Origin of the sequence: Pseudoalteromonas aurantia 208 (assembly GCF_014858725.1) — a bacterium.
Classification (GTDB): domain Bacteria; phylum Pseudomonadota; class Gammaproteobacteria; order Enterobacterales; family Alteromonadaceae; genus Pseudoalteromonas; species Pseudoalteromonas aurantia.
Genome location: NZ_AQGV01000012.1, coordinates 115,344 through 173,014, shown reverse-complemented (window position 1 = coordinate 173,014; position 57,671 = coordinate 115,344). Strand labels below are relative to the sequence as shown.

The window sequence follows — 57,671 nt, the reverse complement described above, 5'->3', positions numbered from 1 at the left end:
CCCACTTTTTTACTAAATGCAATCCGCTTTGCAACCAACCTATCATTGGCACCAAATGCTTCAGAGTAACGCTCATCTTTAATTTGGTATACTTGCCAACCTATTCCTTTTTTAGATGTGAGCTGCTTATCTATGAGAGATTTTGCAAGGCTTACCGCTCTCTCCTGAGGCATCGAGAAAATTTTTGCTTGGGCTGGCACAATACTAGATGTCAACAAACCCGTTACATCAAACTTATTTTCTAAAGATATGTAGGGATAGAGTGTATAGTACTGATTTGAATTCTTAATCGGTGCAGCACGCTTAGAAAATTCTTGAACAATATATGACCAATGTGAGCCGGTGCTTTTTATTAATGAAAGTTCTGTACTATAGAGCTTTTCACGTGCATCTGGACCAAAACATATCATGCCACCCAATGCACTTTTATCTCCGGCATCAATTGCATCAAACCACGCATCTTTGTTTTGAACTCCGACACGATTCCACTTATTCCAGAATGAACTACCGTAATGCCCCCAATCATTTTGGTAACCATTAACGCCATAAATACAATTCACCCCCTTAGCTCTGCTAGCCCATGTTTTATCTGGTGTTTGTAACACAGATGAGGATACTGGACTCGACTGTTCAACCGCAGAAGTAAACTTATTATTTAGTATGTTCGCTTTCTTCTTATTTGAAGAGCATTCACCTTTAATTACACTACAGCACCCACTTATAAATAAATGCCTTAAATTAACAGTACCTGGTGACATTTGACTAGAAAAAATATGACAAGAACCATTTTCTTCAACACTAAGTGGTGCCAGCCAATTATTATTATAAGTACCTGAATGATTGGACATAAAGGCATAATACGCCGACTCAAGCCCATCATAACCACTCGGAGAGTTTGCACTTGAGTAATGCGAGCGACTTGTCCAATCACTTTTTTTAACCTGTGTGTTTAAATCCAATGAATTTTTAATTGCCCAACTAGGGCTTGCCGTAATAAACCCTGACGCATCAGAAAGGGTGTGTTTTAGGCTACTATCCGTACAAAATCGAGAGAGTCCATATGAGTTTATATACACGCCACTGTGCGCCTGATTGTGCTTTTCTTTTTTATCCACTAAATCTTTTGTCAAAGTTACAATATTATGCCACTCGACATCTGCATTTACATCAATCTGCGGTAGCTCATGAGCTGTTACCAACACACTATGACCAGAAAATAATAACCCTATTCCAAAGAGCTTAATATGCTTACTCATTTTCATTCCTTTAGTTTTTTCATTGGTGTAATACCACAGACTTTTTTAAACTAAAGCCTATCACTCCATAATTGTTAATTTATTGTATTTTAAGTGTTTAACTTAACATTTATCTCTTACAAAGAGTAAAAAATACATCAGAGTAAATTAATAGCGTCCACACTGAAATAATTTAATATAAGTTCATAATAAATAAACATCTTTTTAAAACCTCACTTATGATACATGAAATGAAAAATATCATAATAAAATTTCACAGCAACTTTCAGTGCATTGATTTTAAATGGAAATTATTTGTTTCGAATAAAATGTAAGCGATTAACATAGAGATGTACTGCAAATAATGTTGAAAATTTGGCATTATTAATTTAAAAAATGAGCATAAAAGAACAGACCTTGAAGATCCAAGTACTTAGTCGCTTATCGGCCAACAACTGACTCCTATCCAAACAAAAATTTAACTCGCAATATACACTCAAAGCCATTTCGTAATACAAGGTAATTTAACTATAAACCTTAGACCAACGTCGGTATTCAACCCTATTGCAACTAGCTCAAAAAACAGCCACGCTAACAGCGGAACAACATATACATGTAAAGGAAATATACAATGATACAAAGAACTTTGTTGGCATTTTGCCTAGGCGCGGTATTTAACAGTCACGCAGCTCAATGTCCACGAGTAGAAGGCTACTATGCTACTTGGCAATACCCACTCGGTGGTGCGTTGGCAATAGAAGAGCTCAATAGCGATGCCTTAACGCATATTATATTAGCTTTTGCTTTCCCAACTGAAGGCGGCGGGCTGGATACCAGCTTAGTAGACTCCCACATTAATGATGCTTTGCATTTTGGTCGCAGTAACAATGTTGGTGTTATCTTATCTATTGGCGGCGCGGGCGTAAACTTTTTAAACCTGACTAAATCGGATCTAGATACACTGGCGGAAAATATCACACACTATGCAATACGGCATCAGTTAGACGGCATAGATATCGATTGGGAACATTTCTCTACCTATGAACAGCCAAACCCAATTGAGAGTGGTAATCATCTCTATCTGTTAAAACGGTTGCATGAACTATTACCCAGCGAAATCGACTTAGGCACCGATGTGGAGGCGGGGTTTTGGAGTGGACCAAATTATCACGCTGATTTAGATATTTATGCTGACTACATTCGCTTTATGGCATACAACTTTACGGGACAATGGCCAGGGTCGTTTATTGATCACCACAGTGCGTGGCTATATACGAAAATGGGTTTGGAGTCGAATATTCCAGGCATCAATAGCATGGCGCAAAAATACTCGAGAGAGAAAACTCTACTCGGTCTCCCCTTTTACCACAAAGGTTTTGTGAATGGACAAAGTGATCAAGTAAACATCGTTACTACAGATCATATTGTCGAAAACTTAGTCAAAAATTTAGGTCTTGATTTTAATTCAGGTCATGCTATTGACGATAATATTCATTGGTACTGGGAAACCCCAAAACTCATTCAAAAGAAATCGCAATATGTAAAAGACAATAACTACCCTGGTGTATTTATTTGGGAGTTACATCAAGACAGCAGAGATTCAGAGCATCAACTATTAAATGCCATAGCTCAAGTACTGCCAAAATGTGATGCGTGCAACTCATCATGGCAAGGATACCCGACCATTTACACTCAGGGAGATACGTTTAGCTTCAAAGGAAACAATTACCGCGTTGAGTCTGGTCCTATTTATGACATCACGCCGGAAACACAGGGCCATCAACATCGATTTAGCGAAATAGGTGATTGTAAAACGAATTCTACATTTAACAAGCAAACTCTATAACAACGATATATGGGAGAGCCAAAAGCTTTCCCACTGCTGCCCTTGAACTAAAAAGCACCTACGCCGTATGGCTAATTTTGATAATAGTCAGATTTTATAGACGTCTTATACCCGTCACTTCGTATTAGAGTTACTCACTGTTCAAGGATCATTTTTAACTGGTCAAGCCCTGCTTGCAAATCATCACCTATCTGCTTTTCAAAATCGATAAACAAAAACGTCAAATTCATTGGGTAATTCATATGCCCTTGAAACCCCCACTTAACCTCAGTGGTTTCACCAATACGTTTAGTAAGCATGTACGCGGGCTCTGTTGCTTCAAATGGCGCTAAAAACCGGAGTTCATAGTCAATCCGTTGCATCGGTGTTATACCAACAATTTCTTGTTCCCCAGTCCCTACGTCTGGGTGTTCACTGTGCCATGCAGATACAAACCCCACTTGCGCATCAATGCCCCGATAGTCCTTTTTCATATTCGGGTCAATATTAGCCCAACGACTGTATTTATCTTGATTCTTTAAGTATTTAATATAATTAAACACCACTTCAACCGGTTGCTCTATAACAACACTTCGCTCCACATGATATGAATTCGCAATAAATAGCGCTAATATGAGTGGCGCTGCTAGTAAGAAAAATAATATGGTAAAAACAGGTTTAAGCATCATTGCCTCCAAATTTTTTATCTATCAGAAAGTTATGAACACACTTGAATAAACTAGCTTAAAACACTGTAAAGGCAATTACATTTAGGTTCATCATATTATTGCCCCTCAAATCGGTTCGCGTGCTAATGTTTCAGTTACTAAAAGTAATACTTAAATTTAACTTCAAAATAGTCATCATCTCGTAAGTCATAACTTAAGTCCTGTTCAATGGGATTAGCAAATACTCTTGCCTCTTCCGCAACACTCCATGCATCAGTACAGCGAGTATCTACTTCTGATTGAGCGTAATTAGCACCAACTAGAAAACTGACTTAGTCGCATTTTTCCATCCATTTATCACTCCTTATAACCATTAACAGTGGTTAAGGCGAGCTGTTAGCTGGCCATAGCTATGAATATCACTCCCATCTATTTTAAGACTATGTAATAATAAGTCTCAAAGTAATAAAAACAGATAAATTCTATGGAGTTACAGTTTTCTCAATACCAATACTCATGTGATAAACGCGTACTGTATAGAAATGGTGAGCTAATTGTCTTAAAACGAAACCAAACGTTATTACTTGAATACTTCTTACTAAACCCAAGCGATATTCACAGTAAAGATGACATAATGAATGCTGTTTGGCGAAATAAAGTCGTCTCTGAACAAGTTGTCTTTCAGACTATAAGTCAATTGCGAGCAATTTTTGGAGAGGCTGCTATCAAAACCTATTCAAAGAAAGGCTATAAGTGGCAATATGCAGTATCCAATCCTATCGATAATAGCCTGAATCACTCATCTGTTGAATACACAAAAAATAAAAAGTCACCATATTATTTATATACGGCAATAAGCTGCAGTTTTATTTTTCTTATCTTGTTGCTCGCCTCTCAATGGCAAACCCCAGCCGCACAAACGCCACTATATATCGCTACGAATGCTCAAGGTACTGATGGACAAAGCAAGTTGCTGCTGACTAATACCAGTGTTTTTGCAGATAACGCGCACTTTTCAATTAAAACTATCAGCCTTAGCGATATAAATCAGCAGCATTTTTTATCGCCGCAGCAAGCCTGGGAAAACGCACAGCTACCACTCAATAACTGGCTCCTATGGGGTGATACGTACCCTTCTGAAAAAGGCGTGTTTTTACATTATGGTCTATCCAATGATACACGTCATTGGCAAGGTTATGCATTTGGAGAAACAACTGAAAAAGCGCGTTTGGCATTAGATGAGCAACTTAAGCAACTACATGATTTATCGTTTTTTTCTTCACATAAACCACTTAGCTTAGCTGAGCTAGAAACAATGCATAGTCACGCACCAAATAATGCGCAGATAACACTATTACTGGCAAAGCATTTAGTTTACGCTAAGCAGCCTGATGTCGCCATGGTGCACCTAGATAGGTTGCTTACTGACAGAGGGTATGGACAAAAAGCCTATCGAGCACAAGCTCAGTGGCTAATTGGCATGATCTACAAAATGCGCAAGCAACATCAACAAAGTACTCATCGATTAACATTATTGAGAAAAGAGCTAGAACATACTTCGCTTTGGCCTTTACAATATGACTACTTCAATACCAGTGCATGGCTTCATTATGAACAGGGCAATACAGAGCAAATGTTTAATGTGTTAGAGGAAGCTATATCTTTAGCCCAACATCAACAGGCGCCCTTGGCACAATTTGAACTTCACATGCTATATTCAATTTTAGCAAAAAAAGTAAACAATACTGCCCAGCAGTATGCTCAGCTAAATAAAGCCCAAGCTTTATTGATAGCCCATAATTTAAGCGACTCTAATAAGGCTATTATATATTTTCATTTTGCATTATTCACACAAGATAATGCACTTGCTTTGCCCTACTTAAAGCGTATTTTAACCATTCCCAAAACCGCGAATAACTACTGGGTACTTGATAATGCCTTAGAAATGCTGGTGTCATATTATATTGAAGTACGGGATTTTAAATCTGCTCATGCATTATTCAATGATACAGTAAAACAGCCGGCTCAACTGCAATTGAAAGCCCAAGTGTTATTAGCTCAAGACTTATTTGATGACGCTCGCCTGCTGTTTCAAGAAGCATTTAATACAGCCCGCTTGACCCATAATAGGCTCGTATCACTCAATTCTGCTCTTGCGTTATATCAATTAACACACTCAACCCCTGAACTCAAAAGCGAGTATTTGGCATTTTTACAAACCAATGCTTCACCATTATGGCTGAAACAACATGGTGTTACCTCAGCAATTGCGTTAGAACATTAATTCTTGTCAAGATTTAGTATCAACTCAAATCAGTCAATTAACGCACCATTACTCCCCACGACCCGTTTTATCTGGGGAAGGCCATTGGCCTTTGCTGGACACCATACACTTAGTCGGTACTTTGTATCCTGTTGCTTGCACAAAACGCTGAAATTCAGCTACGGTTACTTCATACGTGCCCATGTAAAATTGGCGACCTGCTTCTTGGTGAAGCATTGAAATTAAACCGGTTCAATAGGGGAGGTTTTGCTCTGCTATTTCATTATTAGTAAGTGAGCACAAACTAATAGCATGACTGAAATACATATTCCCATAATTGCATCTCTTTTAAACTTATAACTGCTCTATCTATGTACGCCACGACATATCTTACGTACAAAACTATTCTCTAATGAAATAGAAAAAATATAATGTATAGTCACCAACAACACTGACCTAATTATCACCTTTAATAATAGAAATCTGTTATTTAAAGCTTTATTTTAAAAGCTTAACGCTCAAACACACTCAGAAAATCAACCTACTAAAGCCCCCCACTAACCAAGTATCTTGCCCCCATGCGACAATTCAGTGCAAACCCTATATAAATTTCCTATAAATGGTGCAAACGAGTCCGATATCATAAAACAAAAATACGTAACTAATTGAAATATAATATATTTAAAAGTTGGTATGGTTTTTTCTTATAAAGTTCAGACATTTACAATATAGGCGAACGTTATGTACAATTTTTGTCAAACTTTACATCTGCTATGGCACTTAGAGATCAGCATTTGGCAAATTCATGATAATCATACCCCAGTCAAAAAGTGGAGTGCTCACAATGTATCAAAAACAAAATGAAAACGACGCAATGTACAACGCGTTGCATGAGGTGTTAAATAAACACTTGCCTATTTGCAGTGCTGCAGATAAGTACAACCTGCCTAGAGTGGCTATTTACCGTGCAATTCGCGCTCAACAGACCAATACAACATCGCGTATAAACCATTTGCATAACGCAAAAGTTAAGTTAGAAAAGCACATAGAGCATATTCAATCGCAGCTTTCGACTCTAAAAGACACGCATACATCATGAACTCTCATATAAAACGACTCACATCGCTTGCACAATACAACATAGCATTAACTCATTTACTTGCTCAGTGTATTAAAAGCGGTGCATCTTTAGGGTTTAATACCTGTAATAATACACAGCCACTCAGTGCTTATTGGGAAGCCGTCGACATGCAGCTCACAAGTCGTATGTTTCTTGGATATTTTTGCGATAATACGCTGGTTGGTTGCGTTCATTATACTCGGTGTCTAAAACCGAATGGGGTGCATCGAGCTGAAGTGGAAAAACTACTTGTTCACCCTCAATATCAGCGTCAGGGGATTGCCTCTGCTCTAATGCAATCGTTAGAATGTGAGGCTACAAAGCAAGGTATTGAATTGCTCATCCTAGATACACAAACTGGCGATAACTCAGAAAAGTTTTATCAAACGAGCAATTACATAAAATGCGGAGAGATCCCTCACTTTGTGCGAGACAGTAATGGTCTCTTTTTCAGTACCAGTTATTACTTTAAAAAATTACTTTCCACCAGCTAAGTCAATGAAACTACCCGTAGCATAGCTGGCTTCATCACTTAATAACCACGCAATAGCATTGGCAACTTCTAATGCCGTACCGCCACGGCGTAATGGCAGCTGAGGTGCTAACCGTGAAACACGAGCCTCTTCTCCCCCATCACGATGTATATCAGTATAAATACATCCCGGCCTGACACAGTTAACACGCACGCCATATTGTGCAAGTTCCAAAGACAACCCTGTTGTAAAAGTATCTATGGCGCCTTTTGACGCGGCATAATCAACATACTCATTAGCGCCACCCAATCTGGATGCTGCCGATGATACATTGACTATTGCACATTTTGACATATCTTCATGCTCTTTAAAGTGCTTAATTACTTCTCTAGCACAAATAAAATAAGGTGTAACATTGGACTGAAAAATGTGATTAATTCGCTCAGCAGTCATACTTTCAACTCGCTGCTGCTGCGCTAACACACCAACATTATTTACTAAATGTGTAATTGGGCCAAACTTCAATAGCACCGATGAAAATAACGCTTCAACTTGCTGTTCATCACTTATATCAGCTTGAAACTCAGCGGCTTGACCACCCATCGCGTGAATGGACTTTACCAGCTCTTTTGCCGAGTTATGGTTTTCTTTGTAGTTAATTGCAACAACATAGTCACGTTCTGCGAGTAACTTCGCTGCAGCTGCGCCTATACCACGACTTCCACCCGTAATTAATACAACTTTTTTATACATCACCATCGTGCTTTCTATGCTTTATCAATCATATGTTAGTTAAAGTGCATATTGTGTGCTCCACATTTATATAAACATCAAGCGTCTTAGCACCCATAAAATCATTTAAAAATAACGGCTAAGAAAAAACCTAGCCGTTATTTAGCGTTAAACCAAAATCAACACATATTACTTCTGACCAAAGTTACTCGGTGCAGCTGGCACTGTTAAAGGCTTTTTCGGATTAGCTTCTAACTCGTCCAGTAACTCTTTCACTGCACGCTCGACAGAAGGGTCTTTACCCGCTTGAATTAATTCAGGTCGGTCTATTACTTCAATGTCTGGGCTTACGCCTTCACCTTCAATGATCCAATTACCTTCATTATCTAAAATACGGAAAGTCGCTGCAATAACTGAACCTCCATCAACCAGTCCCGGGTTGCCTGAAATACCAATTAAACCTCCCCATGTGCGAGTACCTATGAGTTTGCCAAGTCCTGCTTGTCGGAAATAATACGGTAAGGCATCACCGCCCGAACTAGAGTAACCATTGATCAACATCGCCTTAGGCCCATCATGAGCAAATTGAGGTGTTTTAGTTGGCTCAACACCACGACGCTTCCAATAATTTAAAGGCTTTCTCGCTAGCCACGTGATCATATGCTCGGGAATAAACCCTCCTCCATTATATCGATCATCAATGATCATGGCTTCTTTGTCTGTTTGAGGTAAGAAATTTTTAAACAATGCACGATTGCCAGCATAATGGGTGTTTGGCAAATGCACGTAGCCAACCCGTCCATCAGAGAGCTTATCAACATATTCTGCTCGTGAACGTGTCCATTCGAGGTATCTTAGTCCCAATTCACTCGCGACCGGTTTAACCGTAACTTTCCAACTTCCTTCAAAGCTTGCCGATTGACTTAAAACCAATTCAACTTGCTTCCCTTGGGTATTCTCTAATAATTCGTAGAAGTTCAAAACAGTATTAACTGCACGGCCATTTACGCTCAGGATATAATCACCAATATTGGCTTTTACCCCAGTCTCATCGAGTGGTGAGCGGAAGTCTTCATGCCAATTTTCACCTTTAAAAATCTGTTCAATTCTTACGAACCCAGATTGGTGTGCACTGATCTGCGCACCTAATAAGCCATGTTTTAAGCGCGTTGCCTCTGGCATATCCCCTGAGTTCACGTAGATGTGACCGGCGTTGATCTCACCCGCAATTTCACTCAATACATAATCTAGGTCAGTACGGTGAGCGATTGCCTCTGCCATAGGCTGATAACGCTTTAAAATAGCATCCCAATCTTGTCCATGATGATTTTCATCATAGAACCAGTCTCGTAATGTGCGCCACCCTTCTCTATACATTTGCGCCCATTCAGTTTTAGGATCTATCTTTAATATCATGCCATCTAAGTTAAGTTGGCTAGACTTAAGCTCTTGCTTCGCTGCTGGCTTTATTACACTATAATTTTTTCCCGCTTTAACGATTACGTGCTCCATATTAGCCGAGACTTTATAGCTGCTAACACCTTTGGCAACTGTCGCCACTTCCTCTCCCAGTTTGCTAGGAATAAGTTTAAGTTGACCACCCGTCAGCGTCAGAACTCCGCCTTTTATGCCTGTCAGGCTACGATAATTCCCAGCTGGTGCACTTAATGCAACGGCGCGTGCCATAAAACCGTTTTTATCTAATTTTATATCCGTTGCTTCTTTTTCTTTTGTGTCACTTTCCTCTGATGTCGCATTTAATATGCTCGCTTCATCACTGTGTGGCGCATTCAATGCTACAACAGTGTCATTCACGGCAACCGAGTACACACGTGTTGCTTTATTAAACATGTAGTCAAATTCATAACTACTGAACGTTAAGTTAAAATCACGCTCAGAAGTAAAATAAAGGTATTGCCCATCAGGTGAGAATGTTGCGTTGGTCTCACTCATCATCTCATCAGTTAATCTGTTAACCGATTTACCATTAACATTGTAATGCCAAAGCGAAGCGTAGCGATTTTCGTTATTTTTGACAAAGACTATATCTTCACTATTTGGTGACCAAATGTAGTGCGTTAACCCATCTTCGTTATACTTTGCTGTATCAATTTTATGTTGCGTACCCGTTTCTATGTCCAACCACCACAGGGTATGATTTTTATCTGCAAACAATAACTTAGTATTATCTGGTGACCATAATGGGTCAAAGCGCCAAATAGTCCCGTTATCAGTAAGTTGCTTCACTTCACTGTTATTGGCTCTATCACGTAAGTAAATTTCGTATTCACCGCTTTCATCACTCATATAAGCAATATAACGACCATTTGGTGACCAAGTTGCTGAGATTTCGCGACCTGTTGGGGTGTGACTTAAATTGCGTGTTGGTCCTTGTTTCACAGGTACGCTAAACAACTCACCACGGGCACTAAATAGCACTCTTTTACCATCATGTGAGACATCCATTGAATCAATAAAGTCACTGACGTTTTTACTATAAGGTAATGTATATTCTCGGCTCCCCTCAACATTCAGTGATAACTTCTCTGAGCGCTTTGTCGCTTCATCAAAACGGTATAAATACCCCCCATTTTCATAAACAATGGCATCTGGTCCCGCTGATGGCCAAAGCACATCAAAGTCTTGATGCTCGGTCATTTTAATCGGCTTTTTACCCGCACGGTATTTATACAAGTTGAGCGTGTAATCCCGATCAGACACAAAATAGATGCTGTCATTTACCCAAGTTGGTTGCTGATCGGTTGCACGGTTGGTCGTCAACTGCTCTGACTTATTGTTTTCTAAATCATAAACCCATACATCTTGTGCTCGTCCGCCACGAGAACGCTTCCAAGTCCGAAACTCTCTATCTATGGGTGTGTAAACATACTTTTTCCCGTCAGGCGATAACATACCGCCTCCCGTTTCCGGGATATTCAACGGTTGCTCTAGTCCGCCAGCGACAGGTACCATAAATGGTTTGCCAACACGCTTACCATATGGTGTTCGATTAGCTCGAAAAACGATATGCTGGCCGTCAGGTGTCCAATCTAATACTCGGTAATCAAACCCACCGCGAGGAGGCATTTTTCCTACATCGTTATAATAGGTAAGCTGTTTTAGATCAGACCCATCGCTATTAATAACGTAAATCTGACGACTGCCATTATATTGAGCGGAAAAAGCTATTTTAGACCCATCAGGTGAAAATTTTGGGAAAGTCTCAAAGCCAATATGATCGGTTAATCGTGTGCTTTTACCACTTTTAATATGGGAAATATAAATATCACCGCCATACACAAATGTTACATGATCTTTGTGAATATCAGGAAAACGTAAAAGTCGAGAGTCTTCAGTTTGGTAGGCCGACACTAACGGAGAAATTGCAGGGGCAATAGCAACCGTAATAGCTGTAAATAGAGTACGTAATTTCAAAGAATACAATCCTTCCATTATTATTTTGTAATATAATAACAATATAAGGTTGAATTGCAGCCATCTCTGATATTTTACTGTAACAATATGTAAAATATAAATATGTACTAATTCACGCGGCACTATTTATGAAAAGAGGCACCAACATGATCGCCTCTTCTGCTTAGACGAATGTTCATTCACATGAATTAACAGCTATATTCAGATAAAATATACACTTCTGAGACCGAATCATTAAAATATTGGCTTTTTACATTTTGGTAGTGTTCATCTTTAAAAAAGCACGTTTTATCACTTTCATTTGAAAAACGGAGTGTAAAAACACGATTAATTTTATTACTCGGCCCCATCAGCGTTTCCTCAACAATGAAGTCTGTACTAAAAGAGCCTCCATATTCTCGCAATATTGGTGTCATAGCTGCACGATAACCTTTATACATAGATGCGTGAGTAACATGTAACCCGACCAAAATTTCAAACATTTATCATCCTTTAAATTATCTCATAATTACATGAATATCTTACATCGCCACCGCTATAAAGCCTACAATAATAGCCACCGAGTCTAGTGTGTAACTTGGCGCTTTAAAGTTCAACCCCATGCTGTATTTCATTCACGACTAATTTCAATTCATATATAAAAAAGCCCAATTAAATTGGGCTTTTTTATATCTTAGTCTGGTTACACCGTGATCAGAGGTTAAGACTCTATTTTCAGTAGTTCGACTTCAAATATAAGTAAAGATCCGGGCTCTATTTTACCCGCAGCTTGATCTCCATACCCTAAGTTTGGAGGAATAAAAAAACGAAACTTATCTCCCTCTTTCATTAATTGAACGCCTTCTGTCCACCCAGAAATCACTTGATTTAAACCAAAACTAATTGGACTATTGCGCTCAACTGAGCTATCAAATACGCTGCCATTAAGCAAAGTGCCGTGATAATGCACTTTCACCTTACTTGTCGCTAACGGATGATGCGCTCCATTGCCTTGAGTAAGTACTTCATATTGTAATCCCGAAGATGTTTCGAACACGCCTTCTTTATTTACATTCTCAGATAAGAATTCTTGTGCTGTTATTCTATTTATACCTGCACTTTCTTTTTGATGTTGTTTATTCTTATAAACAAGCCCACCGATAACAATAATTATAACCAATAAAACGATTTGCGTTGTCGACATTATTGCGACTCCTTATCACTGTCTTCTTCTTTGTCTTCACCATTTACCACATCGGCGATATGCTGCAGCCTTGCTAATGCTAAGCCATTAATACTTAATGGGGGGTATTCTCCATTTTCTGATTGACCCGCTTCCACTCCGGTCAGTAAATTCAAGGCTTCGTCCACTGATTCAACAGCATAAATATGAAAACGCCCCGCTGAACTTGCCGCAATAATTTCATCATCGAGTACTAAGTTAACCAAGTTAGAACGCGGAATAATCACTCCTTGCTCACCTGTTAAGCCCCGCATTTTACAAAGTTTAAAGAAACCTTCAATTTTTTCGTTTACACCACCAATGGCCTGTACTTCACCATGCTGGTTAATTGATCCTGTCAAAGCCATAGATTGATTGATCGGCAGTTGTGTTATTGCTGATATTAAGCCGCATAGTTCGGCTAAAGAGGCACTATCACCATCGATGTAACCATAACTTTGTTCTATGGCAATATTCGCACTGAGTGTTAAGCTAAACTCTTGGGCGTACTTATTCCCCAAATACCCCGTTAGTAACATCACACCTTTAGAATGAATCGCTTTACCTAGTTCGGCCTCTCGCTCAACATCTATCACACCATCAGCACCGGCATAAACCGTCGCCGTGATCCGCGCAGGCGTTCCGAAAGCGGTATCACCGATATGTAATACGGTTAAACCATTCACTTTTCCAACCGCATTACCTTGAGTTGCAATTAATGTATGACCTTCTTTAATGTCGCTTAACATATTTTCGCTCAATTGACCGGTGCGATACTGTTTTCCAGCAATCGCTTCATCTATATGCTCTGCGGTAATTTCAGTTTCTCCATCTTGCTTCGTATAAAAACTCGCTTCTGCAACCAACTCCAATACATCAGCAAATCGGGCTGACAGCTTCGTTTGATGCTCAGCTTGGCGATAACTAAACTTAAGTAATCGAGATAAGGCTTGTGCCGTTAAACTACACGACAAAGTAGCATCACAGTATTCCTGTACTTTGCTGATAAATTGATACTGCATTTTATCTGAACTCGGCAAGTAATAATCAAAGTCTGCCAACACTCTAAATAGCTCAGCAAACTCTTCATCATATTCACCAATGGTGTAATACAAATCTCGAGAACCCAGCAAAATAATCTTGACGTCAAGCGGGATAAGCTGCGGCCGTAAGGTAAAACTACTGCCAACTGAGTTGTCTTGGTAAGGTAAATCATTTTTAATTTGGTGCGTTTTTAACGACAACTTTAAGCCATCCCACACTTGAGGATTTGCCAAAACTTTTTCTGCATCCATAATCAGGTAACCACCGTTAGCACGATGCAAAGCTCCAGCCTGAATTGAACGATAACTGGTAATTAAATTCCCTTGTGAGGCAGCATATTCTACTTTACCAAAAATGTTACCAAACGTTGGGTTAGGCTCATATACAACAGGCGCGGCATCACCGTCTTTATACTCAATTAAAATATTTGGTGCAAAAAAATCACTCAGCATGCCTTTTGAATCAAAGTCATCCTTGCCTTCTTCGCTCGATACATCATCGTCTAACCACTCTAAAACTGCATCGACTATCTCTATTCGTAAATCTTTCAAATAACGCACCACGCCAATGTGGTTCGCGTATTTATGCTCTAAGGTTTTTATCAAAGGTTTTGTAGCAATTTCAACCGTCGATTTTTTTAAATTTCGCAACTTCTCAGAAGATTCTCGCTTCCAACGAGGTAACTCAATCAGCGCCTCAATCAAGGCATCCTCTAGCCCCTCTATGGCTTCAAAAAAATGGCCCTGCATTTTTTCATCTAACGCAGCAAATTCGGCATCGTCTAACTGCTTGCCATTTACAACCGGCGCAAAACCAACTTGATTATTTTCTTCTAGCAGCGCCACACTCTTATCTGCTGCTAACTGTTCAACTGCATTGAGTGCGGCATCGTATTTATTATCAAAGTGGCGATCGATTGATTTCTTTTTTCGCTGATACCCTGGATTATCAAATGCTGCAGGGAAAGTGTCCGAAACCTCATCTAAAAACTCATCTATATCATCAGCGAGTTCTTTGCTTTGGCCTGCCTGCATAAACATCGCTATAGGCTCTCGGTGATCATCGTAATTATTAACGTACAACCACTCTTTTGGCGTAGGCCGCGTTTTACTATGCGCTTCTAATTTATCTTTGACCATGGTAAAGCGTCCTAAAGCAGCTTCGCCCATGACAAAAACATTGTAGCCAGGAAGATCCATGCCCAGTGCAAAATCAAGTGCCGTTTGCGCTCTTTTTTGCCCTATAAAGGCAAGTGATTCAGGATACGGGTTTTGAATACACGTTTGCACATGACTTATTGAAACTGCCGGTGCAAGCGCATCGTGAGAAAGTGGGATTAGTTTTTTGGTCATTCTTAACTTCTTATCATCAGCGTCAGTATAAAAACTACTGAGGTAGTGCAGCTAAACCGTACGACCTAGTCTGCTCATTATGGGGACAATGCTTTTCTTGTAAACTCAGTGTGTTCGCACTCAGAACAAGGTGAAATCTCACTGGGGTAAAGCACATCCAATTTATGATCGCAATTCTTACATACTAATTGCCCCATTGCTATCCATTCACCCTGCTTATAAACACCATCATGTTCAAAGTCTTGCAAAAGTGCTTGCCATTCTAATTGCGTGCGATCCTCTAATTGAGACAACTCATACCAAATAGACGCTTTTAACTCTTGCCATGCCAGATCATGATAGTGACGATGGTGTGCACTAAAATGTTCAAGGTCACGACGTAAATAATAATGATATTGCTGAATTTTCTCTTTGCTCGACTGTTGTAACGCTTGCTGTTGTTCAACAAACTTTTCTATTAACTCATCCAGCTCGTGATGCTTAATATCTTTTAACCACTCACTAAATTGCGTTAGCCACTGTTTATAACCAGACATTTTAAACTCCAGCACAACTTTCTTAATATAACTATAGCTTATTCACGCACTAACGCGGCGTTGAACCAAACTATTGAAGCAACAAAATGCCCCCGAGATACTGTGAATCGCCCTTTATTTGGGGTATGCTAGCGAACAATTTTTTATTAATTTGCAAGAAGTCTGGAAACGTAGATGCAAGAGCAATATAACCCACAAGACATTGAGTCAAAAGTTCAGCAACACTGGGAAGAAAACAAGACATTTAAAGTTGTCGAAGACCAAAGCAAAGAGAAATATTACTGTCTCTCGATGTTCCCATACCCAAGTGGTCGACTGCACATGGGTCATGTTCGTAACTACACTATTGGGGATGTTGTATCTCGCTTCCAACGTTTGCAAGGCAAAAATGTCATGCAGCCGATGGGTTGGGATGCGTTTGGCTTACCAGCAGAGAATGCAGCCATTAAGAACAACACTGCCCCAGCAAAGTGGACCTATGAAAATATCGATTACATGCGTGATCAACTAAAGCAACTTGGCTTTGGCTACGATTGGGATCGCGAAATTGCGACGTGTCACCCTGAATACTATAAGTGGGAACAATGGTTCTTCACCAAGCTGTATGAAAAAGGCCTAGTATACAAAAAGATGTCAACCGTAAACTGGGATCCTGTTGACCAAACTGTACTTGCAAATGAGCAAGTGATCGATGGCAAAGGCTGGCGTTCTGGTGCTGCAGTTGAGCAAAAAGAGATCCCACAGTGGTTCATTAAAATAACTGACTATGCCCAAGAATTATTAGATGACTTAGACAAGCTAGATGACTGGCCTGAGCAAGTTAAGACCATGCAGCGCAATTGGATTGGCCGTTCTGAAGGTTTAGAAATCGATTTCAAACGCGCAGATAACAGCGAAACGTTTACGGTCTACACAACTCGCCCTGACACATTTATGGGTGTGACATACGTAGGCGTAGCAGCAGGCCACCCTATTGCGCAAGAAGCGGCTAAAAGGAATGAAGCAATTGCTGCATTTGTAGAAGAATGCAAAAACACCAAAGTTGCAGAAGCTGATATGGCAACAATGGACAAAAAAGGCATTGATACTGGTTTTACTGCGGTTCACCCGTTAACAGGTAAAGAAGTACCAATTTGGGTGGCAAACTTCGTATTAATGGATTACGGTTCAGGCGCGGTCATGGCCGTACCAGGGCACGACCAACGTGATTTTGAGTTTGCTACTGCATACGGGCTTGAGATCAAACAAGTTATTACCCCTAAACACAACTCTGAGCTAACAGCTGACATCAGTAAAGAAGCATTTACGGAAAAAGGAGTGTTGATCAACTCAGGTGAATTTGACGGGTTAGCGTTTAAAGCTGCATTTGATGCTATTGCTGATAAACTAGAGGCTCAAGGTGCCGGTAAGCGTAAGGTTAATTTTCGTTTACGTGATTGGGGCGTAAGTCGTCAACGCTATTGGGGCTCTCCAATTCCCATGTTAAGCGACGAGCAAGGCCAAGAGCTGGCAGCAAGCGAAGATATGCTACCAGTACGCTTACCAGAAGATGTCGTTATGAATGGCGTGACCTCTCCACTTAAAGCTGACCCTGAGTGGGCTAAAACGACCGTCAACGGTGTACCTGTATTCCATGAAACTGATACATTCGATACCTTTATGGAATCATCATGGTACTACGCACGTTACTGTAGCCCTCGTTATGACGAAGGTATGCTAGAGCCTGGTGCGGCAAATTATTGGTTGCCAGTCAATCAATACATCGGTGGTATAGAGCATGCCATTTTACACCTTTTGTATTCTCGCTTTTTCCATAAATTACTACGTGACTTTGGGCTCGTTAACTCAGATGAGCCGTTTGAACGTTTATTGTGTCAAGGCATGGTATTAGCAGAGACTTTTTATCGTAAAGATGAAAAAGGCGGTGATATTTGGATTTCACCAACTGATGTTGAAACAGAAACCGACGACAAAGGGCGTGTTACAAAAGCATGGCACAAAGATGATGGCCAGCCAGTATTTTCTTCAGGCATGAGTAAAATGTCAAAGTCGAAGAACAATGGTATTGACCCACAGACCGTTATCAAACAATACGGCGCTGATACCGTTCGCTTATTTATGATGTTTACCGCACCACCAGAGCAAACATTAGAATGGTCAGACTCAGGTGTTGAAGGTGCACATCGTTTCCTAAAACGTGTGTGGAAATATGCCGTTGACGTTAATGCTGCGGGTAAAGCTGAATTAGACACAAGTGCATTAAGCAGCAATCAAAAAGTATTGCGTCGTGAAGTACACAAAGCCATCGCTAAGGTGACGGATGATTTATCACGTCGTCAAACCTTCAATACGGCCATAGCAGCAATCATGGAGCTGTCTAACAAACTGGCTAAAGCACCACTTAAAGACGCGCAAGATATTGCTATTGCAAACGAAGCGCTACACGCGATCGTTATTATGCTTGCTCCAATCGCGCCACATATGTGTCATGAACTATGGGCTGAGCTTGGGTTTGAATCTGATATTTTAGATGCTGCTTGGCCCGATGTTGATGAGTCTGCGTTAGTTGAAGATGAGAAGCTGATTATCGTGCAAGTCAATGGTAAGCTGCGCGCTAAACTAACGGTTGCAGCCGATGCAACACAAGAACAAGTTGAAGCCATCGCATTTGCAGAAGAGAACGTAACCAAGTTCACTGATGACAAAACCATTCGCAAAGTCATTTATGTACCTGGTAAGTTACTCAACGTGGTAGCAAACTAAGATGCGCCTTGCTCATTTTGTAAAACACGGATTAGCGCTTGCGCTGATCTGTGTTTTGTTATCAAGCTGTGGCTTTCATTTAAAGAAAGCGTCATATTTGCCCCAAGATCTGCGAACAATTATACTCACTGCTGATGATAAGCGCTCTGAGGTATTTGAATTATTAAAAGCGGACTTGAAACGCGCTGACGTGTCAATTATTGATTCAAAACATGCCGCTAACAATGTCTCATTGCATTTATACAAAGATACCTTAGAAAGACAAACATTGAGCTTGTTTAAAAACGGCCAAGTTGCGCAATATGAGCTTGCATATGGGGTTGCCTATCGTATAACTCGTCCTGGGCAAGAGCCTGTTGAGCAGGGTTTTGAATTGTATCGAAATTATCAAGACGATCCTGACAATGCGTTAGCAAAAGCCAAAGAGTTAGATATCATTTTGCGTGAACTTCGCCAACTTGCAAGCAAGCGCATTATCAGGGAGTTATCACAACTATAATGCGCAGTTACGCAAATCAGCTTCCGAGTCAACTAAGTAAATCACTTCACCCGTTTTATATGGTGTTTGGTGAAGAACCTTTCCAAGAAGCGCAATGTGTCTTCGCAATTAAACAAGCAGCTAAACGGCAAGGTTTTGACGAAATCATTAAGTTCAATTACCTCCCTGGCTTTGATTGGCAAGAGCTTCTCGCGCAATACAATAGTATGTCGCTGTTTAGTGCTCGCACACTAATAGAATTCGATTTAAACCAGTTAAAGCCTGGCACACCTGGTAGCCAAGCATTCAAAAAACTGACCGAACATCTTAACCCAGACGTAATTGTTATTATTAAAGGCAGTAAAGCAGGTCAAGATATACAACGTAGCGCTTGGTTCAAAGCACTAGATAAACAGGGTTTGTTTGTTCCGTGTTACACGCTTGCTGGCAATCATTTACACCGTTGGCTAGATGAACAATGTAGCGCTCTACAACTCAACCTTAACCCTGATGCAAAACGCAGTCTGTTAGAAGCAACTGAAGGTAATTTGCTGGCAACCCATCAGGAACTCGAAAAGTTGTCATTATTATATAAACACCAACCTATTGACCATACTCAAGTTTTAAACGGTTTATTAAATCAGTCTAAATACGATATTTTTGATTTAAACTCGGCACTACTACAAGGTGACGCTCATACCGCTATCAAAGTATTACTAAAACTCGCTGATGATAATGTTGAAGCAACCAGTGTTTTATGGACTTTTAATAAAGAGGCGCAAACGTTATTAGAGATAAAATCAGCAATGCAACAAGGCGAAAACCTCAATCAGTTGTTTAAACGACATAACATATGGAAAAACCAGCAAGCACTTACACAACATGCACTCGATAGGTTGACCATTAATCAACTTAAGAACATTATCAATTGTTTGGCTGAGTTTGATGCTGCCTATAAACGCTCTGCTATGGTTGCGCCATACCAAGCACTTGCTCATATCGCATTATCGTTTTGCATGTCGATTGATATGCCTCTGCCCTATCAACTTGACGCTCATTAATCATGATTGCATTATTTGGTGGTACATTTGATCCTGTTCATCTTGGCCACATCAATATGGCCGAGAATTGTATTACACAATTGGGATTGGAACAGTTACGCTTTCTACCCTGTGCAATACCTGTCCACAAAGCTGCACCAGGTGTAACCGAACAACATCGTCTCGCAATGCTAGATATTGCGACTCGTGAAAATTCATATTTCTACATTGATACTCGAGAGTTGCGTCGACAAGGCCCTTCTTATTCTCTTTTAAGTTTACAAGAATGCCGAGCTGAATATCCAGACCAACCATTAATTTTTTTAATGGGCATGGATTCATTTAATAGTTTACCAGCTTGGTTTGAGTGGCAAGCGATCACGTCTATTTGCCATATCGTGGTATACCAGCGACCGGGGGAAGTTCGCAGTACTTGCCCTCCCCTCATCGAGTATTTAAGTAGAAGTGAAGTCACTGATATCTCTCAACTGCACGCCCAAATAAGCGGTCTTTGCTACTTCTTAACTGGAAATGTAAAAGATGTTTCTTCAAGTCAAATTCGTAACTTTATAAAATATCAACAACATACGGAACATTTACTGCAAGCTGAAGTCATAGAGTATATTCGCAAACATCACTTGTATGCTGATTAAGGTCTTTGGCTGTGCTAAAATCGCCGACTATTTTATAACTTAAGAGTAACCCAGTTGAATTCAGAACAACTTTTAGACTTTGCACTAGACAAAGTTGATGATATGAAAGCCCGTGATGTCGTTAAATTAGACGTAAGAGAAGTGTCCACTGTCACTGACTATTTAATCGTTTGTTCAGGCAACTCAAAACGCCATGTACAGTCAATTGCCGACAATGTTGCTAAGGCAGCACGCCATGCAGGTGAAGAACCGTTAGGTCAAGAAGGACAGGATGTCGGTGAGTGGGTATTAGTTGACTTAGGTGAGGTGGTTGTTCACGTGATGCAAGATCAAACTCGAAGCCTATATGATTTAGAGAAACTCTGGGGCTAACTTTGAAAATACAATTGGTTGCCGTTGGCACAAAAATGCCATCATGGGTCGAAATAGGGTTTAAAGAATATCAACGTCGCTTTCCAAAAGACATGGCGCTAGAACTACTAGAGATCCCTGCTGGAAAACGCGGAAAAAATGCAGATATCAAAAGGATTTTACAGATTGAAGGAGAAAAAACTCTCGCTGCAATTCCCAAAGGCAACCGAATTGTTACCCTTGAGGTGACAGGTAAAGCATGGGACACCCATGATTTGGCAAAAAACATGCAAAAGTGGCAATTGGACGGCCGAGACATTAGCTTGTTAATTGGCGGGCCTGAGGGGCTTGCGCCAGAGTGTATAGCAGCCTCAGAGCAAAAGTGGTCATTATCAAATCTGACCTTACCACACCCACTGGTTCGCATTATTGTTGCTGAAAGCTTATACCGTGGGTGGAGTTTAAATACCAATCACCCATATCATAGGGAATGACCGTTTCTTATGTTAAAAAAACGGTCAACTATTCGCGATCATTCAGCTGAAGCAAACCTGTTTGCTCGCCGTGCTTTTGTTGGCTTTATTTTTGTTGTATTACTCATTGGTATGTTAATCATGAATATTTACCATTTACAGGTAAAAGACTATGAGACATATCAAACTCGCTCTAATGATAATCGAATTAAGCTTATACCTGTAGCACCAAATAGAGGGTTAATCTACGATAGGAATGGTGTTCTACTCGCTGAAAATCGCCCAGTGTACAATTTGGAGGTTGTGCCTGAAGATGTTCATGACCTTGAAAAAAGCTTAACCGAATTAGCACAGCTTCTGGAAATAACTGACACACAACAATCCGACTTTTTAAAAGATATCCGCAAACAACGCCGTTTTAAAAGCCAGATACTCAAAGCTCGACTGAATGAGCAAGAAGTCGCCGTTTTCTCTGTTAATCAACATAAATTTCCAGGATTTAGTATTGAAGCAAGACTCGCTCGACACTACCCTTTTGGAGATACATTAACGCATGCCTTAGGCTATGTCGCCAAACTTAATAAAGACGAACTAAGTGAGCTAAAATCCGCTAATCAAGCAACGAACTACCGTGCGACACATGATATCGGCAAACGTGGGATTGAAAAATTTTATGAACAACAGCTACACGGGACTGTTGGTTCTCAGCGTGTGGAAGTCAATAATCGTGGTCGTGTTATTCGCACCTTAAATATGGAAGCACCAACCCCTGGTAAAGACTTAGTTTTAACACTTGATATCGGATTACAACAAATTGCCCAACATGCATTGAAAGATGCACGAGGAGCCGTCGTTGTTATGGATCCGAAAGATGGTGGGATCCTCGCGCTTTATTCTAACCCAAGTTATGACCCAAACTTATTTGTGCATGGAATAAGTGGTGCTAATTATAAAAAGCTGCTCAATCAAGATCGACCTTTGATAAATCGAACGACCCAAGGAAGTTACGCGCCAGCATCTACCGTAAAGCCACACCTTGCGATATTAGGTTTGGAAGAAGGGATTGTCACGGAGCAAACACAAGTCTGGGATCCTGGCTTTTTTCAAATACCAAATGTCGACCACAAGTGGCGTGATTGGAAGCGTTGGGGTCACGGCCATGTAGATGTTTATCGTGCTATTGAAGAGTCATGTGATACATATTATTACCGCATTGCATACCGAGCTGGGATCACCAAAATCAGTAACTTCATGTCGCAATTTGGATTTGGAGATTTATCTGGAATAGATATTCACGAAGAAACGACGGCGATAATGCCTACTGTAGAGTGGAAAAAAGAGCGATTCAAAGAAAACTGGTGGCCAGGTGACACGATTTCGGTTGGGATTGGCCAGGGCTATTGGACCGCAACACCAATACAGATAGCTAATGCTCTCACTATTTTAGTTAATCGTGGTGCACATCACCAACCTCACTTGGTTCAAGTGACAAAGCAGGATAATGTTATAAATCAGCTATTTACAGAAGAGAAGGCGCCAGTACAATTACAAAATCCAGATAATTGGCGAATCGCATTGAAAGCCATGCATAACACCGTAGCTAAAACCACAGGCACAGCGCACAAAGCTTTCAAAGGGGTAAGCTACGATCCTGCAGGAAAAACGGGTACTGCGCAAGTTGTCAGTATTGCACAAGGCGAAAAGTATGATGCCTCTAAACTCAATGAACGTCATCGTGACAACGCTATTTATACGGGCTTTGCTCCTTATAATGACCCACGTATTGTCGTCGCTGTTGTCGTCGAAAACCAAGGAGCTGGTAGTTCTGTTGCAGCCCCCGTCGCACGCCAATTAATGGATTATTACTTTTCAGCCTACCCCTTGGAAAATACTGTTAATGATACCTCTAAACTATAAACGCACATTTTGGCAAAAAGTCCACATCGACCTCCCTCTGTTATTTGCGTTGATAATAATGATGTTAGGCAGTTTAACAGTTGTATATAGCGCTAGCGGTCAAGACATTAATATGATGACACGTCATGCAACGCGTATGGCGAGCGCAGTCATCGCATTGCTGTTTATGGCTCAACTCTCTCCTAATACGCTAAAGCGTATTGTGATCCCAATGTATATTGTTGGTTTAGGTATGCTCGTTGCCGTTTTATTTGTTGGTGTCAGTAGCAAAGGTGCACAACGCTGGTTAGATGTGGGGATCACTCGCTTTCAACCCGCTGAAATTATGAAAATTGCAGTGCCGATGATGGTGGCTTGGTACATTGGGCAACACCGCCTACCACCTTCGATATTGAATCTATTTATTGGTTTTACCATTGTGATGGTACCGACCATTTTGATTAAAGAGCAACCAGATTTAGGGACTTCTATATTGATTGCTAGCTCAGGTATATTTGTGCTCTTTTTATCTGGGTTAAGCTGGCGACTGATTGGCTTTGCCGCGCTTCTAATGGGCCCTGCGGGTTTTGCATTTTGGAGCTACGGAATGCATGCATATCAAAAGCAGCGAGTACTTACATTATTTAACCCTGAAAGCGATCCTCTCGGCGCAGGATATCACATCATCCAGTCAAAAATCGCCATTGGGTCGGGCGGAATTGAAGGTAAAGGCTGGTTACATGGAACACAGTCGCAGTTAGAGTTTTTGCCCGAGCGCCATACTGACTTTATTTTTTCAGTACTCAGCGAGGAATTTGGCCTGTTAGGGGTCATATTGTTACTTAGTGTGTACTTATTTATTATTGGTCGTGGTTTATACATCGCGGTAAATGCCCAAGATGCATTCAGTAAGTTACTCGCTGGCGCACTAACTATGACATTTTTTGTGTATATTTTTGTGAATATAGGCATGGTATCTGGCTTATTGCCTGTGGTTGGTGTTCCTCTTCCATTAATTAGTTATGGTGGGACATCCATGGTCACCTTAATGGCTGGGTTTGGTATAATCATGGCAATCGCCACAGATAAAAGAATGTTACTCAAATCATGAATCGTGTTTTTACTAATATTTTACGCCTAAGTCTATTAGTCCTGCTCAGTGCGTGTAGTACTCGCTACCATATTACACAAGATAAGGCGCCTTTAAGGGTGCCAACAGAATTCGAGATGCACGATGCCCAGGTGACTAATGAACCTAAGAGTGTCAGTACGGGTCGACCTTATACCATTCAAGGTAAACGTTACACACCGATGTCTGACGAAAAAGGTTATACCGAAATAGGGGTTGCATCTTGGTATGGTCGAAAGTTTCATGGCTATCACACCTCAAACGGCGAAATTTTTAATATGTTTGATATGAGTGCAGCACATAAGACTTTACCTTTACCAAGCTTCGTAAAAGTCACAAACACCGATAATGGCCGAACAGCGATTGTGAGAGTCAATGATAGAGGGCCTTTTCATGATGATAGGCTAATTGACCTATCTTACGCAGCTGCTTATAAATTAGGGTATCACCTAAATGGTACAGCCAAAGTTAAGGTAGAAGCCATTACCATTGACAGAAGTGCGCCTAGATTAACTTACATTCAAGTCGCCGCTGGCAGCAACTTAGATCACTTAAAAAGTCTGTCTGCGACATTACAAAGTAGATTTCAATTACAAACCCCGATTCATTCTGAAAAAGGGCTGTACAAACTGCGGTTAGGACCTATTCTTGATGACAAAACAGCACAAGCCGTGCTTGATAAGCTACGAAAAGGCAAATATAAACATGCCTTCTTGCTTTATAGTGAACATCAACTTTAGAATATACCGTTAACGCTGATTAAATTTAAATAAAACTGCGAGCATAATGACTTTATTAAAACCAAAACTTATTACCAAATTGTGTGGCCTTGTGTGCTCTGTATCCTTATTTGCAGCAAACGCACAAATTATTCCATCAGTTCCCCAAATTAATGCCAAAGGGTATTTTTTGGTTGATTTTACTACCGGTAAAATTATTGCCTCAGGTGAAGCTGATACTAAACTAGCGCCCGCAAGCTTAACGAAAATGATGACTAGCTATGTTATCGGAACCGAAATTGTATCTGGTAATATTGCACCGACAGATATGGTAACCATCAGCGAAAAAGCGTGGGCTAAAAACTTTCCAGAATCGTCTAAAATGTTTATTGAAGTCGGAAAGCAAGTCAGCGTTGACGACCTTAATAGAGGGATCATTATTCAATCCGGTAATGATGCGTGCGTAGCAATGGCTGAGCACATCGCTGGCAGTGAAGATGCGTTTGCAGATCTCATGAATGCACATTCTGAAAAACTGGGTATGACCAATACCCATTTTATTAATAGCCATGGTTTAGATACTGATCAGCATTATACAACGCCGCGAGATATGGCAACATTAGGGGTAGCGCTTATCCGTGATGTGCCTGAAGAGTATGCTCTATATAAAGAAAAGTCTTTCACTTTTAATGGAATTAAACAGTATAACCGTAATTCTCTACTGTGGGATGCGAGCTTAAATGTAGATGGTATAAAAACGGGCCATACTTCGGAAGCTGGGTATAGCCTTGTGACCTCTGCAACCAAAGATGACATGCGCTTGGTGTCTGTGGTAATGGGCACCACAAGCGAACGTGCACGTATGGTGGAAAGCAGAAAGTTACTCAACTACGGATTCAGATTTTTTGAAACAATCACACCGTATAAAGCAGGTGATAGCTTTGCAGAACAGCGAATCTGGATGGGAAATAAAGAAACTGTATCTTTAGGCATTCTTGAAGATACACCAATTACTATCCCTCGAGGGCAGCGTAAAAACTTAAAAGCCAATTTTGAACTTGATAACACGCTAGAAGCGCCATTAACAAAAGGCTCTAAAGTGGGCACTTTATATTTACAGCTTGAAGGCGAAGAAATTGCTAAATATCCACTAGTTACGCTAGAAGAAATTGAAGAAGGTAGCTTCTTCAGTAAGGTCTACGACTACTTACGTTTACAGATCATGCAATAGTTTAAAATGTATTCATACAACGCTCCTCTTTGGGGCGTTTTTTTTTACCTCAAAAATGATAGAATGCCGCCATTACTGAGCATGATGCGCCAAGAGCAAGCAATTCGCTCACCTAAACATAAAGTAGTGAGGATACCGTCGTGGTAAAACCTGTAAAAGATACTAAGTTTGATGAATTTTTAGAATTCCCATGTCCGTTTACTTTCAAAATCATGGGTCTTGCAAACGTAAACCTAACTGACCAAGTGATAGCCAAATTACAAGCGATTGTACCAGGGGACTACTCACCCAAGGTCAAGCCGAGCAGTAAAGGGACCTATGAGTCGATCACCGTCGTCGCTACCGTAGGTTCCAAGGAACATATTGAGCAGATTTATACTGATGTAGGCGGTTTAGATGATGTCCGCTACGTGCTGTAAATAGTAGAGAGCAACATGAAGCATAATTCAGTGATTGTTCGCCAACTTGGCCGTCGCAGTTACGAGCCAATCTGGCATAAAATGCAGTCTTTTACTGATACCAGAGACGACAATACCGCAGATGAAATATGGCTGGTAGAACACGAGCCGGTATTCACTCAAGGTCAAGCAGGCAAGAAAGAACACTTACTTTGCACCGGTGATATTCCTGTAATAAAAGTCGACAGGGGTGGCCAAGTCACTTATCACGGACCTGGTCAACAAATGATGTATGTGCTATTAAACTTACGCCGCTTAAATATTGGTGTTCGTGAGCTGGTAACTTGGTTAGAAGAAAGCATCGTCGACTATTTAGCAGAGATAAACATTAAAGCCTATGCAAAAGCAGATGCACCTGGTGTTTACGTTAATAATAGTAAAATAGCTTCCTTGGGGTTAAGAGTCCGTCGTGGCTGTTCGTTTCATGGATTAGCACTGAACGTTAATATGGACATGGGTCCATTCTTACGTATTAATCCATGTGGCTATGCCGGTATGGATATGATTCAAACGAGTGATTTAAATGGTCCATCAAATATGAGTGATGTATCAGATGGACTAGTAAAGCACATGTTACAACGCTTAAAAGCTGAACATGTTGAGCAAATTGAAGGGTTTGAAAACGAATGAGTAAACCAGTAAAAATGGAGCCAGGGGTAAAGCTTCGTGACGCCGAAAAAATGGCACTTATCCCAGTAAAAGTATTGCCTACTGAACGAGAGGAAATGCTCCGTAAACCTGAATGGTTAAAAATCCGCTTACCAAAATCAAGTGAGCGTATTGATGGCATCAAACAAGCAATGCGTAAACACGGTTTACACTCTGTGTGTGAAGAAGCATCATGTCCTAATCTATCCGAATGTTTCAATCACGGTACCGCCACATTTATGATCCTTGGTGCGATTTGTACTCGCCGCTGCCCATTTTGTGATGTTGCTCATGGCCGCCCGCTTAAACCAGATGCAGCCGAACCAGAGAAGCTCGCGCTCACGATAAAAGACATGAAGTTGAGTTATGTCGTGATCACCTCAGTCGACCGTGATGATTTGCGCGACGGGGGGGCTCAGCACTTTGCCGACTGTATTAAAGAAATTAGAAAGCACAGCCCCAATATCACTATTGAAATTCTAGTGCCTGATTTCAGAGGTCGTATGGAAAAAGCGTTAGAGATCCTTTCCCAAACACCGCCAGACGTTTTCAACCATAACCTAGAAACTGCCCCTAGGTTATATAAGTTAGCCCGCCCAGGCGCTGATTATAAATGGTCGCTCGAATTGCTACGCCGCTTTAAAGAAGCACACCCTGAGGTTAAGACTAAATCAGGCCTGATGGTTGGGTTAGGTGAAGAAATTTCAGAGATTGAAGAAGTATTACGCGATCTAAGAGAGCATAACGTAGACATGCTTACCGTTGGTCAGTACTTACAACCTTCAAAACACCATTTACCTGTTAAACGCTACGTGCCACCTGCTGAGTTTGACGCACTAAAAGAGTATGCCGACGAAATTGGATTCGTCCACGCAGCATCTGGGCCTTTTGTACGCTCTAGCTACCACGCAGACCAACAAGCTGCGGGTAAAGAAGTGAAGTAATCCGTATATAAACAGTACAAAAGCGTGGCACTGACCACGTTTTTGTACTTGCTGCCTTCTGTAGAGATGTATTAACATCTATACAGTGACAATAAAACTGGCAACGCATTGATTTAAATTGAATAAAACCACCTCATCCATACCAATGTACAACATAAGTTACAATCTTTAACATTGATTTGTCATAAAGCTATTTCATTTTGTTTGTTTGCGTTATATCTTCCTGTGTCTCTCACAAACAAAAGGGCAATGTGTGCTTAAAAATAAAACTATCGGGAGTATGCTGATCGTCGCAGGTACAACCATTGGCGCCGGAATGCTCGCACTCCCTATCGCATCTGCGGGTCTGGGGTTTAGTACCGCAATTATCCTACTGGTGCTTTCTTGGCTACTTATGACGTATACCGCATTATTGATGCTAGAACTTCATCAATATGCAAACGTAGACTCAACCTTAAATACCTTAGCAAAGTCTATCTTAGGAAAAAAAGGCCAGTATATTGCTAACTTCTCCATGGTATTCTTATTTTATGCATTGTGTGCAGCTTATATTGCCGGTGGTGGAGCGCAATTACAAAGTAAGCTCAGTGATCTGCTTAATATCAACGTTGCCCCACAAGCTGGCTCAATTTTGCTTGCAATTGTTATAGCTGCCATTGTCACGGCTGGTACTAGCACCGTAGATAAGTTAAACAGAGTACTATTTAGCATTAAAATAATAGTGCTTACGAGCCTCTTCTTTGTCCTAACGCCATACGTGCAAGGAACTCACTTATTAGATATGCCTATAAAGCAAGGCTTAATAATTAGTGCAATACCCGTTATTTTTACTTCTTTCGGTTTTCATGGTTCAATTCCTTCCATCGTAAAGTATGTAGGCCTAGATATTAAATCACTACGCCGAGTCATGATGTTTGGTGCCTCGCTGCCGCTCGTTATTTATATTGGCTGGCAAATTCTAAGCCAAGGCGTAATGAGTCAAGAAAGCTTGCTCAGCAGTAACGGATTACAAGGGTTTGTTCAAAGCATCGCGAATATTGCCCATAATCCAAATGTATCAACTTTTGTTACCCTTTTTGCCGATTTAGCCTTAGCGACTTCGTTCTTGGGTGTAAGTCTTGGCCTATTTGACTTTTTCGCTGATGCTTTCAAACAAGGTGATAATAAAAAAGGAAGGATCACCACGGCATTAATCACTTTCTTACCTCCTTTAGGGTTTGCTCTCTTTTACCCTCAGGGATTTATAATGGCTTTAGGCTATGCCGCTATTGCGCTTGTTGTTTTAGCTATATTTTTACCGGTTTCTATGGTTTGGGTACAAAGAAAAGAGGTTATTCACAATCCCGGCTATAAAGTCCGCGGGGGGAAACTAGGACTTGCCGTAGCCGCACTTTGTGGTTTGATAATCATTACTTCACAGGTTTTACAAATATTTACTGTGATCCCTGCATTAGGCTAGGAATGTGATGTGATGGAATGACTAAGACATCGGTGATTTCATCACTTCAGTAGTCGAAAACTTCTTTTTCAAGAACACGACTAAAGGAGCAAAACATAACAAAACAACTGTAATATTGACTAAAGGTAAGATAGTTTTATATAAATAAGGAGAATAAGTTAAATCTAGTAAATGCCTATCGACTAAACGAAACAGCTGTAAAAGAGGCGCAGGCAAAATCACCAACTGAGCAATAATACTCTGCCAAATATAGACTTTATCCTTTAATGCCCAATAAGCTAAAATCGCCATAAAAACAATATCATTTAAAGCCCAAACAATATAACGAAGCACATACTTGTCACCATCGGCTTCTTTAATAATGTCGAAAGAAAAATATCCTACGATATAAAAGACAGCACACAAAGATGCATAGCGTAAAGCAAGCTTATCTTTGAGAACAAAAAACAAAGCAACCGCTATAAAAGTGACGACGGTTGCATGATCCCTTATCAGGTACAGAAAAGCATTTATTTCTTCTGAAAATAAGCCAACTAACACAAAAGAGCTACTTATTTAGGTTTACTTTCATTTTCATCTGCACCATCACCATTACCACCTGGCAAGTATGCATATTTACTTTTAATTGACATAATATTTCTCCATGTTTAGTTACAAACCGTAAAATATCCCAATTTGATATGACAATCAAGCTTTGCTTAATTATCTCTAACTTCAATAGGTTCCGACTCTTTAGCCTTCCCTTGTAAGATTGATATTTCGACTCTTCTATTGCGTCTTCTGTCTATATCATTTTCGTTGGGTACCATCGGCCTTGTGTCTGCGTGACCTACAACTACCAAGCGGTTTTTATCAAAACCTCTCGCTTTCACCATTTCAGTTGCAACCGCAACCGCTCTGGTTGCTGATAAATCCCAATTATTACTGTAAAGCTCGTTGGTCACTTGAAAATCATCGGTATGTCCAGATACCGTTATTTCACCAGGTACATCCTTCAGTAATTCCGCAATATCTTGTATTACTGGTTTAAATTTTGGTTGTAAAAATGCACTGCCTGATGGAAAGGAACCATTCTCTTGAATACGAATGATGATTTGCTGTCCCAAAGATTCGAGTTCAATTGCACCGTCCATGATTTGTTTTTCCAATTGCTGGGCTATTTTTTTAACTAACTCATCGACTTGTTCTTGATCTGCTGAAGACACGGCCTGCTGCATAGATTGTTCTTGTGAGGTACTTTGTGACTCGCCGCCTCGCTTGTTACCTCTTTGCTCCTGTCGCCCGCCAGCTGAACTTTCATCACCAGCCTGAAACTCTAACATTTGCTGCGTCATTTCCACGGTTTGCTGCTGAATTGTCTCGATTGGCGTAGGCTCAGGCTTACCTGGAGTAAACTCCATTGCAATTACGCTTGTCCCCTTGGGGATATCCTTAACCTCTATTTTATTCTGCACACCAAATGCAAACTTCATTGAACCCGCAATTTGTTTAAATTTAAGTACATCCATTTCGGAAAAAGCAAGTAACAGCACAAAGAAGCACATAAGTAGTGACATCAGATCTGCAAAGGTGCCCATCCAAGCCGGTAAACCGGGAGGGGGACATTTACACTCTTGCTCGTCAGACATGCTTACTCCTCTTTATCAGTGCCGCGTTTTGATTCAGCCAAATAATTTTTCAAAATCCCTTCTATTACTTTAGGGTTTTGGCCATCTTGAATTCCGAGAATCGCGTCCAATATTAGTCGTTGGTTTTGCTCCTCTTCATCCTTTCGCAATTCCAACTTTACCTGAATCGGGATAGCCACAACGTTCGCTAAAAAAGCACCATAAAGGGTCGTTAACAAAGCAACCGCCATTGCAGGACCGATGGCTTTGGGGTCATCCATGTTAGATAACATCGCAACTAAGCCAATCAATGTACCAATCATCCCCATTGCAGGAGCAATATCAGCCAAAGATTTAAATAATGATGCACCTTGCTCATGGCGAGAAGAAGTTAAGGAAATATCTTTTTGTAGTGTCGCTCTTACAACATCTGCGTCGTGGCCATCAACTAACATGTCAACTCCTTTACGCATAAATGCATTCGGTATTTCAGCTTCTTCTAGGGCTAAAAAACCACCTTTTCGCGCTGAATCTGCAAGTTCTACAGCTTTTTCTATTAGCTCTTCTGGCGTTTCAATTTTAAACATGAACGCCTTTCCCATCACCTTGCCAATACCGAAAAATTGCGGCATTGTGAAGTTAGACAAAACGATAAAAAGTGAGCCACCAAATACAATAACGGCTGAGGCGGAGTCAGCAAACATAGCGACTTCACCGTCACTACTCATAAACATAGACATGGCAATCAAGCCAATCGCGCCCAATATACCTATTACTGTTGCTAAATCCACATCCCCTCCAGAGAGTCTTATCTACTATTTTTCTAATTCTGACTGCTATGTACTGTAGCCTAATAAAGTGCTTATGCGACGCATCCTCTTACAAAGAGAAAGTACCAGCCTTGTTGTTTATCGGCAAGCTACTGAATATCTTAACCCAATTATATTAAAAACCCGGAAAATTGCGAACAAAGGCGTATGAGTATCTACCTCACAGTTTAGCGTAAAAAAATACGCTTATCTTTGACCTAGTACGCTATTGCCCCTAAAATTGAGCTCTTTTATCCAATAAGCCCAATAAAGAGACGTGACCATGGCTGTAAAGAAACCAGAAAACCTCAGCTTTGAAGAAGCGATACACGAGCTAGAAAGCATTGTGAGTGCAATGGAACAAGGTGAGCTGACTTTGGAGCAGTCATTGAAACAATTTGAAAGAGGTATTTTACTGGCTAATGCATCAAATCAGAAGTTACACACAGCAGAACAAAAAGTAGCTATTCTTATGGGTAGTGACACGCAAAGCGATACAATACCATTCACAGGCAGTACGGATTAAGTTGTGAATTTAAAAATAGAAATAAGCAATGCTCAACAGCGAGTTAGTCAGTTTATCAGTAATTACTTTAAGCAAGATTTAATCACCGATGAAACCGTCAAGGCCGCAACATTTTACAGTATCAATAATGGTGGTAAGCGTTTAAGGCCATTTTTAGTGTATGCAACAGGTAATATACTCGGCGCTCGTATTGAAGATCTTGATGTTATTGCAGCTGCTATTGAATGTATTCATAGTTACTCCCTTGTTCACGATGACCTTCCTGCAATGGATGACGATGACTTACGACGTGGAAAACCCACATGCCATATACAGTTTAATGAGGCACAGGCTATTTTAGCCGGCGATGCGCTGCAAAGCCTCGCATTTGAGTTAATTGCAGAGCACCGCTTTGCTATACCTGAATCTCGTCAATTACGCATGATCCAAGTCTTATCAAAAGCTGCTGGCTTACAAGGAATGGTCGGCGGTCAAGCATTAGACATTGCCGCAACTGATAAAGTTGTTAGCCTTGACGAGTTAGAAAAAATTCACCGCTTAAAAACTGGGGCTTTGTTGACCTGTGCAATTGAATTAGGTGCACTTTGTTCTCCAAATATGAATGAGACTGACTTTACAACATTACAGCAGTATGGACAGAATATCGGGCTCGCATTTCAAGTTCAAGATGACATCTTAGATATTGAAGGTGACACCTATACGCTCGGTAAACCACAAGGTTCTGATATAGGCAATAATAAGTCGACTTATCCTGCAATACTCGGTATGCCTGGAGCAAAACAAAAAGCGCAAGCTCTAACAACAACAGCAATCGAAAAGCTCAATAGTATTAATGCAGATACAGAGTTGCTCGCACAATTAGCAAAATACATAGTTGAACGCGATCATTAACGTCAATTCATGACGTATTAATGACGAAGTTGCATAAATAGATAAAATTAACCACTGGCTTTGTATATAATTACGCAAGGTTTGAGTAGGACATATATAAATACAATGATATTTGATAGTAGCAAGTACCCTTTATTGGCTTTAGCAGAAGAGCCTGAGCAACTGCGCCAGTTACCGCAACATAAATTACCCTCTTTTAGTAATGAGTTGAGGGATTATCTGCTTAACTCAGTTTCGCAAAGTAGTGGCCATTTTGCATCTGGCTTAGGGACCGTGGAACTCACTGTCGCACTTCATTATGTCTATAATACACCTGAAGACCGACTGATCTGGGATGTTGGTCATCAAGCCTACCCTCATAAAATTTTAACGGGCCGACGCGATCAAATTCATACTATTAGACAGAAAGAAGGCCTGCACCCTTTTCCTTACCGGGAAGAAAGCCAATACGATACGTTCAGTGTTGGTCATTCTAGTACGTCTATTTCAGCAGCATTGGGAATGTCAATTGCAGCTAAAAAAGAAGGCAAAGGTCGTAAAACTGTGGCTGTAATTGGTGATGGTGCAATTACCGCAGGCATGGCATTTGAAGCAATGAATCATGCTGGAGATATAAAATCAGACATGTTGATCATATTAAATGACAACGAAATGTCTATTTCTGAAAATGTCGGCGCATTAACCAATCACTTTGCGAAAATACTCTCTGGCAGTTTTTATACGAATATCCGTGAGGGCAGTAAAAAATTATTGTCTGGCGTCCCCCCAGTTAAAGAGCTGGCAAGCAAAGTAGAAGAACACCTAAAAGGGATGGTGATCCCAGGCACGTTCTTTGAGGAATTAGGCCTCAATTACATAGGGCCAATCGATGGTCATGATGTCAATATGCTTGTCGATACGTTGCGTAATATGCGCAACCTAAAAGGACCTCAGATACTGCATATTAAAACACAAAAAGGAAAAGGTTATGAACCTGCTGAGGCCGATCCAATTGGCTATCATGCCGTACCAAAATTTGATCCTTCCATCCATAGCTTGCCTAAATCTAAACCAGCCGCGGCTACATTCTCGAAAGTATTCGGTCAATGGTTATGTGATATGGCTGAACAAGATCCGAGGTTGATGGCAATCACCCCAGCGATGCGAGAAGGCTCTGGCATGGTGCAGTTTTCAAAACAATATCCGCAGCAATACTTTGATGTTGCGATTGCTGAACAGCATGCAGTTACACTCGCAGCGGGTTTTGCATGTGAAGGCTTAAAGCCTGTTGTCGCAATTTATTCTAGCTTTTTACAGCGAGCTTACGATCAGTTAATTCATGATGTCGCATTACAAAACCTGCCCGTGCTATTTGCTATTGACAGGGCTGGTATTGTGGGAGCTGATGGCGAAACACACCAAGGTGCCTACGATCTAAGCTTTATGCGCTGTATTCCAAATATGATTATTATGGCACCCAGTGATACCAACGAATGTCGGAAAATGCTCTATACAGGGTTTCAATGTGACCAACCTGTTGCAGTGCGTTACCCTAGAGGCAGTGCTGGCACTGCGGAAATTCAAATGCAAATGCAGGCACTGGAAATAGGTAAAGCAAAACGCATTCGAGATGGTAATAAAGTAGCTATTCTTAACTTTGGTACATTACTTGAAAATACACAGCTGGCTGCTGATGAACACGATGCTACTTTGATTGATATGCGCTTCATTAAACCACTTGATACGCAACTACTAACTGAGCTATCACAATCTCACAATCACTTTATCACGATTGAAGACAACGCAATATGCGGTGGTGCTGGTAGCGCAGTCAGTGAGTTCTTTTCCAGTATTGGGGTAGTAACAAAAGTTAACCATCTAGGTATTCCTGATGAATTTATCAAACATGGGACACAGGATGAAATTCACGATGAGATGGGCTTATCAGCGCAAGGGATACTGCATACCATCAATGCACTTGTTAAGTAAAAAAAGGAGCATATAGCTCTTTTTTTTTATCGAACAGAGAACTAATTTGATGACTAAAAAGACCCCCTCATTCAACTCATTCTCTGATTTTTATGTGTTTTATTTACGTGAACATCGTCAACCTGCATGCCGAGGGATGCATTATATTGGTTGTACATGCGTTATCGGACTCATCATTACATCATGCTTAATGCAATCTGTAAGCACTCTTATTTTCATACCCATTACAGGTTACGGGTTTGCATGGTTTGGTCATGTTGTATTTGAGAAAAACACACCTGCTACATTTAAATACCCGATCTATTCCTTCATCGCTGACTGGGTAATGTATTATCAATGGTTATTCAGAAAACAGCGCAATTAGCAGTTCTGTTCATCGCATCCATACTTTTACTTCAGCCAAACCATTTTCCTGTAATGTTTGCAATTGTGATTCAATATTACTACTTTGCTCAAACTCGAATGCATCTAGTTGTTCATCGAAAATAATCGTTGCAGCGCCATCTCCGCCTCGGTGTTTTACTTGATGTAACGCAATATCAGCAAGGTTTACGGATGCCTCCCAACCAATCACCTGACCACCAAGCAATGGTAATGGGTAGAAAGACCAACCCATAGACACCGTCATTTTCATCGATTTACCATTCGGCAGGTTGAACTCAAAATCTGCCACAGCCTTACACAGGTCCCCTACGTAATCTTCCACTTCATCACGTTTAAAATCTCGTAGTAACAACAAAAACTCATCGCCACTCCAACGCGCGACATAATCAGAGCCTTGTGTGCGCATATTTAGCAATGTAGCTAACTGCTGAAGGCAACTATCTCCACCAATTGGACCATGTGTATCGTTAATCTTACTAAAGCTATCGATATTCAAAATCATTAATACCAATCGTTTGTTTTGTTGCTGTAACGATTGTGCATTTCTCTGATAATGCTCCACGTCTTTTGGTAATTGATCGAACAAAAAGCGGCGGCTACGCAGCCCTGTTAATTCATCGGTATGGCTCACTAGCTTTAACTGGGTATTAACTTGGTTTAGCTTTTCATTGGCTTTTCTTAATTCTGTAGTACGATCAGCCACCAAGTTTTCTAATGCCATTTGCTTACGTCTTTCCTGTGCTCTAAATACCCAAAAAATAAGGTAAAACAAGAAAATAAAACCACATGTGATCACGAGACGAAAATAAATCGTTTCATCAAAACGTCTCGGTAATGAAATCGCGACATGTTTTGCTCTCGCTTTAGACCAGTCCTCCCCTCGCCGCTTAACCTCGAGTTCGAAGATATACTCCCCAGGTGGTAAATTGGTATAAATGGCTTCTTGACCTTCTGGAGCATCACGCCACTCACCTTTTTCTTTACTCGATAAACGGTATCTGAACTCAATACTTTTAGGTGCATAAAAATCAATCGCGGTGTATTGAACCGTAATATCGCGTTCTCCGTTACCTAACAAAATAGGTGCCATCAGTTCAGAACTCGAAATCCGCCTTTCTTGTGTATAAAGCGCTTCTATTTTGGGTTTTAATTCATCAGCCCCAAATAACTTAACGTCTTTTGGTATCTCTACAATACCCTGAGAGCTCGGATACCAAATTGCACTCTGCGTTTCCATAACTGCATCATGACCAAAGCCAGAGCAACATTGACTCGCTTTACCATCTAACTGACGGTCAAATTGGCTAATGACTTGCTCTACTCTCAAATTATCGATATTCTTCTTAAATTGCGGTGCGGGCATTCTATACACGCCCTTTTTTGTACTCACCCAAATTTGCTCAAACTGTTTATCATAGTAAAGAGAGTTAATTGAACCATAAGGCAATCCGTTTGACGCATCTAGTTGGTGCCATAGGCCCTCATCTGTCTTATAAAACAACCCATGGCTTCGTGAGCCTATGAGCGTAGAGATACCGTCAAGATGTAAAATACTCGTAACATAAGCAACATCAAGAGAGGTATGTCCCCCCAGCTTTTCAATACCTCGTTCATTGTATTGGTAAGCACCTTTATTTGTGCCAATGAAGCCAAAGTTCGGTAAATCTAAAACGAATGTAATATATTGACTACCTAAGAAGGAGTTGTATGCGAATGGTGTTAAGCCTGCGTAATCTAATCGATATAGTCCACGACCAGTACCGAGCCACAACCCCCCTTTATTTGATGTACTAATTGAGAAAACGGGATTATCTCTTAACTCAATGAATGGCAGAGTATATATCTTACCTTGCTCGTAAAGTAATACCCCCTTTTCAGTACCTAAATATAAGCGACTTCCTTGAAACTCCAAATCAAAAACTTGGCGCCGTTGCAACTGCTGCATAGACAAAACTTGCCGATATGTATCTCCATCACTCAAAACACCTATGCCCAATCGACTAGAAACCCAAACAGACTCATCTTCAGCTTGAGTTATTGCGGTCACACCTTGGTTGCTTAAAGGTCCAACTTGGTGCCTCTCTACTTTGCCTGAATGCGCAAACCACAAGCCTTCATTTAAACTACCCAACCAAATATTATCTTCACGATCTTTAAAAATATCTGAAAACCATATATTTTGATCTGATTGAGTCGGTTTAACTGATTGCCAATTACCATTGGATTCCCTATACATCAATTCATTTGATGTAGACACCCAAAACCCGCCATCTTCATCACCTTGAAACTTGTATACGGCCGTATTACCAATTTCATCGTACCGTCTTATCACTTCATCTATATCAAGGAAGTAAGCGCCCAATTCGGATGCGAGGTAAAGTCGACCATCTATCCACGATAAATCATGGATAATGGTTTGTGCCAACTGTCGAGGTAAAGACAACTTACTTGCAAGCTCTAAGCGAAACTCCGTGTTACTCCCCGACCTTGACTCTTTAATCTTCAATAAATGGTGCTCATTGACCAACCAAATACCATCAGATGAAAGTGCCATGCGTGTTACTGAACCAACAATTTGATTGATCTTTCTAGGCGTCAGACTTAACGCTTCGCGCTTCACATTCTTTTCAGACAACTTCTCAGCAGAGACGTAATACAAACCATTTGATGCAATCCAAATACCGCCATCGTGATCTTGCAGTAAATCACGAACCGGTCCTTGAATATTAAAGCTTTGTGCTTCTAATGTTTGAGGGTTTAAGCGATGTAAGCCACGGCGAGTGCCTATCCATAACATGCCGTACTTATCAATAATTAGCTTGTGAATGGCATTCGATTGTAAAAAAGCACTGTTCTGAGTAGTTAAATTAGTGAACTTATGTCCATCAAAGCGACTTAAGCCAAACTGCGTACCTAGCCAAATATACCCATTATTATCTTGCACAATACTGGCGATAGATTGTGACGGTAAACCGTTTTGTAAATTCCATTGTTTTACAACGTAATCATTGATTGCTGCAGAAGCGGTGTTTGCAAATAAAACCACTCCCAAAATAAAAAACAAACAAGTCGCTACTAACGTTCTTTTCTTAGTCACAAATATCAGCCTAAATTAGCCTGCTAAAACACCCGTTTTGAGCAAAGCCTGTAAACAAATCAATGAAAAAACACCTGCTAAAATATCATCAGCCATTATGCCCCAGCCGCCTTTTAAACGCTTATCTAATAATTTAATCGGCCCAGGTTTTACAATATCAAAGAAACGGAACAACAGAAACCCAGCAAGTAAAGTTTGCCAACTTAATGCCGCACCTAACATTGTAATATAGAACCCTGCGACTTCGTCCCATACAATAGCTGGGTGATCATGTACTTGTACGTCTTTTGCCGTTTGCCCACAAGCCCACAAGCCAAAAACACTAATCACAATCGCAAACACACACTGCAACCACAATGGGTAACTGTAAGTAATAAAGATAAAGGGTAAAGCCGCAAATGTACCTACAGTACCAGGTGCGACAGGAGATAACCCTAAGCCAAACCCTAAACCAAAAAATTGGTGGGGTCGTTTTAAATTAAACTGCTTAGCCAAACCTTCTCCTAGCTAAAGTGCTCAAAACCAGTCTTTGGAAAAGGCCAAGGGTGGTTTTCATATAATAATTCGATATTGCCATCTCCTGCTTGGATTTGGCCAATACAGACAGGCTCAACACCGTACTGACGTAGCTTTGCTTCCATAGCAAGCTTACTTCCTTCAGAAACAGTAAACAGCAACTCATAATCATCACCATACGCCAGCGCTAATTGTAAAGATTGCTCTACTGATACGCTGTTTCGTAACGCGTCTGACATCGGAACCATATCTGCATTTATTTGAGCTGCAACACCTGATTGGCGCAATATATGCGACAAATCGGCAAGTAACCCATCCGAAATATCTATCGCAGACGAAGCTATGCCTCGTAAAGCTTGTCCTGCTGCAACACGTGGCGATGGAAAGTGAAAGCGCTGTAATGCACAGGCAAACGCCTCATCGTCTAATTGCCAGCCATTTTTGCGGCTTTCAATGGCCAACCCTGCATCACCCAAAGAACCGGTGACATAAACCCAATCACCAACCTTTGCACCTGAACGAGTCAAAGCTTTTCCTTTCGGTACAATGCCCTTAGCACAAATAGTGATGGTCAGTGGCCCTTGGGTCGTGTCTCCGCCGATAATCTGAACATTAAAATATTCAGCTATCTCATGCATGCCTTCGGTAAACTCATCTAACCAATTGGGGTCAATATTAGGCAATGTTAAGCCTAACGACACCCAAGTTGGCTCTGCCCCCATTGCAGCTAAATCACTTAGGTTAACAGCCAAAACTCGATGACCTAATGCCCGAGGTGGTATATCTGAAAAAAAGTGAACGTCCTCAACAAGCGTGTCTGTTGTTATTGCTAACTGACAATGCTCTGGAACGTTAACAAGTGCACAATCATCTCCAATCCCTAAATCTACATCTCGTCGTGCAACGCCTCGACCAGTGAAATAGCGATTGATTAATTCAAATTCCTTCATACACAAAAAAGCCGGCCAACGCCGGCTCTCCTTTTTGTTGCCCTTACTTGCGGATATCTTTAACCGCTTTATCTAGCACTCCATTGACAAACTTATGACTGTCTTCTGCACCAAATATTTTAGCTAACTCAATACCTTCATTGATAGCAACTTTGTAAGGAACGTCTTCGCGGAATTTAAGTTCATATGCACTCACACGAAGTACAGCTCTTTCTACCATATCTAAATCATCAAATGGACGAGATAAGTGAGGAGTAACAATTTCATCAAGCTGTTTTTGATTAACTGCAACGCCACGCGCTAAATCTTTAAAATACTCAACATCCACTTTCGTAACATCATTTTCAATCAACATTTGTTGCTCGATGTCACCAATTGGGTTGCCACTTAATTGCCATGAGTACACGGCTTGTAGTGCTAATACGCGCGCTTTACGTCTTGCTGCTGGTTTCACTGAGGATCCTCTTAAATTTTATCGAGTACGTTAACCATTTCTAGCGCACCAAGTGCAGCTTCGCCACCTTTGTTGCCCATCTTAGTTCCCGCACGTTCAATAGCTTGCTCGATACTTTCAGTGGTCAAAACACCAAATGCAACTGGAATATCATAATCTAATGAAACACTTGCTAATCCTTTATTGGATTCATTTGCAACCAAATCAAAGTGTGGCGTACCACCACGAATAATCACACCCAGTGCAATTATTGCGTCAAACTCTTTCTTCATTGCAATACGTTTCGCAGCAAGAGGCAATTCTACAGCACCCGGAACATATACCACAGTAATATCATCATCACTGACACCGCCAGTGCGTTTTAACTCATCAACAGCACCGTCAAGTAAACTGCTTCCGATGAAGTCATTGAAACGTGATATGACAATGGCAAATTTCTTGCCTGGCGCGTACTTGTTACCTTCAATAATATTCATTAGATGATCCTAATCTTGTGTAATACCACACCTACCCTCTTACATAGAAGTAGCTTGGTATGAGCAATTGCCAAATTGGTGCGCATAATAGCACAACTTTAGCTTTCCCCAAACAACCTTTAATCACGCAAACATATGCGCCTCAGTCGCTATTTTGGTTCAACGTATTCTACCACTTCTAAATGAAAGCCAGAGAGTGCATGATACTTTTTAGGCATACTCATTAAACGCATTTTTTGAATACCTAAATCGGCCAAGATCTGCGACCCAACACCAACAGTACGAGATGTACCTTGAAACTTGCGATGATTAACACTTTCGCCAGCATCTTCTGCGGAAAATGCTTTTACCATCGCTTCAATGTCAGTTGGATCTTCTTGTTTTCCTAGAATCACAAGCACGCCATTATTTTCACTAATGTGCTTCATTGCACTGTGCAAACTCCAGCTACGATCTGCACCTCGGTCGGAAAGCAACACATCATTAAATGTGCTTTGTAAATGTACTCGTACCAATGTAGGTTCAGTTGTACTAATTTCACCGCGCTTCATCACGTAATGCAGCTGACTATCAATTGTATCTTTATAAGTTACTAAGTTAAATTCACCAAACTCAGTTGGTAATTTACATTCAGCAACCTTCTCTATCGTCGTTTCATTCAAGTTTCTATATTCGATGAGGTCAGCAATAGTGCCAATTTTTATCCCGTGCTCCTTTGCAAAAACCTCAAGCTGTGGACGACGTGCCATCGTGCCGTCGGCATTCAATATTTCAACGATAACAGATGAAGGCTCCAAACCAGCCAAGCGCGCTAAGTCACACCCCGCCTCGGTATGACCTGCCCGAGTCAAGACACCACCAGCTTGTGCCATAATTGGAAAAATGTGGCCTGGTTGTACAATATCTTGCGGTACGGCACCTTTGGCTACCGCAGCTTGCACAGTCCGCGCTCGGTCAGCAGCAGATATGCCTGTTGTTACGCCCTTCGCAGCTTCTATAGACATGGTAAAGTTAGTTGAAAACTGTGCACCATTATTGCGAACCATCAATGGTAAGTCTAATTGTTGACAACGCTCTTGAGTCATTGTTAGACAAATAAGCCCACGACCATGAGTGGCCATAAAGTTAATTGTATCAGCCGAAATGTGTTCAGCTGCCACAATTAAATCCCCTTCGTTTTCGCGGTCTTCATCATCCATTAAAATAACCATTTTACCGGCTTTTATATCATCAATGATCTCTTGCGCACTATTTAAATTCATAATTTACCTGTCTATTTTGATTTGCTATCGGGTTACTTTATAAAGCCCGCTTTGGCTAACAAATTCGTTGTGAGAGTTGATTCTTTCGCTGGCATTTGCGCCCCTTGTATCAAACGCTCTAAATAACGAGAAATTTGATCGACTTCTAAATTAACCTTTGAGCCAACTTGAAAGTCTACAATGGTGGTTTCTTGTGCCGTATGGGGTACGATTGTCAGTTTAAATTTGTTTTCTTTTATCTCATTGACTGTCAAGCTTATACCATCAATTGCAACTGAGCCTTTATAAGGAATATATTTCATTAGGTCATCTGGTACTGCTAACCAATACTCTGTCGCTCGTGCATTTGACGTTACACTTTCAATCGTGGCTACACCATCAACATGACCTGACACTAAATGTCCTCCAAGTCGCGATATCGGTTGCAAGGCCTTCTCTAAATTTACTTTTTGACCCACTTTATACTGTGCAAACAATGTCAGATGTAAAGTCTCATTTGATAGGTCAGCTTTAAAACCATCACTATACTTTTCAATAACAGTCAGGCACACACCATTGGTTGCGATGCTGTCTCCAAGCTTCACATCATTCATCTGTAACGTGTCACTTTTGACTCGAACAGTTAAGTCACCGTGGTTGGCTGACAACTCAGTGAGCGTGCCGGTTGCTTCAATTATACCTGTAAACATAATGCCTCTATCAGCTTGGTCTTAATATTAAACGAACGTCTTCATCTATGCGTTCAACACTCGTAAAATTAAGTGTCGCTATATCATTCATGCATGCTATTGTTTGTGTGTTAAACAACCCACGTCCATCATGGCCAATTATTTTAGGGGCGAGATAAATAACAAATTCATCTATTAGTGTTTGTTGATGAAAAACACCTGCCAAAGTTGCCCCAGCTTCAAGCCATACTCGATTAATACCGCGTTGAGCAAGCAAAGCCAATGCCGCATGACAATTAATTTTTAATTTGCTATCAGGGACAACCACTTGTTCTACAAAGTGCGGCCAGTCATGAGAATTATCAAGACTGGTTCTTAAAATAATAACGGGGGAATCAATTTTAAACAAAGGTAAGTTTGGTGAGAGTCTATTTTGTGAATCAAATATGACTCTGGTAGGCTGACGTAATTGCTTACCTTCAGGAAGAGAAATATCACACTCACTTTCACGGACATTCATTTTTGCATCGTCAACTAAAACGGTGTCGGCCCCCGTAAGGACAGCACAACTTCGGGCTCTAAATATTTGTACATCTCTTCGCGCAGCTGAAGAAGTTATCCACTTACTTTGACCATTACTCAACGCGGTTTTTCCATCCACTGACGCAGCCAGCTTACAACTTACAAATGGGAGTCCAAATTCCATTCGCTTAAGAAAGCCATCATTTAAGGCCCGAGCCTGTTCCTCTAATAACCCAAACGCTGTTTCAACTCCCGCCTGTTTTAGCATGGCTAAACCACGGCCGGCAACCTGTGGATTTGGATCCACCATAGCTGCAATCACTTTGTTCACACCTGCATCAATCAAACCTTTTGCGCACGGTGGTGTTTTCCCAAAGTGGCTACAAGGTTCTAATGTAACGTAAACCGTAGCACCTCTCGCGTGAGTGCCAGCTTCTTGAAGAGCATGAACTTCAGCATGGCTTTCTCCAGCCTTTTGGTGAAAGCCTTCACCAATAATACGACCATTTTTTACAATGACACATCCCACATTTGGGTTTGGTGTGGTGGTATATTGACCTTGCTGTGCTAACTCAATTGCACGCGTCATATATGACTTATCTTGTTCACTAAACACCGCTAATCCCCTAACCGTGCTATTTCTTCACCAAATTCTCGTACATCCTCAAAAGAGCGATATACCGACGCAAAGCGCACATAAGCTACTTTATCTAGCTTTTTTAAGGCTTGCATTATGCATTCACCAATCATATGACTTGGGATCTCACGTTCACCTGTGGCTCGAATAGTAGATTTAATCTCATGAATCACTTCATCTACTTGCTCGGTACTGACCGGTCTTTTTTCCAGAGCTCGGTGCAACCCATTAATGAGCTTATCTTCATTAAACGGCTCCCTTGAACCATCTTGCTTTATCACTCTTGGCATCACAAGTTCGGCACCTTCGAAGGTGGTAAAACGCTCATGACATTCAATACATTCGCGACGACGACGCACTTGATGACCAGAGCTCACAAGGCGCGAGTCAATTACTTTTGTGTCTTTGGCGGTACAAAATGGGCAATGCATAGTTGTTCACTTATAACTGGATACAAAAAAGGCCGCTAAATAGCGGCCTTAATGATATCAAAAATCTCTAATTGTGTGCGCTAAATTATGCGTAAACGGGTAATTTAGCACAGATAGCTTTCACTTTTTCTTTTACATCCGCTTGTACTGACTCATCATTAATATTGTCTAGTACATCACAAATCCAACCAGCCAATTCACGAGACTCAGTCTCTTTAAAACCGCGACGCGTAATCGCAGGAGAGCCTATACGCAAACCCGATGTCACAAATGGTGAACGAGGATCATTTGGTACTGAATTCTTATTAACCGTAATATTGGCACGACCTAATGCAGCATCTGCATCTTTACCCGTGATATCTTTATCAATAAGATCTAGTAAAAACAAATGGTTTTCAGTTTTTCCAGAAACAACCTTATAGCCACGTTCTTGTAAAACCGACACCATCGTTTGAGCATTTTTAACAACTTGTGTTTGATATGCTTTAAATTCAGGTTGAAGTGCTTCTTTAAACGCAACTGCTTTAGCCGCAATAACATGACATAGAGGGCCACCTTGGCCGCCAGGGAATACTGCACTGTTCAGTTTTTTATAAATCGCTTCATCATCACATGCCGAAATGATCAAACCACCGCGCGGACCAGCAAGTGTTTTATGTGTTGTCGTGGTGACAACATGTGCGTGAGGCACAGGGCTTGGATATACACCAGCAGCAATTAAACCTGCAACGTGCGCCATATCAACAAATAAATATGCACCGACTTTATCTGCAATTTCTCGGAATTTAGCCCAGTCAACAATGCCAGAATAAGCAGAGAACCCACCGATGATCATTTTAGGTTTATGCTCAAGCGCTAACGCTTCTACTTGCTCATAATCAATCTCACCCGTTGCTTCATTAAGTCCGTATTGCACTGCATTATACAATTTACCAGAAAAGCTCACATGAGAACCATGAGTCAAATGGCCACCATGGGCTAAGCTCATACCAAGTACAGTATCACCAGCGTCTAACAGCGCTAAAAATACCGCTGCATTTGCTTGAGAACCGGCATGCGGCTGAACATTGGCGTAAGTTGAGCCAAACAGTGCATTAGCACGATCAATCGCTAGCTGCTCAACAACATCGACATGCTCACAACCACCGTAGTAACGCTTACCTGGGTAACCTTCTGCGTATTTATTTGTTAACTGCGAACCCTGCGCTTCAAGAACGCGTGGGCTACAGTAGTTTTCAGACGCGATAAGTTCAATGTGTTCTTCTTGACGAGTTGTTTCAAGCTCAATCGCGTTAAATAATTCTGGATCAAAGTCTGCAATGTTCATGTTACGTTCTAACATGGGGTCTCCTAGGGGCACGTAAAGGTATAAAAGCCGTATTGTACGCTCTAATGCGTGTATTGCCTATGCTGTAGGCGTGAGCATATTTAAACAGGGATTGAATTTATTTCACAGTGTTTATGCAATGATATTTTTTTATTTAAACATTTATAATTTTAATAAATAAAAACCAGTGAATTAAAGTTATTAATATAAGAGCCGAGCAAATCGACTCTTAAATACCTATCATCACGATATATCGATTTTAATCTCTATAACAGTTTTTCAAACATCGCTGCTTTTAATTGTTGATAATCTGCACCCAACGGTTGCGCCAAACAGCTTTTATCTAACGCGTCTTGCAAAACGCGAGGCATCGCAATTTCTTGACCTAACACATTTTCAACTGACTCTTTAAATTTAGCAGGGTGCGCCGTTGCTAAAAATATACCGATGCTATTTTCACCTTTATCATGACGTAGCCCTTCGAACGCAATAGCTGTATGTGGCTCAGCGATATACCCTGTATGGGCAATTTCTCGCATCACTTTCTCTGTCACTTGCTCAGACACGCTACGTGAATAAAAATCATGTTTACTAAACTGCTCAGAGCCCAACATGCTTTGCACTCTTGGCCAATTATTAGGTTTACTCACATCCATTGCGTTTGATAATGATTCCATTGTTGCTTTTGGTGCCCAATCACCAGAGTGAACAAATCGTGGAACAGTGTCATTTTGATTTGTTGTTGCTGATAGCTTAGCAATAGGCAAACCAATGACAGAACCTATCATCGCAGCACACACATTGCCAAAATTACCACTTGGCACCGATACATGCACATTGTCACGCTCTGATTTCGGTAATTGCGCTAAGGCTTCAAAATAATAGCAAACTTGCGCCACTAAACGGCTTATATTAATTGAATTTGCAGAGTTAAGTCCTAATTTACTTTTTAGCTCTTCATCTAAAAAGGCTTGTTTTACTAGCGCCTGACAATCATCAAAACTACCATCAACCGCATAACAATGTATATTTTCACCTAAAGTGGTGAATAGTTTTTGCTGAGCCAGTGATATTTTGCCTTCAGGATACAAAATTACCACATCAACATTGGCTTTTTTATAAAATGCGTGAGCAACAGCCGCCCCCGTATCGCCGCTAGTTGCGGTTAAAATAGTGACGCGTTCACCTTGATTGAATAACCCCACACATTCAGCCATAAAACGCCCACCAAAGTCTTTAAACGCAAGCGTTGGTCCATGAAAGAGTTCCAAGCAATAGTTTTTATCATCTACTTTCTCTAACTTCACCGGAAAGTTAAAAGCCCGCTGAACCATGTCTGCTAATGTATCTTTAGGCAATTCATTGCCAATTAAATGTGCAAGTATTTCTGTACTTCGTTCTACAAATGGCAAATCAAGTAATGCATCTACATCGCTGAGTTTTCGTAAATCAGTGGGGAAAAATACACCTTGATTTCGTCCTAACCCCGTTTTTACCGCCTCCGTAAAGGATACCTGTTGTTGTTTATCTTTTAAATTTACGAGGTTCATTTTAAACTCCTAAAGAAATGGCACGAGTACCACGATTATCTAGCTTGCAAATATGGCTGAAGCCATGCGCATTAATATAATTTTTTTCCAACCACTGCTGACAATGTTCAGCTGCGGCCAACGACTTACAAATAGTGAACAACGTCGGGCCTGCTCCTGAAATACTCACGATTTCAGCACCCAATTTAGGTAGTGCCGATTTTGCTTCACTAAAACCAGCTATTAATGACTGCCTGTAAGGTTCAGCCAATTTATCTTCCATAAGTTCTAATGCTTCATCAAAACGTCCTACTTGCATTAGTAAGCAGTAACTCGCTAACCGCTGTGCAAATTCAACCGCGTCATGATTGCTCAGACTAACTGGTAGTACGCCTCTCGCTTTAGCAGTATTTAAAGCAAAACCTGGGAAAGCAGCAACATAGTGCCAATCTTCACTGACAGGAACACTGATTGCCTTGTTGGGGACCAAATGGGAAGTTAGCTGCAACCCACCTAGGTAACACGGGGTGATATTGTCGTAGTGGCGAGCACCACTAACCTTCCCCTCAAAGTCAGCCATTAACTCAATCAGTGCTTCCTGAGATAACTTCGTTTGTGCAAACTCATTTAACGCAGTAAATGTTGCCACAACCGAGCAAGCACTAGAGCCAAGCCCCGATCCTATCGGCAAACGCTTTTCAAGAGTTAACGACACGCTTGGCATATCTGAAGCCACATGTTCTCGAAAATGCACCAAACATTGATACGCTAAGTTTTCTTGCGCGCTCTTTGGCAACTTTTCGGCATATGGGCCAACACAAAAAAATGCATCGTTGTCCGCATGTTCAAGATGAACAACATCGCCAAGTAAAGTACCATCAATGGGCGCTAATGCAGCCCCTAAGGAATCAAAACCAACACAAAAATTACCAATGGATGCCGGTGCATAAATAGATATCATTATGCGTAACTCCTAACGTGACAACGTTTTTAATATATCAGCAAAAACACCCGCTGACGTGACTTCAGCACCTGCTCCATAACCACGAATAACAAATGGGCGAGGTTGATAATACTGACTCAATATGGCTAATGCATTTTCACCATCTCGAATATCATATAAAGCATGAGACTTATCGACGGCTTCAATACCAACTCTGCAATGGCCATTTTCAATACTTCCAACATAGCGCAACACTTGACCTTGCTCTGCTGCGGCTTTCACTTTTAAAGCAAAACTACCATCAAGCTCTGGAAGTTTTGTCATAAATTCGTTAACGGATGCTCCCTCAGCAAATGACTCACTGACGACCGGTTCCACTTCGATGTCAGATAACTCCAACGCAAGCCCTGACTCTCTGGCAATAATAAGTAGTTTACGAGCCACATCAGTGCCCGATAAATCATCACGAGGATCGGGTTCTGTAAAACCGTTTGCTTTTGCTTTCGCTGTAGCCTCGGATAAACTCAAGCCATCTTCTAATGCGCCAAACATATAAGATAGTGACCCTGATAATATGCCATTAAAGGATAAGAGTTCGTCTCCCGCACTAAATAAAAGCTGAAGATTATCTAATACAGGTAAGCCAGCTCCAACATTTGTTTCGTACAAAAACTTACGGTGCTTTTGTTGCGCTGCATTCACTAATGCTTGATAGTAATCATAAGTTCCTGTATTTGCTTTTTTATTGGCTGCAACAACGTGAAAGCCGGCGTTAAGAAAATTACAATATTGGTCAGCCAACTGCTGCGATGAAGTACAATCGACAATAACAGGGTTTATTAAGTGGTTTGATTTCACAAACGCTTCTAACCTTTCTAAAGTAAGCCCATCTGTTTGCTGCTCTAACTCTCCGTGCCAAGTATCAAAAGGGACGCCTTGCGCATTTAGATACAGTTTTTGAGAATTGGCCACACCATAAAGGTTCAACTTTATATCTCGATTTTGAAGCCAAGATTGTTGCTTTTCAAGTTGTTTGATCAGCTCCAGCCCTACGAGGCCAACCCCCAATAAAAACACATCAATTGAAGGAATATGTGTAAAGAAGTTTTCATGGCATACTTTCACCGCATCATTACATAAACTGCCATCGACAACAGCAGAAATTGCACTTTCGGTAGAGTCCTGAGCGATTGCTACAATGTTAACTTGCGCTTGAGCTAATGATGCAAAGAACTTCGCAGCTAAGCCACGATGTGCTTTCATATTATCACCAACCAGAGTCACTATCGCCAATTCTCTTTGTACTTGAACAGGTTCAATCAAACCCGCTTGAGACTCTAATTCAAATGCTTGTTCAAGTGCGGTCAACGCCAGATTTAAATCAGCTTCGTGTACACAAAAACTGATACTGAATTCACAAGAAGATTGAGTGATTAAAACAATAGACACGTTATCATTCGCTAACGCGTTGAATACTCTTGATGCCATACCAACTTTACCTTTCATGCCAGGACCTGACACCGTCAGCATCGCGAGCGATTCTAGGCTTGATAAAGCTTTCACCTGTTCATTACCACGACGCTCATTACTTATCACCGAGCCTGGCACATCTGGGTTATGGGTATTTTTTATTTCACACGGCACACCCGCTTTCGCACAAGGCAAGATAGTTTTCGGATGAAGTACTTTGGCGCCAAAATAAGATAATTCCATTGCTTCTTTATAAGAGAGCCAATCAACTTTAGTTGCTTTACGTATAAAACGAGGATCCGCATTATAAACACCATCAACATCAGTCCATATTTGGCAGACTTGTGCTTGCAAACAAGCGGCTGCAACAGCTGCTGAGTAATCAGAACCATTGCGACCAAGTGTCGTAAGTTCGCCCTCTTGATTGCGACCAGTAAACCCTGGCATGATATAATACTTGTTGGGGTTTTCACGCATAGATAAAGTAAATTGCGCCTTACTCAGCTTTAAATCAACTTCCGCATCTAAATACCCACCAACAGTCGCTATACAGTCTGTCGCATCTAAATAACTGGCTTGAGCGCTGCCCAACATAGCTTGCATTAAGGCACAGCTCACTCGCTCGCCAAAGCTTATGATGTAAGCGCGCACTTGTGCTGGACAATGATTGAGAAGTTTTACCCCAGCTAATTTATTAGCCAAAGCTGAAAAGTCAGGCCAATGCGCTATTTCACCGTATAGCTTGGTCACCTGCAGATGTAGCGCATTTACTCTGCTTTGTAATGCTTGCCACTGCACATCATACGATACACCTTGCTCTGCCAATGCTGCTAATTCAACTAATTGATCTGTCATCCCACCAGGTGCTGATAAAACAATAAGTGCTTCATCGCCTGACTGGGTTAACACTAAATTCTGTACTTGCCTTAAACAATCAAAGTCGGCTAAAGAAGAGCCGCCAAATTTTAATACTCGCATCATGGTAATTTCCTCATTCCAAAAACGAAAAAAGGCCTGTGTTCTTAGTGAACACAGGCCTTTTAAATACGCACCGACCTATGCCACTATCCAGATTGGATGGTGGTTGTAATAATAATGGTCGAAGTGTTAAATTTTAATTTCATGAGTTAAGAGTGCCTGAAATGTAGGCGAAGTGTCAAGGCTAAAGTACAACAATCTTTATGCAATTTACTCACGTTAATGACAAACCTTTTCAAAAACATTGCTCATTATAGGAGAAAATGCATTATTTCTTCTTGCTAACGAATACCATACTGTCCAAGGAGCGTTAATAGTTGTTCTGCCGTAACCGGTTTTTCAATAAAATCTATTGCGCCTAAACCAATAACACGACTTTTCATCTCTGGCTGAATATCTGCTGAAATAACCACCACATAGGTTTCTATTTTGCGCTGTTTTATTGCCTCAAGCACACCCACACCGTCCAGTTCCGGCATAGTCAAATCAAGACAGAGTAAATCAATTTGCTGCTCCTCTAACATTGTCACAGCTTGCGCACCATTTTCAGCTTGCACAATCTTAGCCTCAAGTGCGCTAGACAAACAACGAACAACCTGTTTTCTTGCAACCCTTGAGTCATCACAAACTAATATAGAATAACTCATATCAAATATTTATCTTCCAATAACCCGTACGATGGCAATGATCAACTTATACCACATTTAATGATAATTCAGTAAGCCCCTAAACTATATATTCATTTAATATGCACATTGTGTGCAATAATGTCAGATATTTATTTATTTTTAAGGCTTTATTAGCTAAGTTTAAGTACATATCCTGCTGTTGACCTAATTGAGGAGCCAAGGTTCATTCATGTTACAAAAAAGCCTATCGAAAAAGCTACTCACGAATGTGCTATCGGTTTACTTTCTGTTGACCTTTGTTGTTACCTGTGGCCAAGTCGTTGCTGAATACGTCAATACGAAGGACTATATTCGTAATGAATTAACGATGCTACAAAAAACATTCAGTAGAAGTTTAACACGTGCCATATGGGAACTTAATACCAAACAAACAGTTACTACTGCTGAAGGGTTACTTGCAATTCCGATGATTGAAGGGATCATTGTCCGCGATGACAGTGGAGAGATTATTTCTCAATTGGGCCGTTCGCTCGACATTCACGAGTTGTATAGTCAGCAGCTAGTACAAGAAGAAGCCATTATAGAAGATACCCCATCAGGGTTATTTGGGTACACATTTCCATTAATTTTTGAGTTTTCCGGCCGCGCAACACAAGTGGGTGATGTCACCCTGTTTTCTAGTCGAGAAGTCGTCTTTAGCCGAATCATGATCTCAATTTACTTCTTGATCGGTAATGCAATGATCAAGACGACATTCCTTATTATTTTATTTTTGATCGCATTTAGGCGTTTACTTACTGAGCCTTTAACAGATCTTACAGATCAAGTTGAGGACTTCGAATTAGACAATATTGATGCACAACGCATAGACATTGGCACAACTGAACGCAATGAACTTAAAGTCATGGAAGAAGCGTTCAATAAATTAATTGATAAAGTCGCTGAGTACCGAAAAAAGCTGGATCAAACACAAAAAGAGTTACTAATAAGTAATGAAAAACTTGATCAGCATAACTTGCAATTAGAACAAGAGGTGGCAAGAAAAACATCAAACCTTAGTCAAGCAATGATGGACTTACAACAACAAAAATATGAGCTAGAAAAGCAAAAGTTAACGCTTACAGAAGAAATAGATCTACGTCGCCAAACAGAACAAGAGCTGTTAACTAAGCAAAAAGAACTTGAACGTTATCTCGACGAGCTAAATATGGCACAAGAGCGCTTGGTTGGATCTGAGAAAATGGCAGCCCTAGGTGGCCTTGTAGCTGGGATAACCCATGATATAAATACCCCTGTGGGTATAGGTGTGACCGCTACATCATTTTTACAGGAACGATTACATCAGCTGGAGGCCGCTTATGAGGCCAAAACCTTATCTCCAAAAGCACTTGAGGAGTTTATTAATGAGGCCAAGCAAAGCACCAGCTTGTTAACAACCAACTTAGACAGAGCTTCTGAATTGGTCGCAAGCTTTAAGCAAATTGCGGTTGACCAAGCCAGTGAGGCCGTTCGTACTATTAACTTTAAAGAATACTTGGCAGAAGTGGTTCGTTCTTTACACCCTAAAATAAAAAAAACCAAGCATGATATTCATATTTCTTGCCCCGAAGATTTAACCTTGAACTTGCCTGCTGGCGCGATTAGTCAAATATTTACTAACCTTATTATGAACTCATTGATCCATGGCTTTGAAGGTATTGATAAAGGCAGCATAGATATTGAAATTACTGATGACAACGATGATGTACGTATTTTGTATAGAGACAATGGACGCGGTGTCAGTGCTGTGCAACTGGAGAAATTGTTTGACCCATTTTTCACAACTAAAAGAGATCAAGGCGGCAGTGGCTTAGGTACTCACATCACCTTAAATTTGGTAAAACAAACACTTAATGGCGATATAGAAGTGACCAGTGAAGAAGGTAAAGGTCTAGTATACCAAATCAGTTTCCCTAAAAACATGCAAGCACCACTGGCGATGTTTAGTTAGTCTGATTACTTGAATACAGCAACCTCTTACCTTTGTTGTATTCAAGTCGCTTTAACACTTCCTTGTCTGAAAATTATTGTTATCATAGCGACCACTATTTAGCACGGATACCGTTTTTATGTGGTTTAGTAACCTGATCTGTTATCGATTCAAGCAAGATATCTCATACAACCAAGAAGATTTTGAACAAGCATTAGAGCAAGATGTATTCCGCCCTTGTGGTAGCCAAGACATGAGTACATTTGGCTGGTCAAAAGCATTCGGTAAACATGGTAATAGCCTGTCACACTTTTCAAAAAACAGCATTTTAGTTTGCGCAAAACGCGAAGAGAAAGTGCTGCCTGCTGCTGTTATTAATGACATGGTTGCAGAAAAAGTTGAGCTTATCGAGCGCGAAGAGAACCGCCCGGTTAAGAAAAAAGAAAAAGACGAGTTAAAAGAAAATATTCTCGCGACTTTATTGCCACAAGCATTTAAGAAATCAAGTTTACAATTCGCTTTTATTGATCAAGAGAACGGCTGGGTTATCGTCAACAGCGCCAGCTTCAACAAGGCGGAAGAGTTATTGGCATTACTACGCAAATCACTTGGTACATTGCCCGTTGTTCCTGCTTTTGCTAACTATGATTTAGATGTGTTTTTGACCAATTGGTTAACTAAGTTTGAAACACCAGATGGGTTTGCAATTGGTACCGATGCTGAATTAGAAGAACCGGATGACAATGGCGCGCAAGTAAAATTAAAGCAACATGATTTATCTACTGATGAAATCAAGCACCATTTAGAAAGTGGTAAACGTGTCACTAAGCTCGCCTTAGATTGGCGTGAGCGTGTTAAGTTTATGCTTCAAAATGACGGCTCGATTAAACGCTTAAGTTACGCTGACGCACTGAAAGAACAAAATGCTGATATTCCAAAAGAAGATATGCTCGTAAAGCTCGATGCCGATTTTATTCTGGTAAGTGAAGAAATCAAAGAGCTGATAGATGAGTTAACGCAAAGCTTAGGCGAAGCTGAAGACTTATAAACATTACTTAACCTCAGGTTTGGATAAGGGTTTTGGAATAGGAAGTTTTTTTTAAAGAAAATTACGTACAATCCAATGATGATATTTTGTTCAATATCAAGGCGCTTTTATGCAGTAATCGCGGGCTATTACTGCATAAAAGCAACGCCGAGAGTGAGAAAAATAGCTTTATTGGGCAAGCTCGCTTATCCAGAGCTGAGGTTAGTTAGTAGTAAGGTGAGCTTCACCTTACTACTTTTTAAGCGCTCGATGTTAAGCAAACATACTTTTTACATCTTCTAACGTCGATAAGTATTCATCACTCGTAAACATGTCTAATGTACGCGTTACGCCCTTGGCTTCATAGGCGCTAAGCGCCGCAGCTTTATCAGACACTTGTAAGATACCTTCTATAATCGCACCCACACGAATAAAGTCGACATAACAAACATGATCAGGTTTGTAGTTTGGATTGGACCAACTTTCAGCAACCTCAACAAAGTCATCGGTAAACCCCCACTCCCTCATGATTGCTCCGCCAATTTTACCCGCGAGCTTTTGTATTGCATGAGCTAGAAAGCTCGGGTTCGCGAACACTTCTGGATGACGCTCCGCTTCTGTTAAAATAGGCAAAACGCCAATGTTAAACACCAGTGATGCTAACGTAATGGTATCTTTATTTAGAGAAGTATGTTTATTTACGCGAAGATAAAAATCCATAGTCGTAATAGCTTGGCACGCCACTTTGAGCGTTTTTTGCCATGCCTTATCCATATACGTTCTGATCAACTTATTGTTCGATACAAACAATTGTTCCATCGCCATTGCTGTGGCGATATTTTTGATTTGTCGCAACCCGATTCGTGTAACAGCTTGGTTAAGTGTATTCACCTTAATTGAGCGTCCCATAAACGCACTATTGGCAACTTTAATCATGCGAGCTGACAAAGCGGGATCTTGAGAAATAACCTCTGCCATCTGTGCTAAGTTTACTTCAGGATCATCTGCTGCTTGTCTTACTTTTACAGCAATTTCAGGTAAGGTGGGCAATACAAGTGTATCGTTATTTATCCTATCAATAAGAATGGTCAGTAAGGCATTTTCTGTCGACATAAGCTATATCCCTTGGGTAGAAATTTTCTGGTGTGCATAATAAAGCACGCTTATTTTTATACCCTTTAGTATTGACTAAGTTAACCATAAAGTTAAGAAAAGTATAAAAAATATTCTCACTAATTCGAGCATGACTAATATTTACTGCCACTACAACGTACAAAGGCAGAAATCCATAAAACATTCGGGTATGGTAGATAACCAAACAGATAACAACAAAAGAGTTACCCATGAAGCTTTCAAAAATTAGCCATGCACTGCTTATTGCCAGTGTGTTAACACTCAGTGCATGCTCAGAACCAGAAACAATAAATAACACGCAAACAAGCACCCAAGAAAATAATGACTACAACCTAGTAAACACCCAACAATCGCGTCTTGATATTTATACAAACGTAACGTTAACCAGTGATTTATCGCATTTGACTGATAATCAGAAGAAAATGCTCAGCAAATTAATCGATGCATCTAAATTGATGGATGACCTATTCTGGAAGCAAAGCTTTGGAATGGATAAAACACAATTCTTAAGTAACATAGCGGATGAAAAAGTACGTCAATTTGCCGAAATAAATTATGGGCCATGGGATAGACTCAATGGTGATAAAGTATTTTTATCTGGCTTTGACCCCAAAACACCTGGCGCTGAATTTTACCCTCATAACATTACCAAAGAGGAATTAAACAGTTCATCGGTTAAAGATAAACAAGGCCTTTATTCAATTATCACACGTGATGACCAAGGCAACCTATCTAGTACTTCATATTCAGAAGTATTTCAAACAGAGTTAACAAAAGCCGCATCTTTATTACGAGAAGCCAGTAAGTTAGCCGTTGACAAAGAATTTGCCAATTACCTCAACCTACGTGCAGATGCATTATTAAATAATAGCTACCAACGCTCTGATCTCGCATGGATGGATATGAAAAATAACCCCATTGATATTGTTATCGGCCCTATTGAAACCTATGAAGACCAGCTTTTCGGATATCGTGCAGGATTTGAGTCTTATGTACTTGTAAAAGACTTAGCATGGAGTGAACGTCTCGCTAAATTTGCCGCATTTTTACCAGAACTACAAGCTGGCTTGCCTGTCGATGAAAAGTACAAACAAGAAGTACCTGGTTCTGATGCTGATCTAAACGCATATGATGTCATTTATTATGCCGGTCACTCCAACGCCGGCAGTAAAACAATTGCAATTAATTTACCTAATGATGAGCAAGTTCAATTAGAAAAAGGCACACGCCGTTTGCAATTAAAAAATGCGATGCGCGCGAAGTTTGATAAAATCATGCTTCCTATTTCTGAACAGTTAATTGTGCCTGAGCAACGTAAACATATTACATTCGACGCCTTTT

At 40.7% G+C, this 57,671-nt stretch carries 52 protein-coding genes (2 of these 52 cut by a window edge); 25 read left to right on the top strand and 27 right to left on the bottom strand.

Going from position 1 to position 57,671, the window contains the following annotated elements; genetic code table 11:
• Window positions 1-1,256 carry the 5' portion of a hypothetical protein gene (locus tag PAUR_RS04840; RefSeq protein WP_192506691.1) on the bottom strand. Its footprint begins 376 nt before the window's first position, so only the first 1,256 of its 1,632 coding nucleotides appear in the window; its start codon is at window positions 1,254-1,256; the stop codon falls past the left edge of the window.
• 610 nt (window positions 1,257-1,866) lie between these two features.
• On the opposite strand from PAUR_RS04840, the gene PAUR_RS04835 reads away from it, so the two are divergent.
• Window positions 1,867-3,081 carry a glycoside hydrolase family 18 protein gene (locus PAUR_RS04835; protein WP_192506690.1) on the top strand — a complete coding sequence of 405 codons (1,215 nt, stop codon included), beginning with the start codon at window positions 1,867-1,869 and terminating at the stop codon, window positions 3,079-3,081.
• A gap of 134 nt (window positions 3,082-3,215) precedes the next feature.
• Here the strand turns inward: PAUR_RS04835 and PAUR_RS04830 are convergent, their stop codons facing one another.
• Window positions 3,216-3,749, bottom strand: a complete 534-nt coding sequence (locus PAUR_RS04830) for an SRPBCC family protein (RefSeq protein WP_318782595.1) — start codon at window positions 3,747-3,749, stop codon at window positions 3,216-3,218.
• A gap of 463 nt (window positions 3,750-4,212) precedes the next feature.
• Between PAUR_RS04830 and PAUR_RS04825 the strand changes: the two genes are divergently transcribed.
• Complete coding sequence (locus PAUR_RS04825) at window positions 4,213-6,012, top strand: winged helix-turn-helix domain-containing protein (RefSeq protein WP_192506689.1); 1,800 nt, start codon at window positions 4,213-4,215, stop codon at window positions 6,010-6,012.
• A 48-nt stretch (window positions 6,013-6,060) separates the two neighbouring features.
• Here the strand turns inward: PAUR_RS04825 and PAUR_RS04820 are convergent, their stop codons facing one another.
• Complete coding sequence (locus tag PAUR_RS04820; RefSeq protein ID WP_192506688.1) at window positions 6,061-6,228, bottom strand: SUMF1/EgtB/PvdO family nonheme iron enzyme; 168 nt, start codon at window positions 6,226-6,228, stop codon at window positions 6,061-6,063.
• A 607-nt stretch (window positions 6,229-6,835) separates the two neighbouring features.
• Between PAUR_RS04820 and PAUR_RS04815 the strand changes: the two genes are divergently transcribed.
• Both PAUR_RS04815 and PAUR_RS04810 read left to right on the top strand, forming a co-directional pair.
• The gene (locus PAUR_RS04815; protein WP_192506687.1) at window positions 6,836-7,090 is read left to right on the top strand and encodes a helix-turn-helix domain-containing protein; all 255 of its coding nucleotides are present in this window, start codon (window positions 6,836-6,838) and stop codon (window positions 7,088-7,090) included.
• The gene (locus tag PAUR_RS04810; RefSeq protein WP_192506686.1) at window positions 7,087-7,605 is read left to right on the top strand and encodes a GNAT family N-acetyltransferase; all 519 of its coding nucleotides are present in this window, start codon (window positions 7,087-7,089) and stop codon (window positions 7,603-7,605) included. The genes PAUR_RS04815 and PAUR_RS04810 overlap by 4 nt, the downstream gene beginning before the upstream one ends.
• Here PAUR_RS04810 and PAUR_RS04805 read toward each other — a convergent pair.
• The 6 genes from PAUR_RS04805 to PAUR_RS04780 form a co-directional block, all read right to left on the bottom strand.
• Complete coding sequence (locus PAUR_RS04805; protein WP_192506685.1) at window positions 7,588-8,343, bottom strand: SDR family NAD(P)-dependent oxidoreductase; 756 nt, start codon at window positions 8,341-8,343, stop codon at window positions 7,588-7,590. The genes PAUR_RS04810 and PAUR_RS04805 overlap by 18 nt on opposite strands.
• Window positions 8,344-8,505: 162 nt before the next feature.
• Complete coding sequence (locus PAUR_RS04800; RefSeq protein WP_192506684.1) at window positions 8,506-11,751, bottom strand: S41 family peptidase; 3,246 nt, start codon at window positions 11,749-11,751, stop codon at window positions 8,506-8,508.
• A gap of 188 nt (window positions 11,752-11,939) precedes the next feature.
• A complete protein-coding gene (locus PAUR_RS04795; RefSeq protein ID WP_192506683.1) occupies window positions 11,940-12,233 on the bottom strand; it encodes a DUF1330 domain-containing protein in 294 nt (97 codons plus the stop codon).
• 218 nt (window positions 12,234-12,451) lie between these two features.
• Window positions 12,452-12,934 carry an FKBP-type peptidyl-prolyl cis-trans isomerase gene (locus PAUR_RS04790; protein WP_192506682.1) on the bottom strand — a complete coding sequence of 161 codons (483 nt, stop codon included), beginning with the start codon at window positions 12,932-12,934 and terminating at the stop codon, window positions 12,452-12,454.
• Window positions 12,934-15,348: a Lon protease family protein gene (locus PAUR_RS04785; RefSeq protein ID WP_192506681.1), complete on the bottom strand. Its 2,415-nt coding sequence runs from the start codon at window positions 15,346-15,348 to the stop codon at window positions 12,934-12,936. Before PAUR_RS04785 ends, PAUR_RS04790 begins: the two co-directional genes overlap by 1 nt.
• Window positions 15,349-15,425: 77 nt before the next feature.
• Window positions 15,426-15,884 (bottom strand): zinc ribbon-containing protein, encoded by a 459-nt coding sequence (locus tag PAUR_RS04780; RefSeq protein ID WP_192506680.1) that lies wholly within the window; start codon window positions 15,882-15,884, stop codon window positions 15,426-15,428.
• A gap of 174 nt (window positions 15,885-16,058) precedes the next feature.
• On the opposite strand from PAUR_RS04780, the gene leuS reads away from it, so the two are divergent.
• The 14 genes from leuS (at window position 16,059) to PAUR_RS04710 (ending at window position 30,126) form a co-directional block, all read left to right on the top strand.
• Window positions 16,059-18,647 (top strand): leucine--tRNA ligase, encoded by a 2,589-nt coding sequence (gene leuS / locus PAUR_RS04775; RefSeq protein ID WP_192506679.1) that lies wholly within the window; start codon window positions 16,059-16,061, stop codon window positions 18,645-18,647.
• 1 nt (window position 18,648) lies between these two features.
• Complete coding sequence (locus PAUR_RS04770) at window positions 18,649-19,146, top strand: LPS-assembly lipoprotein LptE (RefSeq protein WP_192506678.1); 498 nt, start codon at window positions 18,649-18,651, stop codon at window positions 19,144-19,146.
• Window positions 19,146-20,186 carry a DNA polymerase III subunit delta gene (gene holA, locus PAUR_RS04765; RefSeq protein WP_192506677.1) on the top strand — a complete coding sequence of 347 codons (1,041 nt, stop codon included), beginning with the start codon at window positions 19,146-19,148 and terminating at the stop codon, window positions 20,184-20,186. The genes PAUR_RS04770 and holA overlap by 1 nt, the downstream gene beginning before the upstream one ends.
• Window positions 20,187-20,188: 2 nt before the next feature.
• Window positions 20,189-20,818, top strand: coding sequence for a nicotinate-nucleotide adenylyltransferase (nadD, locus tag PAUR_RS04760; RefSeq protein WP_192506676.1), 630 nt, complete (start codon window positions 20,189-20,191; stop codon window positions 20,816-20,818).
• A 54-nt stretch (window positions 20,819-20,872) separates the two neighbouring features.
• A complete protein-coding gene (gene rsfS, locus PAUR_RS04755; protein ID WP_192506675.1) occupies window positions 20,873-21,190 on the top strand; it encodes a ribosome silencing factor in 318 nt (105 codons plus the stop codon).
• A gap of 2 nt (window positions 21,191-21,192) precedes the next feature.
• On the top strand, window positions 21,193-21,663 hold the full coding sequence (rlmH, locus tag PAUR_RS04750) for a 23S rRNA (pseudouridine(1915)-N(3))-methyltransferase RlmH (protein ID WP_192506674.1): 471 nt from the start codon (window positions 21,193-21,195) through the stop codon (window positions 21,661-21,663).
• A gap of 9 nt (window positions 21,664-21,672) precedes the next feature.
• Window positions 21,673-23,559, top strand: a complete 1,887-nt coding sequence (gene mrdA, locus PAUR_RS04745; protein WP_192506673.1) for a penicillin-binding protein 2 — start codon at window positions 21,673-21,675, stop codon at window positions 23,557-23,559.
• Window positions 23,540-24,649 (top strand): rod shape-determining protein RodA, encoded by a 1,110-nt coding sequence (gene rodA / locus PAUR_RS04740; protein WP_192506672.1) that lies wholly within the window; start codon window positions 23,540-23,542, stop codon window positions 24,647-24,649. Before mrdA ends, rodA begins: the two co-directional genes overlap by 20 nt.
• Window positions 24,646-25,407, top strand: coding sequence for a septal ring lytic transglycosylase RlpA family protein (locus PAUR_RS04735; RefSeq protein ID WP_192506671.1), 762 nt, complete (start codon window positions 24,646-24,648; stop codon window positions 25,405-25,407). The genes rodA and PAUR_RS04735 overlap by 4 nt, the downstream gene beginning before the upstream one ends.
• Before the next feature lie 46 nt (window positions 25,408-25,453).
• Window positions 25,454-26,617 (top strand): serine hydrolase, encoded by a 1,164-nt coding sequence (locus tag PAUR_RS04730; protein WP_192506670.1) that lies wholly within the window; start codon window positions 25,454-25,456, stop codon window positions 26,615-26,617.
• A 140-nt stretch (window positions 26,618-26,757) separates the two neighbouring features.
• Complete coding sequence (gene ybeD, locus PAUR_RS04725) at window positions 26,758-27,036, top strand: DUF493 family protein YbeD (protein ID WP_192506669.1); 279 nt, start codon at window positions 26,758-26,760, stop codon at window positions 27,034-27,036.
• A 15-nt stretch (window positions 27,037-27,051) separates the two neighbouring features.
• The gene (lipB, locus tag PAUR_RS04720) at window positions 27,052-27,705 is read left to right on the top strand and encodes a lipoyl(octanoyl) transferase LipB (protein ID WP_192506668.1); all 654 of its coding nucleotides are present in this window, start codon (window positions 27,052-27,054) and stop codon (window positions 27,703-27,705) included.
• Window positions 27,702-28,667, top strand: a complete 966-nt coding sequence (lipA, locus tag PAUR_RS04715; RefSeq protein ID WP_192506667.1) for a lipoyl synthase — start codon at window positions 27,702-27,704, stop codon at window positions 28,665-28,667. The genes lipB and lipA overlap by 4 nt, the downstream gene beginning before the upstream one ends.
• A 253-nt stretch (window positions 28,668-28,920) precedes the next feature.
• A complete protein-coding gene (locus PAUR_RS04710) occupies window positions 28,921-30,126 on the top strand; it encodes an aromatic amino acid transport family protein (protein ID WP_192506666.1) in 1,206 nt (401 codons plus the stop codon).
• A 21-nt stretch (window positions 30,127-30,147) separates the two neighbouring features.
• Here the strand turns inward: PAUR_RS04710 and PAUR_RS04705 are convergent, their stop codons facing one another.
• The 3 genes from PAUR_RS04705 to pomA all read right to left on the bottom strand — a co-directional run bounded on the left by PAUR_RS04705 (window position 30,148) and on the right by pomA (window position 32,524).
• Window positions 30,148-30,666 carry a hypothetical protein gene (locus PAUR_RS04705; RefSeq protein ID WP_192506665.1) on the bottom strand — a complete coding sequence of 173 codons (519 nt, stop codon included), beginning with the start codon at window positions 30,664-30,666 and terminating at the stop codon, window positions 30,148-30,150.
• Between the two features lie 158 nt (window positions 30,667-30,824).
• On the bottom strand, window positions 30,825-31,754 hold the full coding sequence (locus tag PAUR_RS04700; protein ID WP_192506664.1) for a flagellar motor protein MotB: 930 nt from the start codon (window positions 31,752-31,754) through the stop codon (window positions 30,825-30,827).
• A gap of 2 nt (window positions 31,755-31,756) precedes the next feature.
• The gene (pomA, locus tag PAUR_RS04695) at window positions 31,757-32,524 is read right to left on the bottom strand and encodes a flagellar motor protein PomA (RefSeq protein ID WP_192506663.1); all 768 of its coding nucleotides are present in this window, start codon (window positions 32,522-32,524) and stop codon (window positions 31,757-31,759) included.
• Between the two features lie 301 nt (window positions 32,525-32,825).
• Here pomA and PAUR_RS04690 point away from each other — a divergent pair, with 301 nt between their 5' ends.
• The 4 genes from PAUR_RS04690 to PAUR_RS04675 all read left to right on the top strand — a co-directional run bounded on the left by PAUR_RS04690 (window position 32,826) and on the right by PAUR_RS04675 (window position 36,291).
• Window positions 32,826-33,068 carry an exodeoxyribonuclease VII small subunit gene (locus PAUR_RS04690; RefSeq protein WP_192506662.1) on the top strand — a complete coding sequence of 81 codons (243 nt, stop codon included), beginning with the start codon at window positions 32,826-32,828 and terminating at the stop codon, window positions 33,066-33,068.
• Window positions 33,069-33,071: 3 nt separating this feature from the next.
• Window positions 33,072-33,959, top strand: a complete 888-nt coding sequence (ispA, locus tag PAUR_RS04685; protein WP_192506661.1) for a (2E,6E)-farnesyl diphosphate synthase — start codon at window positions 33,072-33,074, stop codon at window positions 33,957-33,959.
• Between the two features lie 105 nt (window positions 33,960-34,064).
• Window positions 34,065-35,927 (top strand): 1-deoxy-D-xylulose-5-phosphate synthase, encoded by a 1,863-nt coding sequence (gene dxs, locus PAUR_RS04680; RefSeq protein WP_192506660.1) that lies wholly within the window; start codon window positions 34,065-34,067, stop codon window positions 35,925-35,927.
• 49 nt (window positions 35,928-35,976) lie between these two features.
• On the top strand, window positions 35,977-36,291 hold the full coding sequence (locus PAUR_RS04675) for a DUF962 domain-containing protein (RefSeq protein ID WP_192506659.1): 315 nt from the start codon (window positions 35,977-35,979) through the stop codon (window positions 36,289-36,291).
• A 9-nt stretch (window positions 36,292-36,300) separates the two neighbouring features.
• Here PAUR_RS04675 and PAUR_RS04670 read toward each other — a convergent pair whose 3' ends face one another.
• The 14 genes from PAUR_RS04670 to PAUR_RS04605 form a co-directional block, all read right to left on the bottom strand.
• A complete protein-coding gene (locus PAUR_RS04670) occupies window positions 36,301-39,408 on the bottom strand; it encodes a two-component regulator propeller domain-containing protein (protein WP_192506658.1) in 3,108 nt (1,035 codons plus the stop codon).
• A 15-nt stretch (window positions 39,409-39,423) separates the two neighbouring features.
• Window positions 39,424-39,903, bottom strand: a complete 480-nt coding sequence (locus tag PAUR_RS04665) for a phosphatidylglycerophosphatase A family protein (RefSeq protein WP_192506657.1) — start codon at window positions 39,901-39,903, stop codon at window positions 39,424-39,426.
• An 8-nt stretch (window positions 39,904-39,911) separates the two neighbouring features.
• The gene (thiL, locus tag PAUR_RS04660) at window positions 39,912-40,874 is read right to left on the bottom strand and encodes a thiamine-phosphate kinase (protein WP_192506656.1); all 963 of its coding nucleotides are present in this window, start codon (window positions 40,872-40,874) and stop codon (window positions 39,912-39,914) included.
• Window positions 40,875-40,917: 43 nt separating this feature from the next.
• Window positions 40,918-41,328 carry a transcription antitermination factor NusB gene (gene nusB / locus PAUR_RS04655; RefSeq protein WP_010362354.1) on the bottom strand — a complete coding sequence of 137 codons (411 nt, stop codon included), beginning with the start codon at window positions 41,326-41,328 and terminating at the stop codon, window positions 40,918-40,920.
• Between the two features lie 11 nt (window positions 41,329-41,339).
• On the bottom strand, window positions 41,340-41,804 hold the full coding sequence (ribH, locus tag PAUR_RS04650) for a 6,7-dimethyl-8-ribityllumazine synthase (RefSeq protein ID WP_192506655.1): 465 nt from the start codon (window positions 41,802-41,804) through the stop codon (window positions 41,340-41,342).
• A gap of 149 nt (window positions 41,805-41,953) precedes the next feature.
• On the bottom strand, window positions 41,954-43,066 hold the full coding sequence (gene ribBA, locus PAUR_RS04645; RefSeq protein ID WP_192506654.1) for a bifunctional 3,4-dihydroxy-2-butanone-4-phosphate synthase/GTP cyclohydrolase II: 1,113 nt from the start codon (window positions 43,064-43,066) through the stop codon (window positions 41,954-41,956).
• Window positions 43,067-43,098: 32 nt separating this feature from the next.
• Window positions 43,099-43,755, bottom strand: a complete 657-nt coding sequence (locus tag PAUR_RS04640) for a riboflavin synthase (RefSeq protein WP_192506653.1) — start codon at window positions 43,753-43,755, stop codon at window positions 43,099-43,101.
• Between the two features lie 10 nt (window positions 43,756-43,765).
• On the bottom strand, window positions 43,766-44,845 hold the full coding sequence (gene ribD / locus PAUR_RS04635) for a bifunctional diaminohydroxyphosphoribosylaminopyrimidine deaminase/5-amino-6-(5-phosphoribosylamino)uracil reductase RibD (protein WP_192508502.1): 1,080 nt from the start codon (window positions 44,843-44,845) through the stop codon (window positions 43,766-43,768).
• Window positions 44,846-44,874: 29 nt separating this feature from the next.
• A complete protein-coding gene (nrdR, locus tag PAUR_RS04630) occupies window positions 44,875-45,324 on the bottom strand; it encodes a transcriptional regulator NrdR (protein WP_192506652.1) in 450 nt (149 codons plus the stop codon).
• 85 nt (window positions 45,325-45,409) lie between these two features.
• Window positions 45,410-46,666 (bottom strand): serine hydroxymethyltransferase, encoded by a 1,257-nt coding sequence (glyA, locus tag PAUR_RS04625; protein WP_192506651.1) that lies wholly within the window; start codon window positions 46,664-46,666, stop codon window positions 45,410-45,412.
• 251 nt (window positions 46,667-46,917) lie between these two features.
• Window positions 46,918-48,201: a threonine synthase gene (gene thrC, locus PAUR_RS04620; protein ID WP_192506650.1), complete on the bottom strand. Its 1,284-nt coding sequence runs from the start codon at window positions 48,199-48,201 to the stop codon at window positions 46,918-46,920.
• 1 nt (window position 48,202) lies between these two features.
• Window positions 48,203-49,141: a homoserine kinase gene (gene thrB / locus PAUR_RS04615; RefSeq protein WP_192506649.1), complete on the bottom strand. Its 939-nt coding sequence runs from the start codon at window positions 49,139-49,141 to the stop codon at window positions 48,203-48,205.
• 12 nt (window positions 49,142-49,153) lie between these two features.
• Window positions 49,154-51,571 carry a bifunctional aspartate kinase/homoserine dehydrogenase I gene (gene thrA / locus PAUR_RS04610; protein ID WP_192508501.1) on the bottom strand — a complete coding sequence of 806 codons (2,418 nt, stop codon included), beginning with the start codon at window positions 51,569-51,571 and terminating at the stop codon, window positions 49,154-49,156.
• A gap of 281 nt (window positions 51,572-51,852) precedes the next feature.
• Window positions 51,853-52,218, bottom strand: coding sequence for a response regulator (locus PAUR_RS04605; RefSeq protein WP_192506648.1), 366 nt, complete (start codon window positions 52,216-52,218; stop codon window positions 51,853-51,855).
• A gap of 211 nt (window positions 52,219-52,429) precedes the next feature.
• On the opposite strand from PAUR_RS04605, the gene PAUR_RS04600 reads away from it, so the two are divergent.
• Window positions 52,430-54,190: a sensor histidine kinase gene (locus PAUR_RS04600; RefSeq protein ID WP_192506647.1), complete on the top strand. Its 1,761-nt coding sequence runs from the start codon at window positions 52,430-52,432 to the stop codon at window positions 54,188-54,190.
• Between the two features lie 118 nt (window positions 54,191-54,308).
• The gene (gene rdgC / locus PAUR_RS04595; RefSeq protein ID WP_192506646.1) at window positions 54,309-55,217 is read left to right on the top strand and encodes a recombination-associated protein RdgC; all 909 of its coding nucleotides are present in this window, start codon (window positions 54,309-54,311) and stop codon (window positions 55,215-55,217) included.
• Between the two features lie 252 nt (window positions 55,218-55,469).
• On the opposite strand, the gene PAUR_RS04590 is transcribed toward rdgC, so the two are convergent.
• Window positions 55,470-56,309, bottom strand: a complete 840-nt coding sequence (locus tag PAUR_RS04590; RefSeq protein WP_192506645.1) for an HDOD domain-containing protein — start codon at window positions 56,307-56,309, stop codon at window positions 55,470-55,472.
• A 230-nt stretch (window positions 56,310-56,539) separates the two neighbouring features.
• On the opposite strand from PAUR_RS04590, the gene PAUR_RS04585 reads away from it, so the two are divergent.
• A protein-coding gene (locus PAUR_RS04585; RefSeq protein ID WP_192506644.1) for a dipeptidyl-peptidase 3 family protein crosses the window boundary here: on the top strand, window positions 56,540-57,671 show its 5' portion. It continues 548 nt past the right edge of the window; only the first 1,132 of its 1,680 coding nucleotides appear in the window; its start codon is at window positions 56,540-56,542; its stop codon lies beyond the right edge, outside the window.

Coding starts and splice junctions, on each gene's coding strand:
- PAUR_RS04690 (WP_192506662.1), top strand. CDS start 32,826: ATGGCTGTAAAGAAACCAGAAAACCTCAGCTTTGAAGAAGCGATACAC.
- nrdR (WP_192506652.1), bottom strand. CDS start 45,324: ATGCATTGCCCATTTTGTACCGCCAAAGACACAAAAGTAATTGACTCG.
- glyA (WP_192506651.1), bottom strand. CDS start 46,666: ATGTTAGAACGTAACATGAACATTGCAGACTTTGATCCAGAATTATTT.
- PAUR_RS04830 (WP_318782595.1), bottom strand. CDS start 3,749: ATGATGCTTAAACCTGTTTTTACCATATTATTTTTCTTACTAGCAGCG.
- PAUR_RS04735 (WP_192506671.1), top strand. CDS start 24,646: ATGAATCGTGTTTTTACTAATATTTTACGCCTAAGTCTATTAGTCCTG.
- thrC (WP_192506650.1), bottom strand. CDS start 48,201: ATGAACCTCGTAAATTTAAAAGATAAACAACAACAGGTATCCTTTACG.
- PAUR_RS04600 (WP_192506647.1), top strand. CDS start 52,430: ATGTTACAAAAAAGCCTATCGAAAAAGCTACTCACGAATGTGCTATCG.
- PAUR_RS04605 (WP_192506648.1), bottom strand. CDS start 52,218: ATGAGTTATTCTATATTAGTTTGTGATGACTCAAGGGTTGCAAGAAAA.
- leuS (WP_192506679.1), top strand. CDS start 16,059: ATGCAAGAGCAATATAACCCACAAGACATTGAGTCAAAAGTTCAGCAA.
- mrdA (WP_192506673.1), top strand. CDS start 21,673: ATGTTAAAAAAACGGTCAACTATTCGCGATCATTCAGCTGAAGCAAAC.
- PAUR_RS04770 (WP_192506678.1), top strand. CDS start 18,649: ATGCGCCTTGCTCATTTTGTAAAACACGGATTAGCGCTTGCGCTGATC.
- PAUR_RS04805 (WP_192506685.1), bottom strand. CDS start 8,343: ATGGTGATGTATAAAAAAGTTGTATTAATTACGGGTGGAAGTCGTGGT.
- PAUR_RS04590 (WP_192506645.1), bottom strand. CDS start 56,309: ATGTCGACAGAAAATGCCTTACTGACCATTCTTATTGATAGGATAAAT.
- PAUR_RS04780 (WP_192506680.1), bottom strand. CDS start 15,884: ATGTCTGGTTATAAACAGTGGCTAACGCAATTTAGTGAGTGGTTAAAA.
- PAUR_RS04790 (WP_192506682.1), bottom strand. CDS start 12,934: ATGTCGACAACGCAAATCGTTTTATTGGTTATAATTATTGTTATCGGT.
- ribD (WP_192508502.1), bottom strand. CDS start 44,845: ATGACGCGTGCAATTGAGTTAGCACAGCAAGGTCAATATACCACCACA.
- rodA (WP_192506672.1), top strand. CDS start 23,540: ATGATACCTCTAAACTATAAACGCACATTTTGGCAAAAAGTCCACATC.
- PAUR_RS04700 (WP_192506664.1), bottom strand. CDS start 31,754: ATGTCTGACGAGCAAGAGTGTAAATGTCCCCCTCCCGGTTTACCGGCT.
- PAUR_RS04825 (WP_192506689.1), top strand. CDS start 4,213: ATGGAGTTACAGTTTTCTCAATACCAATACTCATGTGATAAACGCGTA.
- thiL (WP_192506656.1), bottom strand. CDS start 40,874: ATGAAGGAATTTGAATTAATCAATCGCTATTTCACTGGTCGAGGCGTT.
- lipB (WP_192506668.1), top strand. CDS start 27,052: ATGAAGCATAATTCAGTGATTGTTCGCCAACTTGGCCGTCGCAGTTAC.
- PAUR_RS04795 (WP_192506683.1), bottom strand. CDS start 12,233: ATGTTTGAAATTTTGGTCGGGTTACATGTTACTCACGCATCTATGTAT.
- thrA (WP_192508501.1), bottom strand. CDS start 51,571: ATGCGAGTATTAAAATTTGGCGGCTCTTCTTTAGCCGACTTTGATTGT.
- lipA (WP_192506667.1), top strand. CDS start 27,702: ATGAGTAAACCAGTAAAAATGGAGCCAGGGGTAAAGCTTCGTGACGCC.
- PAUR_RS04785 (WP_192506681.1), bottom strand. CDS start 15,348: ATGACCAAAAAACTAATCCCACTTTCTCACGATGCGCTTGCACCGGCA.
- PAUR_RS04730 (WP_192506670.1), top strand. CDS start 25,454: ATGACTTTATTAAAACCAAAACTTATTACCAAATTGTGTGGCCTTGTG.
- PAUR_RS04810 (WP_192506686.1), top strand. CDS start 7,087: ATGAACTCTCATATAAAACGACTCACATCGCTTGCACAATACAACATA.
- ribBA (WP_192506654.1), bottom strand. CDS start 43,066: ATGAATTTAAATAGTGCGCAAGAGATCATTGATGATATAAAAGCCGGT.
- ribH (WP_192506655.1), bottom strand. CDS start 41,804: ATGAATATTATTGAAGGTAACAAGTACGCGCCAGGCAAGAAATTTGCC.
- PAUR_RS04835 (WP_192506690.1), top strand. CDS start 1,867: ATGATACAAAGAACTTTGTTGGCATTTTGCCTAGGCGCGGTATTTAAC.
- holA (WP_192506677.1), top strand. CDS start 19,146: ATGCGCAGTTACGCAAATCAGCTTCCGAGTCAACTAAGTAAATCACTT.
- rdgC (WP_192506646.1), top strand. CDS start 54,309: ATGTGGTTTAGTAACCTGATCTGTTATCGATTCAAGCAAGATATCTCA.
- nadD (WP_192506676.1), top strand. CDS start 20,189: ATGATTGCATTATTTGGTGGTACATTTGATCCTGTTCATCTTGGCCAC.
- PAUR_RS04640 (WP_192506653.1), bottom strand. CDS start 43,755: ATGTTTACAGGTATAATTGAAGCAACCGGCACGCTCACTGAGTTGTCA.
- dxs (WP_192506660.1), top strand. CDS start 34,065: ATGATATTTGATAGTAGCAAGTACCCTTTATTGGCTTTAGCAGAAGAG.
- PAUR_RS04820 (WP_192506688.1), bottom strand. CDS start 6,228: ATGCTTCACCAAGAAGCAGGTCGCCAATTTTACATGGGCACGTATGAA.
- thrB (WP_192506649.1), bottom strand. CDS start 49,141: ATGATATCTATTTATGCACCGGCATCCATTGGTAATTTTTGTGTTGGT.
- PAUR_RS04815 (WP_192506687.1), top strand. CDS start 6,836: ATGTATCAAAAACAAAATGAAAACGACGCAATGTACAACGCGTTGCAT.
- PAUR_RS04675 (WP_192506659.1), top strand. CDS start 35,977: ATGACTAAAAAGACCCCCTCATTCAACTCATTCTCTGATTTTTATGTG.